Below are 57,671 nucleotides of genomic sequence, written 5' to 3'. Positions count from 1 at the left end.
CAGCAGGAATGCCGCCCAGCGGCAGAGGTCCTGGAGCGTCGACCACAGCTGCCCGGCCGGGCCCATCAAGCCGGTATCCGCGGCCGGTTCCGGCAGGAGCGCATCGGCCCACGGGTGCACCGCCCAGCCACTCGCGTACGGCCGCTCGGGCCGCAGCGTCGTACGGCTCATGCCCAGCGGTTCCAGCACCTCGCGCCGCAGCACCTCGCCCCACGGCAGACCGCCCCGCAGCCGTTCGACCAGCGCGCCGAGCAGTGCGTAGCCGACGTTGGAGTAATGGTGCCGCCGGCCGGCCGGATGCCGCTGCGGGTGCTCGTCGAAGAGGTCGGCCGGCTCGGGCCGCAGCTCGCCCGAGGTCCGCTCCCACCACGGCCCCCGCGGCTCGGCCGCCAACCCCGCACTGTGGGAGAGCAGTTGCACGATCGTCGCGTCCGGCACCGGAGTGTCCGCCAGATGCGCGCCGACCGGGTCCGACAGCCGCAGCAGCCCCTCGTCCCGCAGCCTCAGCACCAGCACGGCGACGAAGGTCTTGGTGAGCGAACCGATCCGGTACTGCACATCGCCGTGCGGTGCCTCCCCTTCCACCGAGCCCCGGGCCCCGCTCCACACCGCTCGCCCGCCACGGACGACCGCGCCCGTCATCGACGGTGCCCGCCCCTCGGCCTGCCCGACCGCCAGCCGGTGCAGCAACGCCCGCCTGGTCTGCGGCAGCAGCTCAGCCCACTCATCGGGTGCACCGGCCGTGCCCGGCTCCCGGCCGACGGCCTGGGAAGGGCGAAACTCCGTGGACTCTGCGATGGTCATGGCGCTCCTCAACAGCGGATCCGGCTCGGGCGGGCCCCATCCTCGCCGCATCACCGGAGCACTGCCGACCCGGCCACCGCACCCAGTTCCGTCTGCTCGTCCGCCACGGCGGCGCCTCAGGCGGTCAGCGCCGTGGCGCTCCGGAACGTCCGCCGGTAGGCCAGCGGTGCCACCCCCACCGCACTGTGCAGATGCTGGCGCAGAGAAGTCCCGGTGCCGAAGCCCGCGTGATGGGCAACGAGGTCGATCGACCAGTCCGTGGTCTCCAGCAGATGCCGGGCGCGCTCGATGCGCTGTCCGGCGAGCCACTGACCAGGGCTCATACCGACCTCGTCACGGAAACGCCGGGTGAGGGTGCGCACGCTGACCCGGGCGTGCCCGGCGAGGTCGGTCAGGGTGAGCGGCTCACCGAGACGCTCCAGGGCCCAGGCACGGGTGGCGGCGGTGCCACCCGCCGAGGGCTCCGGCACGGGCTGCCGGATGAACTGTGCCTGTCCGCCGTCACGCCACGGCGGCACCACACACAGCCGGGCCACCTCATTGGCGACGGCGCTGCCGTGGTCCCGGCGCACGATATGCACACACAGATCCACCCCCGCGGCGGCACCGGCCGAGGTGAGGACATCGCCGTCGTCGACGAACAGCACATTGGGGTCGACTCGTACGGTCGTGAAGAGCCGTTGCAGCTGGGTGGCCTCCCGCCAGTGCGTGGTGGCCGGGCGGTGATCGAGCAGCCCGGCCGCGGCGAGGACGAAGGCACCGGTGCAGATGGCCACCATCCGGGTGCCGGGCCGGACATGCTCCAGCGCCGCCCGCACGTCATCGGACAGCCGGCCGTCCTCCCGGAGCGTGTCCGGCGAGTGAGCCGGCGGGATGACGACGGTGTCGACGTGCGCGAGGACGGAGGCGTCCGCGGAGACCGCGATGTCGTAGTCGGCATCGGTGCGCACCGGACGCCCGTGCGGGCTACAGGTGACGACGGAGTAGAGCGGCTCGCCGGCGGCATCCCGTGCGGCGCCGAAGATCCGCGCGGGAATCCCCAACTCGAAGGGGACGACACCATCCAGGGCGAGCACTCCGACGCGATGCATGACCCGATTCTTTCAAACGTTGGCCATCAGGACATCGCCGGGCTCCCGGCCGCCGCGGAAAGCTGGCGGCACCTCGGGAAACGCGGCCGCCAGGCGGCGCGTGCACCCGCCCCCGCCCTTGGCACAGATGAAGGAGACACCATGTCCGAGACCGGGACCCCGCAGATGCGGGCCGTCAGCCAGGACACCGCCGGCGGCCCGGAGGTCCTCAAGGTGATCACGACCGCCCGGCCGGTGCCGGGCCCCACGGAGATCCTGGTCCGGGTGCACGCCGCGGGCGTCAACCCGGCCGACTGGAAGACGCGGAACGACGGCCGGTTCCTCAACGGCAGCGAGCCGCCGTTCATCCTGGGCTTCGATGTCTCCGGTGTGGTCGAGGCCGTCGGCCGCGGTGTGACCCTCTTCGAGCCGGGCGACAAGGTCTTCGGCATGCCGCACTTCCCGCACCCCGCCGGGGCCTACGCCGAGTACGTCACCGCTCCGGCGCGCCAGTTCGCCCACCTCCCCGAGGGCCTGGGCCACGTCCGGGGCGCCGCCCTCCCGCTGGCAGCACTGACCGCCTGGCAGGCCCTGGTCGACACCGCGAACGTGCAGCCCGGCGCGCGGGTGCTGATCCATGCCGCGGCGGGCGGCGTCGGCCATCTCGCGGTGCAGATCGCCAAGTCCCGCGGCGCGTATGTGATCGGCACCGCCCGGCGGGCCAAGCATGACTTCCTGCGTGGTCTGGGCGCCGATGAACTCATCGACTACACGGAAGAGGACTTCGCGACCGCGGTAGGCGAGGTCGACGTCGTGCTCGACACCATCGGCGGCGACTACGGCGCCCGCTCACTGCGCACCCTGCGTCCCGGCGGTTCGCTGGTCTCGATCCTGCCGCTGGACGACGCCTTCCCCGCCGACCGGGCGCGCGAGGCAGGGGTACGCGCGGTGTTCGTCCTCGTCGAGCCCGACCGGTCCGGCCTGCAAGCCGTAGCCGGCCTGGTGGCCTCCGGAGAACTGAAGGTCAACATCGACACGGTCCTCCCGCTCGAAGAGGCCGCGAAGGCCCACACCCTGGGCGAGACAGGCCGCACCACCGGCAAGATCGTCCTGACGGTCGCGCCCTGACGACGGGATCGAGGCCCCACTTCGCCCAGCGGCAACGGGCTCATGGCGAGAGCCGTCGTGGCGGCCCCCGCCCTCAGCGGACTCGCCCTAGGAGCGCGGTTCTTGTGCCGTCTGCCGTCGGGTGGCGTTGAGGGCGCCCAGCAGGGACAGCGCTTCGGCACCGGGGCTGCCGGGTTCGGCGTGGTAGATGACGAGTTGCTGGCCGGGTGCGTCGCGGACGTCGAAGGCCTGGTAGGTGAGGGTGAGCGGCCCGACATCGGGGTGGTTGAAGAGCTTGGCGTCCTGGGTCTTGCCGCGCACGGAATGGGCCTGCCACAGAGCCGCGAAGGCGGGACTCCGCTCGGTCAGGGTGGCGACGAGCGCGTTCAGCCGGGGGTCGTCGGGAGCGAACCCGGCCGCCTGACGAAGGTTGGCCACGGTGGCCTGCGCGGTCCGGTCCCAGCGGGTGTAGAAGTCCCGGGCGGCCGGGTCGAGGAAGGTCATACGGGCGAGGTTGTCCGCCGGGTCGAAGGGTGAGTACAACGCGTCGGCCAGGGCGTTGGCGGCCAGGATGTCCAAGGCGCCGTTGACGACGAAGGCCGGGGTGTGCGGGTAGCCGTCCAAGAGCCGGCGCAGCGCCGGGCTGACCACGTTCCGCTGCCGCGCCGGGCGGTCGTTCGGCGCGATTCCGGCCAGCCGGTGGAGGTGGGCGCGAGCGTCGGTGTCGAGGTGGAGGGCCCGGCTGAGGGCGTCCAGGACCTGCGGCGAAGGGTGGCGTTCACGGCCCTGTTCGAGCCGGGTGTAGTAGTCGACGTTCACTCCGGCCAGCACCGCGACCTCCTCACGGCGCAGCCCGGCGACTCTGCGGACGCCGTAGCTCGCCATACCGATGTCTTCGGGCCGCAGGCCGGAGCGCCGGGCGCGCAGGAAGTCTCCCAGGGTGTTGTCGGGCATTCCCCCAGGTTAGGGAGGAGAGCGGGGGGCTGCCTGGGTGTGTGACACCCAGGCAGGAAGCGTCCTGGTCACCGGCTTCCCGCGCGTCCAGGCGCGGGGGGGACATCGTCCGGGAGGACAACCCCTGTGACGGGGCTACGACTTGACGGCAAGGGCGCGGCGATCACCGAGGCGACCGGAGGGTGCCACTCCGCGGACTCACCGCCGCTGCGGACTCACCGCCCCCTGCGGAGCCTCCGACGCTCGACGGAAAACAGCGCCTGAGGTGCACCGAACTCGACGAAGCTGTCGATGCGCCGCATACCGATGGCTTCCAGGAGGCGGCATGAGCGGGTGTTGGCCTCTTGGGTGACCGCGATGATGGAGGGGTCGTCCGAGGGGACGTTCACGAAGGCCCACTCCACTACGGCGGCCACGGCTTCCCGCGCATACCCCTGGCCCCAGTGTTCGGGCAGGAGTCCATAGGAGACCTCCCGCCGGTCGTCGAACCGCGACGCCGAATCGATCAGCGCAGAGCCAACGACGGCCAAGTCCTTGCGCGTGGTCACGGCGAACACGTTGGGGCGGCTCGCGAAATGCTGCTGGTAGAGGCGGAGCTTCTCCTCGGCCACCGGCCCGCCGAGGAACCGCCGGACCTCGGGGTCCGTCCAGAGCCGGCTGAATTCCTGCACGTCGGTGGGCTCCGCAGGACGTAACAGGAGCCTGGGCGTGCTGAGGGTCGTGGGCCAGGGGGACGACTCGGGCTTCGAAGGCATGCCCTGAGCTTCACACTGCGGCCCCACGAACGCCCGCTGTTGTGGCGCTTTCCCGCCACGGCCGCGACGGCCGGCTTCAGCCCTTCGACCGGCCATCACCCCGGAAAACGGCTCGACCGCTTTGCAGGGTCCTGACACAGTGGCGCGCTATGGCGAACTCAGAGCGGGTGACCGCCGCGGACGTGCAGCTGATGCAGGGTCTGGCGCAGCGTGTCACCGCCACCCGCCCGGACCTGGTGAACGGCGACGCGACGTACGGCGAACTGGCCTGGAACTGGGGCAAGGGGCACGCGAGCGACGGCGCGAGCTGGCGGCGTCGGCTGTGGTTCTCCGGCGGGGATTTGGTGGCGTGGAGCTGGGCCCATCTTCCGCACCGGGTAAGGCGGAGCGACGGGTCGGTGCAGGACGTCACCGGCGCCTATCTGGCGTACCAGGTCCATCCCGACCACTCCGGGCTGGTTGACGAGGTGATCGACTGGTACGGCGGTACGGCAGCGGGCATCGCGCGTACGGTGATGCCGAGCGCCGCCGATGAGTTCGCCCTGCAGCGATGGGCAGCGCACGGCTATGAGACCGACCCCGCCTCGCTGGGCGACACCGGTTCCTGGATCCAGCTCAACGAGCGGGACCTCACCGACCTGGAACAGCCGGTACTGCCCGACGGATTCCGGTTCCGCACTGCCGACGAGGCCGGGCCGGCGGCCGCGGTCCAGGCCCATGTGGACGCCTGGGCTCCCTCGACGTACACGGCCGAGGGCTACCAGGGCGTCCGGCAGACGGCGGGGTACCGCGGCGACCTGCACCTCTTGGTGGAGGCGCCGGACGGAACGATGGCGTCCTCGACGATCATGTGGCTCGACGAAGTGAACAGGACCGCTGAGTTCGAGCCGGTCGGGACGCATCCGGACTACCGGCGTCTGGGGCTGGCCAGGGCGATGCTGCTGCACGGGATGCATCTGGCGCGGGCGACCGGGGCCACTCATATGACGGTGGCCTGCCTGGGTGCGCCGGGGCATCCCCAGGCGCGCGGGCTGTACTACAGCGTCGGCTTCCGGGAGTTCACACGGAACGCGCCGCTCATCAGAACCAGGACCGCGGTGCGGCGGCCCAGGCCGGAGCCAGGCTGCGCGGAACGGGCCGTCGGGCAGGGCACGTAGGAGCGTCCACGGCCTCGGCCGGCGGAGACATCTCCCCGATCACCCTCACGTCTGCGCCATATCCACAAACCGCGAGTAGTGGCCCTGGAACGCCACCGTGATCGTGGCCGTGGGGCCGTTACGGTGCTTGGCCACGATCAGGTCGGCCTCGCCGGCGCGCGGGGACTCCTTCTCGTAGGCGTCCTCGCGGTGCAGCAGGATGACCATGTCCGCGTCCTGCTCGATCGACCCGGACTCACGGAGGTCGGAGACCATCGGCTTCTTGTCCGTGCGCTGCTCGGGGCCACGGTTCAGCTGGGAGAGCGCGATGACGGGGAGCTCCAGCTCCTTCGCCAGCAGCTTGAGGTTTCGGGACATGTCCGAGACCTCCTGCTGACGGCTCTCGGCACGCTTCGAGCCGCCGGACTGCATCAGCTGGAGATAGTCGATGACGACCAGCTTGAGCTCATTGCGCTGCTTGAGCCGGCGGCACTTCGCGCGGATCTCCATCATCGACAGGTTCGGCGAATCGTCGATGTACAACGGCGCGGCCGAGACATCCGGCATCCGGCGCGCCAGCCGCGTCCAGTCCTCGTCCGTCATGCTGCCGGAACGCATGTGATGCAGCGCGACCCGCGCCTCGGCGGACAGCAGACGCATCGCGATCTCGTTGCGCCCCATTTCCAGCGAGAAGATCACGCTCGGCAGATTGCTCTTGATCGAGCAGGCCCGCGCGAAGTCGAGCGCGAGGGTCGACTTACCCATGGCGGGACGGGCCGCGATCACGATCATCTGGCCCGGGTGCAGGCCGTTGGTCAGGGAATCCAGGTCGGTGAAGCCCGTCGGCACACCCGTCATCTGGCCCTGGCGGGAGCCGATCGCCTCGATCTCGTCGAGGGCGCCTTCCATGATGTCGCCGAGCGGAAGGTAGTCCTCACTGGTCCGCTGCTCGGTGACGGCGTAGATCTCCGCCTGGGCGCTGTTGACGATCTCGTCGACATCGCCGTCCGCGGCGTATCCCATCTGCGTGATCCGGGTGCCGGCCTCGACCAGGCGGCGCAGCACGGCACGCTCATGGACGATCTCGGCGTAATACTCGGCGTTCGCGGCGGTCGGTACGGACTGGACGAGGGTGTGCAGATACGAGGCGCCGCCGACCCGTGCGATCTCGCCGCGCTTGGTGAGCTCCGCGGCGATGGTGATCGGGTCGGCCGGCTCGCCCTTGGCGTACAGGTCGAGGATCGCCTGGTAGACGAGCTCATGGGCGGGGCGGTAGAAGTCTTCGCCCTTGAGGACCTCGACGACGTCCGCGATGGCGTCCTTGGACAGCAGCATGCCGCCGAGCACGGACTGCTCGGCGTCCAGATCCTGCGGGGGGACCCGCTCGAAGCCACCGGTCCAGGAGCCGCCGCCGTCGTCGTCGCGGTCCTGCCGGTCGCCGCGGCCGCGGCCCTTGCCCTCGCCGCGCCGGGAGCGGGCGGCCGGCAGCAGGTCGCTGGGACCGGAGTCCGCCCAGGGGTCTTCCATGGGCTCGGGAATGCTCACCCCGGCACCTCCTCCCGTCCGCGACGCGGACCTTGCTGTGCTGTTCTTTCTTACGGCACAGCTCTGACAATCGAGACGCCCGACTCCGGTTACGGCGCGTCGAGTTCGGACGATTTCTCAAGCCGGAACAGGCGGCGGGTGCCGGACCACGGTAGGCCCGTGGGCACCGTCCGCCAATCTGGTTATCCACAGGCCATGTGGATGACTGCCCTTCAGCTGTGGAGAAGTCCCCGGATCCTGTGCACGGCCCGGGGGAAACTGCTGTGGACAAGCACACAATCACCCCACCCTCAACCCTCTGACCTGCACCTTTCTCATCCATAGCCTGTGGGGGAGAAAAACTTCTGCCAGCGGTTCAAGATCGCGACAAACGGCGCAGGGGAGCGGACTCCACACAGCGGAAAGTAAGGAGTGCACAAGGTTTGCATCTCTTACCTGTGGAAGATTAGATTGCGCGCATGACCCAGGCTCCCGCGACACCACGCCGCACCGGCCGCCGCCATGACCGCGAGATCATCGCCCTCGCGCTGCCCGCCTTCGGCTCCCTGGTCGCGGAACCCCTCTTCGTCATGGTCGACAGCGCCGTCATCGGCCACCTCGGCACCCCCCAGCTCGCCGGCCTCGGCGTCGCCGCCGCCCTGCTGACCACCGCCGTCTCCGTCTTCGTCTTCCTCGCCTACGCCACCACCGCCGCGGTCGCCCGCCGGGTCGGCGCCGGCGACCTGCCCGCCGCCATCCGCCAGGGCATGGACGGCATCTGGCTCGCCCTGCTGCTCGGCGCCGCCGTCATCGCGGCGGTGCTGCCCACCGCGCCCTGGCTCGTCGGGGCCTTCGGCGCGTCCGGCACCGCCGCCCCGTACGCCACGACCTACCTCCGCATCAGCGCGCTCGGCATCCCCGCGATGCTCGTCGTCCTCGCCGCCACCGGCGTGCTCCGCGGCCTCCAGGACACCCGGACCCCGCTCTATGTCGCCGTCGGCGGCTTCTCCGCCAACGCCGCGCTCAACATCGGCCTGGTCTACGGCGCCGGCCTGGGCATCGCCGGCTCCGCCTGGGGCACGGTCCTTGCCCAGTGCGGCATGGCCGCGGCCTACCTTGTCGTGGTCGTCCGCGGTGCGCGACGGCACGAGGCCACGCTGCGCCCCGACGCCGCAGGCATCCGTGCCTCGGCCCAGGCCGGCGTGCCGCTGCTGGTCCGTACGCTCTCGCTGCGCGCGGTACTGATGATCGCCACCGCGGTAGCCGCCCGGCTCGGCGACGCGGAGATCGCCGCCCACCAGATCGTGCTCACACTGTGGTCCCTGCTGGCCTTCGCGCTGGACGCGATAGCCATCGCCGGGCAGGCCATCATAGGCCGCTACCTCGGCGCGGGGGACCGCGACGGTGCCCGGGCCGCGTGCCGCCGCATGGTCGAGTGGGGCATCGCCGCGGGCCTGGTCCTCGGTGCGCTGGTCGCGCTCGCCCGCCCGCTGTTCATCCCGCTGTTCACCGCAGCCCCGGCGGTGCAGGGACCGCTGCTCAGCACGCTCCTGGTGGTGGCCGTGACCCAGCCGGTCTCCGGCATCGTCTTCATCCTCGACGGTGTGCTGATGGGCGCGGGGGACGGGCCCTATCTCGCCTGGGCCATGGTCGTGACGCTGGCCCTGTTCGCGCCGGTGGCGCTGGCCGTCCCGCTGCTCGGCGGCGGACTGGTCGCCCTGTGGTGGGCGATGGCCCTGATGATGACCGTCCGGATGCTGACCCTGTGGCTCCGCACCCGGTCCGGCCGGTGGATTGTGACCGGAGCCTCTCGTTGAAGCATCTCCCGTAACACGCAGCGCGTGCTGATAATGACCCTGTGCGCTCGCTTGCCAGGAATTCCGTGCTGCCCCTGACGTTCGTCGTCATGGTGGCTGCTGCTGTGGTGGGGTACGCCACGGAGGAAGCCGATACGAACAGCGGCAGCGGCAGCGGTGGCCGCAGCAGCTTCGGCAAATCCGGCGAGGCGGGCCAGGACCCCCAGGACCAGGATCCCGCCGCGACGGCCCCGGCCGGTGACGGCAACGCCTACACCCCGCGCCGGACCGAGCAGAACGCCCGGGTCGGTGCGGTCTTCGAGAAGGACGACACCGGCGACCACTTCTGCACCGCGAGCGTGGTGCAGAGTCCGGGCCGGAACATGCTCATCACCGCGGCGCACTGTGCCTTCGACAGCGATGGCAAGACCCCGGTGGACGACCTGGTCTTCGCCCCCGACTACCGCAACGGTGAGGAGCCCACCGGCCTGTGGAAGGTCAGGAAGGTGGTCCTTGACGACCGCTGGGCCAAGTCCAACGACGAAGATCTCGATGTCGCCTTCCTCATCCTCGACAAGAAGAAGGGCAAGCAGATCCAGGACGTCCTCGGCGGAAACACCCTCGGGATCGACCGTGGCTTCCACAACGAGGTCAAGATCACCGGCTACCCCACCAGCCGCGAGACCCCGATCTCCTGCCAGAACCGCACCACGAAATACAGCAACACCCAGCTGCGCATCCGGTGCACCAACTTCGAGGGCGGTACGAGCGGCAGCCCCTGGCTCGCCGATTACGACCCGAGGAGCCACACCGGCACGGTCATCGGCGTCCTGGGCGGCCACGAAGGCGGCGGCGACGAGGACGATGTCTCCTACGCCGCATACTTCGACGACGACATCGCCACGCTCTACAAACGCGCCCAGGACGAGGACTGACGCAGTCCGTCCGCGCTCCGCACACGGCGAAGGGCCGCACCCCGGTGACGGGATGCGGCCCTTCGGCTGGGTGCTGCGATTACGCGGCGACGACCTCGACGCCGAGCTTCGCGACGACCTCGGCGTGCAGACGCACGGAGATCTGGTGCGCGCCCAGGGTCTTGATCGGCGAACCGAGCTCGACACGGCGCTTGTCGACGTCCGGACCACCGGCAGCCTTGATCGCCGAGGCGACGTCGGCCGGGGTGACGGAGCCGAACAGGCGGCCCGCGTCGCCGGCACGGACGGCCAGCTTCACGTTGACGCCCTCGAGCTGGCCCTTGATCTCGTTGGCCTGCTCGATCGTGGCGATCTCGCGGATCTTGCGACCGCGACGGATCTGCTCGACGTCCTTCTCGCCACCCTTGGTCCAGCGGATCGCGAAACCACGCGGGACCAGGTAGTTACGGGCGTACCCGTCCTTGACGTCAACGACGTCGCCGGCGGTGCCGAGGCCGGAGACCTCGTGGGTGAGGATGATCTTCATGATTCGGTCACCCTTCCCTTATCGCGCGGTGGACGTGTAGGGCAGCAGCGCCATCTCACGGCTGTTCTTCACGGCCGTGGCGACGTCACGCTGGTGCTGAGTGCAGTTGCCGGTGACCCGGCGGGCACGGATCTTGCCGCGGTCGGAGATGAACTTCCGCAGCAGGTTCGTGTCCTTGTAGTCGACGTAGGAGATCTTCTCCTTGCAGAACACGCAAACCTTCTTCTTAGGCTTGCGAGCAGGCGGCTTCGCCATTATCTCTCTCCAATGAGTTCAAGAAGTTTGTGCTGACGCCCTCAAGGCCGTCGGCCGTCGCACGACGCGGTTTCACGTGAAACCGCGCCCGGCGGGCCGCTGCGGACCTAGAAGGGCGGCTCGTCCGAGTAGCCGCCGCCGGAGCCACCGCCCCAGCCACCGCCGCCGCCACCCTGCTGGCCACCGCCGGCCGGGCCGCCGGTCGCCCACGGGTCGTCGGCAGGAGCTCCGCCGCCCTGCTGACCGCCGCCGGGGCCGCCGCCCCAGCCGCCGCCACCCTGGCCGCCACCCTGCTGACCGCCGCCGAAGCCGCCGCCCTGGCCACCACGACCGCTGGTCTTGGTGATCTTGGCCGTGGCGTTCTTGAGGCTCGCGCCCACTTCCTCGACGTCGAGCTCGTAGACCGTGCGCTTCACGCCCTCGCGGTCCTCGTACGACCGCTGCTTGAGGCGGCCCTGGACGACCACGCGGGTACCCCGCGTAAGGGACTCGGCGACGTTTTCCGCCGCCTGACGCCACACCGAGCAGGTCAGGAACAGGCTCTCGCCGTCCTTCCACTCATTGGTCTGACGGTCGAAGGTGCGGGGAGTGGACGCGACGCGGAACTTCGCGACCGCCGCACCGGACGGGGTGAAGCGCAGCTCGGGGTCGTCGACAAGATTGCCGACAACCGTGATGACGGTCTCGCCTGCCATTAGGGGAACCTCTCGGCGGGTGTGCTGCTGGCTGCTGGTGTTGCTGCTACTCGAACCCGGTTACCGCTGGACGCTGACGCGTTCAGTGGGTCTCGGGACGGAGGACCTTGGTCCGGAGGACCGACTCGTTCAGGTTCATCTGACGGTCGAGCTCCTTGACGACCGCAGGCTCGGCCTGGAGGTCGATGACCGAGTAGATGCCCTCGGGCTTCTTCTTGATCTCGTAAGAGAGACGACGACGGCCCCAGGTGTCGACCTTCTCGACCTTTCCGTTGCCCTCACGGACGACGGAGAGGAAGTTCTCGATCAGCGGGGAGACAGCGCGCTCCTCGAGATCGGGGTCGAGGATGACCATCACCTCGTAGTGACGCATGTAGAACCCACCTCCTTTGGACTCAGCGGCCACGGTCGTTCCGTGGCAGGAGGGTCGTATGCGTTCCGCACCCGGCCCGTCCGGTGCTCCGGACAGACATAGGCGCAGACCGTACAGAGTACCTGGCTGATGCCTTCCGGTTGAAATCCGTCCGCTCCACCCCGCAATCTGGAACACAACGGGTGTGAGCGGCGTTACAGTGCGCCGCCTTGTCATCGGAGGTGCCGCATGGCACAGGCACGGACCCAGCGCAGTCTGCTGTCGCTTCTCAACAGCGACGGCAAGGAGCATCCCGTCGAGAACACCTTCGCCATCGTGACCGTGGTGCTCGGCGCGATCGCCATCTTCACCACGCTCTCTCCCAGCCTGCACCTGGTCAGCTCCTGGGTCGGTCTGATCGGGATCGGCACCGGCCTGTGGGGCCAGTTCATCTCGTCGACCACCGGCGAACGCTTCCTGTTGATCATCGGCCTCGGGGCAGCGGCCGTCGGCTTCTACCTCGGCCTGGCACACGGCGGCCTCTTCGGCGGTCTCATCGGCTAGCCGATGCGGCATACGGGGCCCCAGCCCGTATGGCCCAGACGGGGCGCTCCACGGTCACAGTAGGCTTCGGCGCGAGAGCCGGAGCCCCGACCATGGGGACACACCTGCCGAGGAGCGCCCCGCATGAGCCTGACCCTGAGGACCATCAGCCGAGAGCAGCATCTGGCATATATCCAGAGTCTGCCCGCGGCCAGCCACATGCAGGTCCCTGCCTGGGCGGACGTCAAGGCCGAATGGCGTTCGGAGAGCCTGGGCTGGTTCGACCCGAGCGGTGAGATGGTCGGCGCCGGGCTGGTCCTTTACCGCCAGGTCCCCCGGGTCAAGCGCTACCTCGCGTACCTCCCCGAGGGCCCGGTCATCAACTGGTACGCGCCGAATCTGGAGGACTGGCTGCAGCCGATGCTCGCGCATCTCAAGCACCAGGGTGCCTTCACCGTGAAGATGGGCCCGCCGGTCATCATCCGCCGCTGGGACTCCCCGGCGATCAAGGCCGGCATCCAGAACCCGGACGTCAAGCGGCTGCGGGACGTCGAGGCGACCCACATCGAGCCGCGCGCCTTCGAGGTGGCCGACAAGCTGCGCCGCATGGGCTGGCAGCAGGGCGAGGACGGCGGCGCCGGCTTCGCCGACGTACAGCCCCGCTATGTCTTCCAGGTGCCGCTGGCCGACCGTTCGCTGGAAGAGGTCCACAAGGGCTTCAACCAGCTGTGGCGCCGCAACATCAAGAAGGCCGAGAAGGCCGGCGTCGAGGTGGTCCAGGGCGGCTACGACGACCTGGCCGAGTGGCAGCGTCTCTACGAGATCACCGCGGTGCGTGACCAGTTCCGGCCGCGTCCGCTGGGGTACTTCCAGCGCATGTGGACGGCCCTCAACGCCGAGGACCCCGACCGCATGCGGCTGTACTTCGCCCGTCATGACGGCGTGAACCTGTCGGCCGCGACGATGCTCGTCGTCGGCGGACACGTCTGGTACTCCTACGGTGCCTCGGACAACATCGGCCGTGAGGTCCGGCCCTCCAACGCGATGCAGTGGAAGATGCTTCAGGACGCCTACGCGCTCGGCGCCACCGTCTACGACCTCCGCGGCATCAGCGACTCGCTCGACGAGAACGACCACCTCTTCGGCCTGATCCAGTTCAAGGTCGGCACGGGTGGGCAGGCAGCGGAGTACCTCGGTGAGTGGGACTTCCCGCTCAACAAGCTGCTGCACAAGGCATTCGACTACTACATGGCGCGCCGCTGACGCTCCACCGCACCGTTCGTCCCCCTGAGACACCAGCCACGAGAAAGGTTCCGGGCCCGGCCATGGCGCTCACCCTCTACGTCGACACCGCGCGCTGGCGGGCGCATCAGCAGAGCGTTCTCCAGCAGTTCCCCGGGTTGGTCCCGGTCTGCAAAGGCAACGGCTACGGCTTCGGCCATGAGCGCCTTGCCGACGAGGCGACCCGCCTCGGTGCCGACATCCTCGCGGTCGGAACGACCTACGAAGCGGCCCGTATCAAGGACTTCTTCAGCGGCGATCTGCTCGTCCTGACCCCGTTCCGCCACGGTGAGGAGCCGGTGCCGCTGCCCGACCGGGCGATCCGCTCGGTGTCGTCGGTCGAGGGTGTGGGCGGCCTGGTCGGAGCCCGGGTCGTCATTGAAGTCATGAGCAGCATGAAGCGCCATGGCGTCAAGCCGGAGGACCTGCCGAAGCTGGCCGCGGCCATCGAGGACATCCGGCTCGAAGGCTTCGCGATCCACCTGCCGCTGGACCGCACCGACGGGTCCGACGCGGTCGAGGAGGTCATCGGCTGGATGGACCAGCTCCGGTCCGCCCGCCTCCCGCTGCACACCATGTTCGTCAGCCACCTCAAGGCCGATGAGCTCGCCCGTCTCCAGCAGCAGTTCCCCCAGACGCGCTTTCGCGCGCGGATCGGAACCCGGCTGTGGCTGGGCGACCACGAGGCCACCGAGTACCGCGGTGCGGTGCTGGATGTCACCCGGGTCGCCAAGGGCGAGCGCTTCGGCTACCGCCAGCAGAAGGCGGCCTCCGACGGCTACCTGGTCGTGGTGGCGGGCGGCACCTCGCACGGTGTCGGGCTGGAGTCACCCAAGGCGCTGCACGGTGTGATGCCGCGCGCCAAGGGCGTGGCCCGGGCCGGCCTGGCGACCGTGAACCGTAATCTCGCGCCCTATGTGTGGGCCGGGAAGCAGCGCTGGTTCGCGGAGCCCCCGCACATGCAGGTGTCGATCCTGTTCGTGCCGGGGGATGCCCCGCAGCCGCAGGTCGGCGAGGAGCTGGTGGCCCATCTGCGGCACACCACCACGCAGTTCGACCGCCTCGTGGACCGCTGACCCGGCCGAGCCACGACGCAGACAAGCCAAGGGCCCGGTGCCGCAGACCTTCTCTGCGGCACCGGGCCCGGTGCGTTGCCGGCGGGGGGCCGCTCAGTCCCGTACGACGCCCCAGCGCACCTGTGGCGTCGCCTGGAACTGCACCGCATGCCGGGGCGGGTGGTAGGCCCGCCCGAGCACGAACACATCGGGGCTGCGGTCCAGCACGCCACCCGAGGGATCGTCGTCCCCGTCCCTGCGGACCACATCGCGCTCGGGCATCAGGATGTCCCGTACGACCAGGGCACACAGGTAGAGCGTGCCCAAGAGGTGCAGGGCGATGGCCAGTTGGTAGCCCTCCGTCGGCAGCCCCTGGTGCTTGTCGCCGCTTCCGGTGTAGGCAAGGTACGTCCAGATCCCGATGAAGTACATGACCTCGCAGGCCTGCCAGATCAGGAAGTCCCGCCAGCGCGGCCGGGCCAGCGCGGCGAGCGGGGTCAGCCACAGGACGTACTGCGGCGAGTAGACCTTGTTGGTGAGGATGAACAGCGCGACGACGAGGAACGCGAGCTGTGCGAAGCGCGGACGGCGCGGTGCGTAGAGCGTCAGCAGGCCGATGGCGCCACAGCCCACGATCATCAGCAGCGTGGCGTAGGTATTGGCGTTCTCCAAGGGGTTCCCGGTGCGCTGCGAGATCAGCAGCCAGATCGAACCGAAGTCGATGGGCCGTTCCTGGCTGAAGGTGTAGAACTTCGCCCAGCCCTCCCGAATGTGGAAGCCCCCGGCATCATGCGTGATCATTACCGGCAGGTTCACCACCAGCCAGGACGCGACGGCACCGGTCAACGCCTTCCGGAACGCACGCCAGGCGCCCGCGCGCCAGCACAGCACCAGCAGCGGGCCCAGCAGCAGCACCGGGTACAGCTTCGCCGCGGTGGCCAGCCCGATGAGGATGCCGGCCGCCAGCGGGCGGCTGCGTGACCACATCAGCATCCCGGCGGCCGTCAGGGCGATCGCCAGGAGATCCCAGTTGATGGTGGCGGTGAGGGCGGCGGCGGGCGCCAGGGCGACCAGGAGGCCGTCCCAGGGGCGGCGGCGGTGGGTGCGGGCCACACACACGGCGACGACAGCGGCACAGATCATCAGCATGCCGGCGTTGACCAGCCAGTAGATCTGTTCGCGGTGCTGGATTCCCCCGCCGTGCGGAGTCATCCAGGAGGCGACCTCCATGAAGACTCCGGTGAGCACGGGGTACTCGAGATACTCCATATCGCCCGGCAGCCGGTCGAAATACGGGATCAGACCGTCGGCGAAGCCCCGCCCCGCATAGAGATGCGGGATATCGGAGTAGCAGGCGTGCGTGTACTGGCTCGTGGCGCCGAAGAACCAGCCGCCGTTGTAGCAGGGCAGCTTCTGCACCATGCCGAGCGCGAACATGCCGATGGCGACAAGCGCGATGATCCGCACCGGCGTCAGCCAGTGCACCCCGAGCAGTGCGTGTCGGCCGATCGGCCCCCCGATCAGCTCGCTGCCGGCCGCCGCCACCTCATCCTGCTTCGTCGGCCGTACCGGATCATCCCGTCGCACGCTCGTCATGGCCCCATCCTGCCGTACGACCGTGGCCAGAAAACGGCGAAGCCCCCGCCCGGTCAATCCGGGCGAGGGCTTCGTTGCTCCCCGTTTCACGTGAAACTTTCAGCGCGTTTCACGTGAAACGGTCAGCCGGTCGGGCCGCCGAGCCAGCCTCCACTGTCCGTCGGCTCCGTCGGCTCAGGCGTCGGGCTCGTGCCACCAGGGCCACCGGCGCCACCTCCGCCATTTCCGTTACCGCCGCCATTGCCGCCCCCACCGCTGTTCCGGCAGTTCAGGTCCCAGGGGGAACAGCTGTCGGTCGGGGTCGGGCTCGGAGAGTTCGTCGGGGGAGCGGACTCGCTGGGAGACTCCGACGGCGAGCTCGACGGCGTGTCCGACGGCGTAGGAGTCGGCGTCGGCGTCGGCATGCCCTCCTGGTCCAGCCGCTGTCCGACGGGCGTGGCCGGCGGGAAGGACTCCGGGGTGACGCCCTTCATCGCCTGGAGCATGTACTCGGTCCAGACCTCGGTGGGCAGCGCACCACCATGGATCGAGTCAAAGCCGCCGACACCGTTCATGGACAGCTGGCGCGGATTCCCCGCGTCCTCACGGAACATCGTGATGGCCGTCGACAGCTGCTTGGTGTAGCCCACGAACCAGGCCGACTTGTTCTCGTCGGTGGTACCGGTCTTCCCAGCGGCCGGCATGCCCAGCCGCTTGGCTTCCGTCGCCGTGCCGTTGTCGATGACGTTTTCCAGCACCTTGGTCACGTTGTTGGCGACGTTGGCATCCATCGCCGTTTCGCTCTGGGGCTTGTCGAAGCCCTCGAGGTCCTGGCCCTTGTACGTCACCTTCGTCACCGAATAGGGCTCCACCTTCGTCCCGGACTGGGCGAAGGTGGCATACGCATCGGCCATACGGATCGCGCTCGGTGTGGAGGTGCCCAGCGCGAAGGACGGGTTCAGGTTCTTGTCGAAGCTGGCCTCCGAGATACCGGCGGCCTCCGCCATGTCCCGGACCTTCTTCATCCCGACATCCATACCGAGCTGCACGAACGGAGTGTTGACGGACTGCTCCATCGCCTTGGTCAACGAGATGTAGCCCCAGGGATGGTTGCTCTCGTTCTCCTGATAAAAGAGCGAGTTGTCCCGCCTCCGGACGTAATTCCCCAGGGCGTCCTTCACCTTGAGGTGGTCATCGCCGTTGTACCGGCTGTCCTGCCTGACCGGTACCCCATGGCTCTTGACCGTTCCGTACTTCATCGCCGCCGCGAGCACGAACGGCTTCCAGGTCGAGCCCACCGGCACACCGAAGGTGTCCGCGTTGTTGCTGAAGTGCCCCTTGTCGTAGCCCTCACCGCCGTACAGGGCGACGATCTTGCCGTCTCCCGGCACCACTGAGGCCCCGCCGAACTGGACGAATTTGTCCTTCGCACGCTTATCGGGGTTGATGTACCGCTTGTTGACCTTCTTGACCGCGTTTTCGAGGTCGGTGGTCTTCTTCGAGCTGAAGGTCGTGCGGATCGTGTAGCCGCCCTTGTCGAACTGGGCTTCGCTGAGACCCGAGTGCTTCAGCACGTACTTCTTCGCGGTGTCCATCATGTAGCCGATCTGACCGCTCTTGCCGGCGACCGGCTTCGGCAGCTTCGGCATGGGGAAGTGCCCCCGGTACTTATCCCGCTCCGCCTTGGTCATGAGGTGGTTCTCGACCTCCCGGTCGAGAATCCAGGACCACCGCGCCTTGGCGCGCTTGGTGTTCGCCGCCTTCGTGGCCCCCGGGCTGGTACCACCCGCCGGGTCGTACAGATCCGCGCCCTTGAGCACGGTGGCCAGGAAGGCGCTCTGGTTCGCGTTCAGCTTTCCGGCGTCCACTCCGTAGTACGCCTGAGCCGCTGCCTGGATCCCGTACGCCCCGCGGCCGTAGTAGCTGGTGTTCAGATACCCCTGAAGGATCTGGTCCTTGCTCTTCGACCAACCGACCTTGATCGCGATGAACAGCTCCTTGAACTTACGGTCAAGGGTCTGCTCCTGGCTCAGCATCGCGTTCTTCACGTACTGCTGAGTGATGGTCGATCCGCCCTGGGTCTCACCGCCCCTGGCCATGTTGACCACAGCACGCGCGATGCCCATCGGGTCCACACCCGAGTCCGTCCGGAACGACGCGTTCTCCGCGGCGATGGCCGCCTTCTGCATCTCGAGCGGAATCTCGTTGATCGTGACGTTCTGCCGGTTCGTCTCACCGTCCCGCGCCATGACCTTGCCGTCAGACCAGAGGTAGACGTTGTTCTGCGACTTGGCGGCGTCACTCTCGCTGGGCACGTTCACCAGGGCCAGTGCGACGCCGGAGGCACCGACGATCAACCCTATGAATCCGATGCACAGGGTCGTGACCTGCTTCCACGACGGGACAAAGCGCCGCCAGCCCACGCGGTTGGCACGCGGGTAATCGATGAAGCGCTTCTTGGCGGGCTTCCCGCCGCCGTGACCGCGTCCGCGGCCTCCCTCGGGACCACCGCCGCCACCGCCTCTACGGCCACCGCCACCACGGCCTCCGGCGCCATCACCGGAGGCCATCGCGGCATCGGACGACCGCCGGCGGCCGCCGCGCTGGGCGGCTCTCCGGGCGTCGGCGCGCCCGCCCTGCCGCGGCTCGTAGCCGGACGACTCGGAGTGAGAGGCGGGACCGGCAGCGGAGCCACGGGAAGGGGCGGCACGGCGCCCTGATGGCTGCTGTGCGGCGCGTCGGGCCGCGGCACGTCCGCCACTCTGCGGCTGTGGCGGTTTGCGACGGTGCTCGCTCATGGAACGAATACTCCTCGGGCAGGCGCGCTTTCTCGTCGCCTGAAGGCGGCAGTTGTCTTCAGGTCCCCCCGATGCACGGCCCGCTCCTGAGGCGCGAGCCGCACTACACCGAGGATGAGGACGCCAGATATAGGCCCACGGTTCCCGGCAGTCTGCATGCCGCACAGACTACGCACGGCCAAAACCTGCCCAGTGTTGAAATTCACTCCAAATCAGTCAGGTTGATGAGAACGATTCGGTGATGTGATGCCGTTCACCGTGCCCCCTCTTGTTCCGCCCAGGTGGCCGTTCTATCGTCTGGATGTATCGAGTCGATACATCAGCACGACATAAAGAACGCACCGGACCAAGGAGGCGGAGGATGAGCAGACGCTCCGGCATCCTCGAGTTCGCCGTCCTCGGCCTGCTCCGCGAGTCCCCGATGCACGGCTATGAGCTGCGAAAACGGCTCAACACCTCGCTCGGGGTCTTCCGTGCGTTCAGCTACGGCACCCTCTACCCCTGCCTCAAGGCACTGGTCGCGAGCGGCTGGCTGATCGAGGAGACGGACGGCGCCCCGGAGGGCGTACCCGCCGCGGCTCTGACAGGGCGCCGAGCCAAAATCGTCTACCGATTGACCGCAGCGGGCAAAGAACACTTCGAGGAGCTGCTCGCCCACTCCGGCCCGGATGCGTGGGAGGACGAGCACTTCGGTGTGCGCTTCGCGTTTTTCGGCCAGACCTCGCGGGACGTACGGATGCGCGTGCTGGAAGGCCGCCGCAGCCGGCTGGAGGAGCGTCTTGAGAGGATGCGTACCTCCTTGGCCAGGTCCCGCGAGCGCATGGACGACTACACCCTCGAACTTCAGCGGCACGGTATGGAATCCGTGGAGCGCGAAGTCCGTTGGCTGAACGAGCTCATCGAGAGTGAGCGTGCCGGGCGTGATCAGCGCCCCACGGGTTCCGCAGCGCAGGACAAGAAGAACCAGTCAGGAGATACGGGCGGCCTGCCCCGGCACCGGGGTGGATCCCGGCCGGATCCGTCCGATGACACCACCACATGAGGCTCTGCTGTGCGGAGCCTCATCGAGAACACAGGGAGCAACCGGAATGGGTTCGGTTCGCGTAGCCATCGTCGGCGTGGGCAACTGCGCCGCCTCGCTGGTACAGGGCGTCGAGTACTACAAGGACGCCGACCCGAAGAGCCGCGTGCCCGGCCTCATGCACGTGCAGTTCGGCGACTACCACGTGCGTGACATCGAGTTCGTGGCTGCCTTCGACGTCGACGCCAAGAAGGTCGGGCTCGACCTCGCGGATGCCATCGGCGCCAGCGAGAACAACACCATCAAGATCTGCGACGTGCCGAACACCGGTGTGCAGGTCCAGCGCGGTCACACCCTCGACGGCCTGGGCAAGTACTACCGCCAGACGATCGAGGAGTCTCCCGAGGCTCCGGTCGACATCGTCCAGGCCCTCAAGGACACGCAGGCCGATGTGCTGGTCTGCTACCTCCCGGTGGGCTCCGAGGACGCCGCGAAGTACTACGCCCAGTGCGCCATCGACGCCAAGGTCGCGTTCGTCAATGCCCTCCCGGTCTTCATCGCCGGCACCAAGGAGTGGGCGGACAAGTTCACCGAGGCCGGTGTCCCGATCGTCGGTGACGACATCAAGTCGCAGGTCGGCGCCACGATCACGCACCGTGTGATGGCCAAGCTCTTCGAGGACCGGGGCGTCATCCTGGACCGCACGATGCAGCTGAACGTCGGCGGCAACATGGACTTCAAGAACATGCTCGAGCGCGAGCGCCTGGAGTCCAAGAAGATCTCCAAGACCCAGGCCGTCACCTCCCAGATCCGGGACCGGGAGATGGGTGAGGACAACGTCCACATCGGCCCCTCGGACTTCGTGGCCTGGCTGGACGACCGCAAGTGGGCCTACGTCCGCCTCGAAGGCCGCGCCTTCGGTGACGTCCCGCTGAACCTGGAGTACAAGCTCGAGGTCTGGGACTCCCCGAACTCCGCGGGTGTCATCATCGACGCCCTGCGTGCCGCGAAGATCGCCAAGGACCGCGGTGTCGGCGGCCCGGTGCTCTCCGCGTCCTCGTACTTCATGAAGTCGCCGCCGGTGCAGTACTTCGACGACGAGGCACGGGAGAACGTCGAGAAGTTCATCAACGGCGACGTCGAGCGCTGAGCCGCCCGACGCACGCTCCCTCCGCAGGCCCCCGGGTATTCCGCCCGGGGGCCTGCGGGCTGTGTGAGGCTGTGCCTCATGCATGCTGTGCGCGTCCTTCGCGTATTACTCCGGCTACGCGACTTCCGTTCGCTCCTTGCCGCACGGCTCCTGTCCCAGGCGGCCGACGGGGTCTTCCAGGTCGCGCTCGCCACCTTCGTCGTCTTCTCGCCCGAGAAGCAGACATCACCCGCGGCCATCGCCTCCGCCATGGCGATCCTGCTGCTCCCGTACTCGCTCCTCGGGCCGTTCACCGGCGTGCTGCTCGACCGCTGGCGGCGCCGGCAGGTCCTGCTGTACGGCAATCTGCTGCGCGCCCTGCTGGCGATGGCCACCGCGACGCTGATCGCGTCGAAAGCCCCCGACTGGCTCTTCTATGCCTCGGCCCTCTCCGTGACCGCCGTGAACCGCTTCGTCCTTGCCGGGCTCTCGGCCGCGCTCCCACGCGTGGTCGACGGTGAACAGCAGCTGGTCATGGCCAACTCCCTCACCCCCACGGCCGGCACGCTCGCCGCGACGGCGGGCGGGGGGCTCGCCTTCGCCGTCCGGCTGGCGGGCTCGGATGTGGACGCCTTTGTCGTGCTGCTCGCCGCGGCCCTCTATTTCTGTTCGGCCCTGACCGCGCTGCGCATGGGCCCACAGCTGCTCGGCCCCGACCCCGATCGTCTCCAACCACACCTGCGGGAAGCCCTGTTGAGCACCGCGCGCGGGCTGTGGGAAGGGCTGCGCCATCTCGCCGAGCGGCGCACCCCGGCCCGTGCACTGATCGCGATGACCCTGATGCGTTTCTGCTACGGGGCGCTGACGGTGATGGTGCTGATGCTGTGCCGGTACTCCTGGGCCGAGACCGAGTCCGAGGGCCTGGCGCTGCTCGGGATCACCCTTGGCGTCTCGGGGGCTGGCTTCTTCTCGGCCGCGCTCGTCACGCCCTGGGCCGTCGAGCGGCTCACCCCGTTCGGCTGGATCGCAGGTTGCGCGGCACTGGGCGCGGTACTGCTGCCGTCTCTCGGGCTGTTCTTCGCGCCGGGTCCGATGCTGGCCGCCGCGTTCGTACTCGGTCTGAGCACCCAGGGAACCAAGATCTCCACGGACACGATCGTGCAGTCGACGGTCGATGACGCCTTCCGCGGCCGGTCCTTCGCCATTTACGACGTGCTCTTCAACGTCGCGTTCGTCGGTGCCGCCGCGGTCGCGGCCCTCATGCTGCCTCCGGACGGCCGGTCCGCCGCCCTGCTCGGCATGGTGACGGTGCTCTACGCACTGATCGCCGTGGCCACGGTCCGCTCGGGGCGCGGTTAGGCAGCCGTCTCTCGCCGTCCAGCCCCCTGGGCCCTGCAACAGAGCGCGCACGGACCCGGTACCTTACGGGCTTCCAGCACGAGCCTGTACACATCAATAACGGGGGAATCCCATGACCACGCCGCCTCAGGGCCCGAATCCGTACGGCCAGGCGCCGTACGGGCAGCAGCCATACGGCCAGAGCCCCTATCCGCAGGCGCCGCAAGCACCGCAGGCTCCCTATGGCCAGCCCCAGGGCTACGCCTACCCGCCGCAGCCGCAGGCTCCGTACGGACAGCAGCCGCCGCCGGGTTACCCCATGGCTCCCCAGCCGCAGCAGCCCTACATGCAGGGCGGAGCTCCGGTGCTGCCGCCGCAGCCCGCCAAACGCCGGTCCCCCAAGGCGATCCTGCGGGCCATCGGCTTCGGCATCGCGGTGATCTTCTTCGCATTCATCTGGATCAATAGCCTGGACGACGCGGAGAGCGCTGAGGCCGGCGACTGTGTGCAGAAGTCCAGCAGTTCACTCGACGACGGTCTCAAGGTGGTGGACTGCGGCGACTCGACAGCCCAGTACAAAGTGAGCACCGTGCACAACGACACCACGGACCCGTCGGTGTGCTCCGAGGGAGAGTCGGCCTACGTCAAGAACGTGCACCGTCGCAGGAGCGGCGACACCCGCATGGTGCTCTGCCTGACCTCGGTGAAGTAGCGCACGCCGGACGCGCCGGAAGACGAAGGAGCGGTGTTTCACGTGAAACACCGCTCCTCGTTTCACGTGAAACACCGCCCGTTTCACGCTCAGCTCTGAGCGGCCCACCACTCCTTCAGCGCGGCGACGGCCGCCTCCCGCTCCATGGGCCCGTGCTCCAGCCGCAGCTCAAGCATCTGCTTGTACGCCTTGCCGACCTCGGGCCCCGGGCCGATGCCCAGAATCTGCATGATCTCGTTGCCATCCAGGTCCGGGCGGATCGCTTCCAGCTCTTCCTGCTCCTGTAGCCGCGCGATGCGCTCCTCGAGCCCGTCATAGGCGCGCGACAGGGCACCAGCCTTGCGCTTGTTGCGGGTCGTGCAGTCCGAGCGGGTCAGCTTGTGCAGCCGCTCCAGCTGCGGACCGGCGTCCCGCACATAGCGACGGACCGCGGAGTCCGTCCACTCTCCCGTCCCATAGCCGTGGAAGCGGAGGTGCAGCTCCACCAGCCGTGAGACGTCCTTGATCAGGTCGTTGGAGTACTTCAGAGCGGTCATCCGCTTCTTGGTCATCTTCGCGCCCACCACTTCGTGGTGATGGAAGGAGACCCGGCCGTCCTTCTCGAAGCGCCGCGTCCGGGGCTTGCCGATGTCGTGGAGGAGCGCCGCCAGCCGCAGCACGAGATCGGGCCCGTTCTCCTCCAGGTCGATCGCCTGCTCCAGCACCGTCAGCGAGTGCTCGTAGACGTCCTTGTGGCGGTGATGCTCGTCACTTTCCAGCCGCAGCGCGGGCAGCTCGGGCAGGACATGGCCGGCCAGGCCCGAATCGACCAGCAGCCGCAGCCCCTCGCGCGGGTGCGGCGCCAGGAGCAGCTTGTTCAGCTCGTCCCGTACGCGCTCCGCGGAGACGATCTCGATGCGGTCCGACATCGCCTTCATCGCGGCGAAGACCGCAGGGTCCACCTCGAAGTCCAGCTGGGCAGCGAAGCGCGCTGCGCGCATCATCCGCAGCGGATCATCCGAGAACGACTCCTCCGGCGTCCCCGGCGTCCGCAGCACCCGCGCCGCCAGGTCCTCCAGACCGTCGTGCGGGTCGACGAACTCCTTCTGCGGGAGCAGTACCGCCATGGCGTTCACCGTGAAGTCCCGGCGCACCAGATCCTGCTCGATGGAGTCGCCGTACGACACCTCGGGCTTGCGGGAGGTGCGGTCGTACGCCTCGGACCGATACGTCGTGACCTCGATGTCGAAGGAGTCCTTCTTGCAGCCGACGGTGCCAAAGGCGATGCCGACCTCCCAGACCGCGTCCGCCCACGGCCGGACGATCTTCAGAACGTCCTCAGGGCGGGCATCGGTGGTGAAGTCCAGGTCATTGCCGAGGCGCCCCAGCAGCGCATCCCGGACCGAGCCGCCGACCAGGGCAAGTGTGAACCCGGCCTCCTGGAATCGACGGGCCAGGTCATCCGCGACGGGGGACACCCGCAGCAGCTCGCTCACGGCGCGGCGCTGGACATGGTTCAGCGCGTCCGTCGACTGCGGGGTCCGCTCGGCGATCGGGGCAGGGAGGTCATTGTTGGCGTTCGGCACAACAAAACAGGGTACGTGGCCGCGCAGCGCGAGGCGCCACGTAATAAAGGGGTCAGGCCGGGCGCCCGGGTCCCCGCGCCGCGATCATGTGGAGCAGTCCCTGGCACTCCGGCCCGGCGGGCCTCGTTACCATTCGTGGACGCACATTCCGACGACCACTGACGACGACGAGGGACGGACGAGCGCGTGGCCGAGGCGGCAGGGTTCCAGGGGACTGAACGGCCGCGTGGTCGATGGTTGCGAAGGACCGTGACACTGCTCACTGGGGTGCTCCTGCTCGTGGGGCTGCTCCAGGTTCCGCACGCCCCCACCGCCGCAGCGGCCCCGAACGGCTCCCGCACCGTCGACGTCACCATCGACTCGATGTCCCCGTCCGCTCCCTCCAAGAGCGACTCGGTCACCGTCTCCGGGACGCTGACCAACGACGGCCGCAGCACGATCACCGACGCGCATATCGGCATGCACCGCGGGGATGCGCTCGGCGGCCGTAGCTCCATCGACAATGTGGCCCGCCGCACCGGCTATCTGCCCAGCGCGGACGGCGCGGAGATCAAGGGCAGCGCGAAGAAGATCGGCAAGCTGGAGCCCGGGGTCAGCCGCACCTTCACGCTCAGCGTGCCGGTCAAGGATCTCCGTCTCGATGAGAACGGTGTGTACCAGCTCGGTGTCTCCGTGTCAGGGCGCTCGCAGGCCACGCCCTACAGCCAGGTCCTCGGTTTCGACCGGACGCTGCTGCCCTGGCAGGAAGCCGACGCCACGAAGAAGACGCAGCTCACATACATGTGGCCGCTGATCTCCTCCACCCATCTCACCGCCGAGACCGACGCCGACGCCCAGCAGACGCCGGTCTTCCGCAACGACGACCTCGCCGCCGAGCTCGCGCCGGGCGGCCGGCTGCAGCAGATGGTCGCGCTCAGCAAGAATCTGCCGGTGACCTTGGTCATCGATCCCGATCTGCTCGCGACCGTCGACGCGATGACCAAGTCCTACCGGGTCAACGGTCCGGACGGACCCATGGGCAAGAATCAGGCGGTCGCCAAGCAGTGGCTGCACGAGCTCGAAGTCGCGGCCAAGACACATGAGGTCGTCGCGCTCCCCTTCGCCGACCCCGACCTCGCCTCGCTCGCGCACCACGGCAAGCGCGTGCCCAGCGCGCTCAGCCACCTCGGCCCGGCCACCGACCTCGCCGAGTCGACCGTGGACACCATCCTCGGCGTGAAGCCGCGGACGGACTTCGCCTGGCCCGTCGACGGTGCGATCGACTCCTCGGTCGTGGATGTCGCGACCTCGGCCGGTGCGCACAATGTGATCACCCGCAGCGACAGCCTGCGGGAGACCGGGGGACTGTCCTACACCCCGACGGCGGCCCGCCCCATCGGCGGCGGCAACACCGCCGTCGTCGCGGACGCGCAGCTCTCCCGGGCCTTCGAAGGCGATATGACGAAGGCCGGAAACTCCGCCCACGCGGTCCAGGACTTCCTCGCCCAGACCCAGATGATCAACCTGGAGGACCCCGGCCGGCAGCGCAGCGTCGTCGTCGCGCCGCAGCGCATGCCGTCGGTCAGCCAGGCCCACGCCATGGCCACCGCCCTGCGGACGCTGGACGACTCCGGAAGCTGGAGCCAGCCGCTGAGCCTCGGCAAGGCGGCCAAGGCCAAGCCCGACCCGTCGGCCACCCGCCGGGTGCCGAGCGGCGCCGCCTACCCGTCCTCGCTGCGCCGGCAGGAGCTCCCCACCTCCGCCTTCCGGCAGATCCGGGGCACCCAGGCCGCACTGGACGACTACCGGGTGATCCTGGCCCAGCCCGAGCGTGTGGTGACCCCCTTCGGCAGCGCCATAATGCGGGAGATGTCGACGGAGTGGCGCGGCGATGCCGCCGGTGCCGCGGGTTTCCGGCGCTCCGTACGCAGCTACCTCGACGGTCTGACCAAGAAGGTGCACCTGATCCAGAAGTCGGGGGCGACGCTCTCCGGGCGCAGCGCCACGATTCCGGTGACGGTCCAGAACAACCTGGTCCAGGGCGTCAAGGACATGACGCTGAAGCTGACCTCGTCCCAGCCCAACCGGCTGGACGTGGGTAAGGCGCAGCAGATCACGGTGGACGGCGGCCACAGCCAGTCGTTCAAGTTCGCCACCACGGCGAACGCCAACGGCCGGGCCTGGGTGACCGCCCAGCTCTACACGGCGGACGGAAAGCCCTACGGTGACCGCATGACGTTCCAGGTGAACGTCACGGAGATCACCGCCACGGTGATGCTCGTCATCGCCGGCGGTGTGCTGCTGCTCGTCCTCGCCGGTGTGCGGATCTATCTCCAGCGCAAGCGGGCGGCCGCCCGGCGCGCTGAGGGCGGGTCCGACGACGAGGGTCCCGAGGGCGACACAGGTACGGATGGCGACAACGGCGGCACGGACGGCGACGAGCCCGAGCAGCCGAGTGACCCCAGCCCGGACACCGGATCGGAAAGCTCCGACCCGTCCGGCTCAGGTGAGAAAGTGGACCGTTGATAGTTGGCGGGGCCGGATGGCCGGCGACGGATGAGGTGGGGCAGCGATGAACGCGCCGTATGACGGTGACCGGGGCCGGGGCGCCAATGGCGACCCCACGGGCCCGGTCCCTCCGACGCCCCCGTTGCCCGCGGACCAGGACCCCTTCGTCCAGGACGCCTACCGCAACGATCCGTACCGCGCCCAGGACCCGACCGCTCAGGAGCCGGTGGCCGAGGCGCGCTACGACCGCGCGGCGCACCCACCGCCGCCCCCGGGTCAGCCCGCGCCTCCGCGCTACCAGCAGCCTCCCGCAGGGCGTCACACGCCCGACCCGCAACTGTGGGCCCCGTCCCCGTCGCCCGAGCAGCAGGGTCCGGCCACCGGCCTCCCGTACGGCGAGGCCGACAAGACCACACAGCCCCTGGGCCTCAACGTCCTCAGGACCCAGGCCGCCGGCGAGCCTCCGGAGCCCGACGCCTTCGCGCATCTCTACCGGGACCAGCAGCACTACGAGCCCCAGCAGCCCGCTCCGGTGCCTCCGGGCCCCGCGGCGGCCGGTGCGGCGCCCGGCCCGGAGGCCGTGCCCCAGCAGCCGGCGCCGGAGCCCGCCCCCGTGGCGGCGGCCGGCAAGCCCGCCGGTGGCCGGGGCGGCGGTCTGCTCAAGTCCAGCGCGGTCATGGCCGCCGGCACGATGGTGTCGCGTCTCACCGGCTTCGTCCGCTCGGCACTGATCGTCGCGGCGCTCGGCGGTGCGGTGCTCGGTGACTCCTGGCAGGTCGCCTACCAACTTCCGACGATGATCTTCATCCTGACCATCGGCGGCGGTCTGAACTCCGTCTTCGTCCCGCAGCTGGTGCGCGCGATGAAGGAGGACGACGACGGTGGCGAGGCCTATGCCAACCGGCTGCTGACGCTGGTCATGGTGATCCTCGGCCTGCTCACGGTGCTGGCGGTCTTCGCGGCGCCCTTGCTGGTGAAGCTGGTCTCGTTCGACATCTCCCGTGACCCGGCGGCCAACGAGGTCGCGGTCGCCTTCACCCGTTACTGCGTGCCCACGATCTTCTTCATGGGTCTGCACGTCGTGATGGGCCAGATCCTCAACGCCCGCGGCCGCTTCGGCGCGATGATGTGGACCCCGGTCCTCAACAACATCGTCATGATCGCCACCTTCGGCCTGTTCATCTGGGTCTACGGCTCGGCGGAGACCTCGCACATCGGCGTCACCACGATCCCCGACGAGGGCATCCGGCTCCTGGGCATCGGCACCCTCCTCGGGCTCGTCGTCCAGTCGCTGGCGATGATCCCGTATCTGCGCGACGCCGACTTCAAGCTCCGGCTCCGCTTCGACTGGCGCGGCCACGGCCTGGGCAAGGCCGCCAAGCTCGCCAAGTGGACGGTGCTGTTCGTACTCGCCAACCAGGCGGGCGTCCTCGTCGTCACCCAGCTCTCCACCTGGGCCGGCAACACCGCCAACGACCAGGGCCACCCGGGCACCGGCTTCATCTCGTACGCCAGCGCACAGCTGATCTGGAACATGCCGCAGGCGATCATCACCGTCTCCGTGATGGCGGCGCTGCTGCCGCGGCTGGCCCGGTCCGCGCACGACGGTGACACCGGAGCCGTCCGCGACGACATGTCGCAGGGCCTGCGCACCTCCGCCGTCGCCATCGTCCCGATCTCGTTCGGCTTCCTCTCCCTCGGCATCCCGCTGTGCACGCTGGTCTACGGCTCGTCCGGCGCCGGCATCCCGATGGGGTACATGCTGATGGCCTTCGGTGTGGGCCTGATCCCGTTCTCGGTGCAGTACGTCGTCCTGCGCGCCTTCTACGCGTACGAGGACACCCGCACCCCCTTCTACAACACGGTGATCGTCGCCGCCGTCAACGCGGCGGCCTCCGGCCTCTGCTTCCTGGTCCTGCCGGCCCGCTGGGCCGTGGTCGGCATGGCGGCCTCCTACGGCCTGGCGTACATCATCGGCGTCGGTGTGGCCTGGCGCAGGCTGAGCAAGCGCATGGACGGCGACCTCGACACCGCCCACGTCGTCCGGACCTATGCACGGCTGGCCGGCGCCAGCATCCCGGCCACGATCATCTCGGGAGCCGCGGTGTACGGGATCATGCAGACACTCGGCAGCGGATTCCTCGGGTCGATCACCGCTCTGGTCGCCGGTATCGGCGCACTTCTGGGCGTGTTCTACGTCGCCGCACGCAAAATGCGCATTGAGGAACTGAACGCCCTGGTCGGCATGGTCCGGTCGAAGCTTGGACGTTAGTTGAGCACAACCATCGACTGCCACCGTGTGTCGTGCATAGTGGCGGACTGTGGGCACAATTGTCTTGGCTCTTTGAGCCTGCAACGGATGGGGAGGCAGGAACGACGGTGGCGGAACGGAGCACGGCTGCCGTCGACGTGGCTGACACGAGCGGTGAGGAACCGCTGACCGCCAAGGCGGGTAAGGCCACGGACGACGGTGCTAAGGCCGAGAAGGTATCCGGCAGGGAACAGGACGCCGCAGGCACCGACGAGGAGCGTGCTGAGGCGATCGAAGCCCAGCCACCGGAACTGCACAGCGGCCACAAGCTTGCCAGACGCTACCGCCTCGAAGAGTGCGTCACCCGTCTGGACGGATTCAGCAGCTGGCGTGCGGTCGACGAAAAGCTGCGCCGCGCCGTCGGGGTGCATATCCTGCCCGCCGACCATCCCAGAGCCCGGCCGGTGCTGTCCGCGGCCCGCTCGTCGGCGCTGCTCGGCGACCCCCGGTTCGTCCAGGTCCTGGACGCCGTCGAGGAGAACGACCTCGTCTACGTCGTCCACGAGTGGCTGCCGGACGCCACCGAGCTCACCACGGTGCTCGCCAACGGCCCGCTGGAGCCGCACGACGCCTACCAGCTCGTCAGCCAGGTCTCCCAGGCCATGGCCGCCGCGCACCGCGAAGGCCTCTCCCATCTGCGGATCACCCCCGGCTCGGTGCTGCGTACGGAGTCCGGGCAGTACCGCATCCGCGGCCTGGCCGTCATGGCGGCACTGCGCGGCATCACCTGCGAGTCTCCGCAGCGCGCGGACACCGAGGCGATCGGTGCGCTGCTGTACGCCGCGCTGACCCAGCGCTGGCCGTACGAGAACGACGCCCATGGCCTCACCGGCCTGCCCAAGGGCGTCGGGCTGATCGCACCCGACCAAGTGCGGGCCGGGGTCCATCGCGGGCTGTCCGAGCTGGCCATGCGCGCACTGATCAACGATGGCGCGACGGCCTCCCGCCAGGAGCAGCCGTGCACCACCCCGGAGGAGCTGGCCAAGGCCGTCGCGGCCATGCCCCGCATCCGGCCCCCGGAGACCGCCTTCTCCACCCCTCCGCCGTACCAGCGCACGGGCTACCAGCAGGGCAGCTACCGGCAGTCGTCCGCCCACGGAGCGCCGGCACCGCATGCCACGCAGCCGGTCAGCTCGCCTCCGTCGCCGTTGCAGAGCCGCACCGGCCGGGCCCTGAAGTGGTCCGTCTCGGCGCTGCTCATCGCGGCATTGGGGCTTGGCAGCTGGCAGCTGGCGGACACGCTGCTGAAGCGGGAGAAGGATCAGGACGCCCCGGGGAACTCACAGCCGGCCGGCGGTCCGAAGAAGCACACAGGAAAGGCGGTCTCGATCAAGGGCGTCACGGAGTTCTCGCCCCTGGCCGAGCCTTTCTCGGAGGATGAAGCCCACAATGTCACGGACGGCGATCCAAGCACTGCTTGGGTGACCGGACGGTTCAGGGGCTGGCCCAACTTCGGAAACCTGCCGCCGCGCGCCGATGGCAGCGGAATCATCGTGGACCTCGGGAGCGCCAAGGACATCTCCGGGATACAGGTCTCCATGTATCGGCCGGGCCAGACCGTGGAAATCCGCGCAGCAGCACCCTCCGCAGCGGATCCGACGACGCTCGATGATTTCTCACAACGCGTTTCCAAGCTGGGGAAAGCCGGCGACAAGCTGGATGTGAAGCTCGACCAGCCGGTGAAGTCTCGCTATGTCCTGGTCCACATCACGAAACTTTCCTCTGATGGAACATCGGATTGGTTCCGCGGCGGCATTTCAGAGATCAAAATCTTCAGCTGACTCACCAGCATTAACTCAGCGCACCGGGAACCGGTAGAAATACGAGGACGAGTACGCCCCGTCAACCTTCGGGTCGGCGGGGCGACATCGTGCGGCAGACCAGCCCAGTCCCGGCGCAACTCGGCCCGGCCGCCCAGCGATCGCGCCCATCGGCGGCAGCGCGCTCTCAAGGTCAAAGCGACACCTGAGAAGCACGCCTCTAAGAAGCAAAAACAGCAACGCATCCTTTTGTGTTTTCGGGCAAGAAGGTCACTGGTCCACGAGTAGATGAGCTGCCTAGTGGTTCTCCACACACCTGCCTACGATGAACAGTGACGCATTGTTGCTGCACGTCAGGAGACACTTACATCAGGTAGCAGCAGGTTGGCGATCTTTACGCCGATGTCCTACAGGGGGCAAGATTCCCAGGAGTCGGCGCTAGGTGAGGGGGTATGGGTGGGTCTGCTAGAGGAATCTAGTGATCAAGACCTCATCGCTCGCCATGTCGCTGGTGACCCCGAGGCGTTCGGGGAGATCGTCCGGCGGCACCGCGACCGTCTCTGGGCGGTGGCGCTGCGCACCCTGGGGGATCGCGAAGAGGCCGCCGATGCCGTGCAGGACGCCTTGGTCTCCGCCTACCGAGCGGCACACACCTTCCGCGGTCAGTCCGCGGTGACGACGTGGCTGCACCGCATCACGGTCAATGCCTGTCTGGACCGGGCCCGCAAGGCCGCTTCGCGGCGCACTTCGCCCGTCGCCGAGACCGAGCGACTGGAGCAGCTGCTGGAACCCGAGGAGTCCGCAGCGGCACCCGCCGAGCGCCAGGATCTGCACCGGGAGCTGCTCAGCGCCCTCCGCACCCTTCCCGAGGAACAGCGGGCCGCGCTCGTCCTCGTCGATATGCAGGGCTACCCCGTCGCGGAGGCCGCGTCGATCCTCGACATCCCGACCGGAACGGTGAAAAGCCGCTGCGCACGGGGCCGGGCTCGGCTCCTGCCCTTGGTCACCCATCTGCGCGCTGACAACGGGGATAGCAAACCCGTGAGCGGGGGAAGGAACCGGGCGCAGGGGACATCCGTCCCACCGACGGCAGGGCCGAAGGACACAGGTGCCGTGAAGGGCGGAGGTGGGCGAGCGTGACGTCGACGACCGGCACGGGTGAGCACCCCACAGGTGAGCACCCGGAGGTCTCCGAGATCTCCGAGCTCTCGGACGGGCTGCTTTCTCCCTCGCGCACCGCGGAACTGCGCGACCATCTCGCCACTTGTCCCCTGTGCGACGACGTCTATGCGTCCCTGGAGGAAATCCGGTCGCTGCTCGGCACGCTCCCCGGCCCGCTGCGGATGCCGGCCGATGTCGCCGGTCGCATCGATGCCGCCCTCGCCGCCGAAGCGCTGCTGGACGCCACTACTCCTCTCGCCACGGCGCAAGTTTCACGTGAAACAGCCGCCGTCCCCGTCGTGGTTTCACGTGAAACCGACGAAGAGGCGCCCCGCCGTGGGACACCGGCCGCCCGGCCCGCCGGACGCCCCCGGGGCTCCTCGGGACCGGGACGGCAGACGCCCGGCGGCCGCGCATCCCGTGCGCGGCGCTGGCCACGGATGCTGCTCGGCACCGCGGCGGCCGCGGCGGTCTTCAGCTTCGGCGGCCTGCTCATTCAGAACGCCGCCCTCGACGGCACCCAGACGAGCAAGCAGGGCCGAACCACCGCCACCCCGGAGAAGAAGACCGGCGAGGAGAGCGCCGTCACCGCGGCAAGTCTCGAATCGCATGTGGATGAACTGCTGACGTCGAAGGGCTCACACAAGTCGCCCGGCATCGGGACCCGGAGCTCCCCTGACTCCCCGATGCGCGGCAGCGCCGACACCATTCCGTCCTGCGTCCGCCATGGCATCGCCCGTCCGGAGACTCCGCTGGCGACCAGCCATACGCGCTACCAGGGCAAGGACGCCTACCTCGTGGTGCTGCCGGATCCGGCCGATCCCCAGCGCGTCTCTGCGTATGTCATCGCTGCCTCCTGCGTCTCTGCCACGCCACCGGCTCCCGGAAAGGTTCTGCTGTCGCACTCGTTCCAGCGAGACTGAGCGACGAGAAGTGCGCTGTGACACTCCGGGAATGCTCGCCCCGTAGGATCCGTTGGGTGGGGTGAGAGAACCGAGAGCCCCAGCAAGCAGTCGGCAGAGACAAGGAAGACACCCGTGAGCGACGTCCGCAACGTGATCATCATCGGCTCCGGGCCCGCGGGCTACACCGCAGCGCTCTACACCGCCCGCGCGTCCCTGAAGCCGCTGGTCTTCGAAGGTGCCGTCACCGCCGGAGGCGCACTGATGAACACCACCGACGTGGAGAACTTCCCCGGTTTCCGCGACGGCATCATGGGGCCGGACCTCATGGACAACATGCGTGCCCAGGCGGAGCGCTTCGGCGCCGAGCTTGTCCCGGACGACATTGTCGCGGTCGATCTCTCCGACGAGATCAAGACCGTCACCGACACCGCCGGCAATGTGCACCGGGCGAAGACCGTGATCGTCAGCACCGGCTCGCAGCACCGCAAGCTCGGCCTGCCCCGTGAGGACGAGCTGTCCGGTCGCGGCGTCTCGTGGTGCGCCACCTGCGACGGGTTCTTCTTCAAGGACCAGGACATCGCCGTCATCGGCGGAGGCGACACCGCGATGGAGGAGGCCACCTTCCTCTCCCGCTTCGCCAAGTCGGTCACGGTCGTCCACCGCCGTGACACCCTGCGGGCCAGCAAGGCGATGCAGGAGCGTGCGTTCGCCGACCCGAAGATCAAGTTCGTGTGGGACAGCGAGGTCGCCGAGATCCACGGTGAGAGCAAGCTCTCGGGTCTGACCCTGCGCAACCTCAAGACCGGCGAGACCTCCGAGCTCCCCGTCACCGGCCTCTTCATCGCGATCGGCCACGACCCGCGGACCGAGCTGTTCAAGGGCCAGCTGAACCTCGACGACGACGGCTACCTCAAGGTCGACGCCCCCAGCACGCGTACCAACCTGACTGGCGTCTTCGCCGCCGGCGATGTTGTCGACCACACCTACCGTCAGGCGATCACCGCGGCCGGCACGGGCTGTTCCGCCGCCCTCGACGCCGAGCGGTTCCTCGCTGCCCTGACGGGCGGCGAGTCGACGCCCGAGCCGGAGAAGACCCCCGCCGCCTGACCCGCGCACCCAGCTTTCCCACCACCCACCCAGTAAGGAGATTCCCATGGCCGGCGCCACGGTGACCGTCACGGACGACAACTTCGAAGAGGTCGTCCTCAAGAGCGACAAGCCCGTTCTCGTGGACTTCTGGGCCACCTGGTGCGGCCCGTGCCGCCAGATCGCCCCGTCCCTGGAGGCGATCGCCGCGGAGCACGACGGGATCGTCATCGCCAAGCTGAACACCGACGAGAACCCGGCCACCACCGCCAAGTACGGCGTCATGTCGATCCCGACCATGAACGTCTACCAGGGCGGCGAGGTCGTGAAGACCATCGTCGGTGCCAAGCCGAAGGCCGCGATCGAGCGCGACCTGGCGGACTTCCTCGGCTGAGTCATGCCGCCACGTTTCACGGGAAACGGGCCCGTCCCCCACGAGGGGGCGGGCCCGTTCTCTGTTTCACGGGAAACTTCGGCTCGGCTCTACAGCGGTCGCAGTGCGGGTTCCTTCTGGACGGCTCCCAGCAAGCGGTCGAGTGCCAGCTCGACATCTTCCTTCCACGAGATGGTCGTACGCAGCTCAAGCCGCAGTCGAGGAAAACGGGGGTGGGGACGCACGGTCTTGAAGCCCACCGCGAGCAGATGATCGGCGGGCAGCACACAGGCCGGCTCACTCCAGCGGGCATCGCCGAAGGCCTCGATGGCTTTGAAGCCGCGCTGGATGAGGTCCTTGGCAACCGTCTGGACCATCACCCGCCCCAGCCCCTGGCCTTGGTAGCCGGGAATCAGCCAGGCCGTCAGCAGCTGCACCGCATCCGGTGAGACCGGGCTCGTGGGGAAGGCCGTGGAGCGCGGCACATAGGCCGGCGGGGCGTACATCACGAACCCGACCGGCACCTCATCGACATAGACCACCCGCCCACAGGACCCCCACTCCAGCAGTACTGCCGAGATCCAGGCTTCCTTTTCGAGCTCAGGGCGACCCGCTTTTACCGCGGCCTCGCCACTGACGGGGTCGAGCTCCCAGAAGACACAGGAGCGGCAGCGCTTGGGGAGGTCCGGAAGGTTGTCCAGCGTGAGCGGTACGAGCCGACGGCCCATGAACCCAGGTCCTCGCTTTCCTCGCCTGCCACACCTCGCAGCGCCGTCAGCGCCACCTGCTCTCTGAGCAGACCACCAACGAACCCTCCGACGGCTGCGAGACCGAAGCCCGCTGCCAGCAGTCCGGTGCGGCTCACCGATCGCATGGCCCTCTCCTCGGTGTGAGCTGTCTCCACATGGATGCGTGCCATACCCGAACGCATCGTATCCACCCTTTACGGGCAGGGGTACCGCAAGAGTGCAAAGGGCGGGCACGTGTTCCGGCGTGGGCTCCGGAACACGGCCCGCCCGGGAGCCGAGAGCGTCAGCTCACTCCTCTTCGTCGCTCTCCTCGGCCAGCGACTGGCCCAGGACGCGCCCCTCACCCGGGGCGAGGGTGCCGAGAATGCGCTCCAGATCGTCCATCGAGGCGAACTCAACGACGATCTTTCCCTTCTTCTGCCCCAGGTCGACCTTCACCCGGGTCTCGAAGCGGTCGGACAGCCGGGAAGCGAGACCCGTGAGCGCGGGGGACACCCGGGTGCCGGCACGCGGCCCCTTGGCCTTGCTCGCGCCCTTGGGGGCCGACCCCATGAGCGTCACGATCTCCTCAACGGAACGGACCGAGAGTCCCTCCGCGACGATGCGGCGCGCCAGGTGGTCCTGCTCCTCCGAGTCCTCCACGGAGAGCAGGGCACGGGCATGGCCCGCGGAGAGCACACCCGCGGCAAGCCGCTTCTGCACGGACGGCGAGAGCTTCAGCAGCCGCAGCGTGTTGGAGACCTGCGGGCGCGAACGCCCGATCCGGTCGGCCAGCTCGTCATGCGTGCACTGGAAGTCCTTCAGCAACTGGTCATAGGCGGCTGCCTCTTCCAGCGGGTTGAGCTGGGCCCGGTGGAGGTTCTCCAGAAGCGCATCGAGCAGCAGCTTCTCATCGTCCGTGGCCCGGACGATCGCGGGAATCTTTTCCAGCCCGGCCTCACGGCATGCCCGCCAGCGGCGCTCACCCATGATGAGCTCATACCGCCCCGGCCCCGTCTGACGGACCACCACCGGCTGGAGCAGGCCCACCTCCTTGATGGAGGTGACCAGCTCGGCCAGGGCATCCTCGTCGAAGACCTCGCGTGGCTGCCGCGGGTTCGGCTTGATCGTGTCCAGCGGCACCTCGGCGAAGTGCGCGCCGGCCACCTCCGAGATGCCCGCCGCCTCCGTCGCGGCCGGTGCTTCCGTTTCACGTGAAACACCGTGCGCCGGCAGCGACGTCACCTTGGCGGCCGCCACCCCACGCTCCGGGGCCAGGACGGGTACGGACGACGGTGACGTCGCTCCCTGTCCTGCGGGTCCGGCATGATCCGTGCTCTGCGGTGCCGCGGGGATCAGCGCACCGAGCCCACGGCCCAGGCCTCTACGTCGTTCACTCACTGAGTCCCCTCCGAGATGCTGTGCTGTGCTTCATAGTTGACGCTGAGGCCCTGGCCCCCGGTTTGCGGGGCCCCACGCAAGGCGATCTCCCGGGCCGCTTCGAGATAGGACAGCGAGCCGCTGGATCCCGGGTCATAGGTGAGCACCGTCTGCCCATAGCTGGGTGCCTCGGAGATGCGCACCGAGCGAGGGATGCTCGTACGGAGCACCTCATGGCCGAAGTGGCTGCGCACCTCATCGGCGACCTGGGAGGCCAGCCGGGTGCGCCCGTCGTACATGGTGAGCAGAATCGTCGAGACATGGAGCTTGGGGTTGAGATGGCCCCGCACCAGATCGACGTTCCGCAGCAGCTGTCCCAGGCCCTCCAGCGCGTAGTACTCGCACTGAATCGGGATCAGCACCTCGGCGCCTGCGACCAGAGCGTTGACCGTCAGCAGGCCGAGGGAGGGCGGGCAGTCGATGAAGATGTAGTCCAGAGGCTGTTCGTACGCCTTGATGGCGCGGTCCAGCCGGCTCTCCCGCGCCACCAGCGAGACCAGCTCGATCTCCGCACCGGCCAGATCGATCGTGGCGGGGGCACAGAAGAGGCCCTCCACATCCGCGACCGGCTGCACCACATCGGATAGCGGCTTGCTGTCCACCAGCACGTCATAGATGGAGGGCACTTCGGAGTGGTGGTCGATCCCCAGTGCCGTAGAGGCATTGCCCTGGGGGTCGAGGTCGATCACCAGGACCCGGGCACCGTGCAGGGCCAATGAGGCCGCCAGGTTCACCGTGGTCGTGGTCTTGCCGACCCCGCCCTTCTGGTTGGCAACCACCATGACCCGGGTCTGTTCAGGCCGGGGCAGCCCCTCACCCGCGCGGCCAAGTGCCTCCACCGCAAGCTGAGCTGCACGACCGATCGGGGTGTCGTCCATCGGGGGCGGCGTTTCACGTGAAACGTCGTCCCCGAACGACTCGCTACGGGGACCGGGGACCGGATCGGTCATCGGTCCCGCGATGTTGGCGTCGGACCGCAAGGATTCACTCTCCTCGACATCAGGCTCGCAATGTTCAGAGCCTGCCATGCTTTCGGTGTCGTGAACCAGTGAGGTCCGTTCTCCTGTGGACGAATCCACTTCTGTGGATACTTCGCTGACCCTTGTGGGTCTACGGTCGCGCGGCACGGCGGCCGCACGACCACGGTCGATGATCCCTTGCAGCAGAGAACGACGTTTCACGTGAAACACGATGCCAGCGTCACGCCTGAATGAGCCGCGACACTCCGTCTTGTGTCGTTTTGATGGCATTTACGGAATTCATCCGCCCTGCTTTCGCGGACGGAATACCCTCATGCCAATGCCGGCCTTTCGCGCGCCGGCAGCAGAGCATCAGCGCCGGCGCCCCCTCGACGCACGGCCCACGCGCGCCGCCTTCGCCCGCTTGGCCGCAAAGCGCACACCGCCGGGGCTCTCCCCCACCTCGACCCGCACCACGGTCGACGGCGGGTCCACCACGCCCTCGCCCACATGCACCACCGAGGTCTCCACCACGCCGAGCTTGCTCAGCGCCGCCCGAGCCGCCTTGAGCTCCTCCTCAGCGGTATCGCCCTTGAGCGCCAGCATCTCGCCGTAGGGACGGAGCAGCGGTACACCCCAGCCGGCCAGCCGGTCGAGCGGAGCAACGGCACGCGCCGTCACCACATGCACCTGAGGGAGCTTGCCCATCACCTCTTCGGCCCGCCCGCGCACGACCGTGACATGGTCCAGCCCGAGCAGCTCGACGACCTCCTGAAGGAAGTTCGTACGACGCAGCAGGGGCTCCAGCAGCGTGATCTTCAGATCCGGGCGGACCAGAGCCAGCGGGATACCGGGCAGCCCGGCACCCGAACCCACGTCGCAGACCGAGACGCCCTCGGGCACTACCTCGGAGAGCACCGCGCAGTTCAACAGATGCCGCTCCCAGAGCCGCGGCACCTCACGCGGGCCGATGAGCCCACGCTTCACCCCGGCGTCGGCGAGCAGTTCGCCGTACCGCACGGCTTCCGCAAAGCGCTCACCGAATACCTCCTCCGCCGCCTTCGGCGCAGGAGGGAGCTCCGCTGCTGCCTCCGTCACGGGAACCGCCCTTCCTCTGGACTGCTACTTCTGCCGGGAACCCGGGTTACGCCCCGGGATAACACAGAACGCTGACAACTTTTGGCCCCGCCTGCGAGCAGACGGGGCCAAAGAAAAACGGGAGCGCTGAGCGGTCAGGCCGGGAGGACGACCACTCGACGCTGCGGCTCCTCGCCCTCGGACTCGCTCCGGAGCCCGGCCGCCGCCACCGCGTCGTGGACGACCTTGCGCTCGAAAGGCGTCATCGGGTCGAGCTTCACCGGCTGCCCGGTGCCCTTCGCCTCCTCCGCCGCCTTCGCGCCGAGCTCCGAGAGCTCCTCACGCTTACGCGCCCGGAAGCCGGCGATGTCCAGCATCAGACGGCTGCGGTCACCGGTTTCACGGTGAACGGCCAGCCGGGTCAGCTCCTGAAGAGCCTCCAGCACCTCACCGTCGCGGCCCACCAGCTTCTGGAGGTCACGGCTGGTCGAGTCGCTGATGATCGACACCGCGGCGCGGTCGGCCTCGACATCCATGTCGATGTCACCGTCGAGGTCGGCGATGTCCAGCAGACCTTCGAGGTAGTCGGCCGCGATCTCGCCTTCCTGCTCCAGGCGGGTCAGGGTGTCGGTGCCCTTGGTGGCAGGGGTCGTGTCCGTCACGAAAGGACTCCTTCTTACTTCTTGGTCGGGTGCTTGGGGCGCTGCTGGCCCTTGCGCTGTCCGGACTTGGTCGTGCGGGACCCGGAGGCGCCGCCCTTCCCCTTGTCTTCCTGCGCGTCCTTCTTCTCCAGCGACGGCTTCTTCGCCGCACCCTGACCGGAGCCCGAGGCCCCCGACGCCGATCCGGCACGCGTACGGTTCTGTGCACCGCCGGCCGGAGCGCCGCCGGTCTGCCGCTTGCTCTTCGTCTGGCGCTTGGGCTGCTGGCGGTTCTGGCGCGCTTCCTCGGCTGCCTGCTTCGCGGCGACCTCGGCCGGGTCCTCGACGATCTTGCCCGCGGCCCGCAGCCGCTCCTGGCGCTCCTCGAAGGCCTTGCTGCCGGGGGTCGGGTTACGACGGATGACGAACATCTGCTGGCCCATGGTCCACACGTTGGTGGTCAGCCAGTAGACGAGAACACCGACGGGGAAGTTGATACCGAAGACGGCGAACATGATGGGGAAGACGTACATCAGCATCTTCTGCTGCTGCATGAACGGCGTCTTCACCGTGAGGTCGACGTTCTTGGTCATCAGCTGGCGCTGCGTGTAGAACTGCGACGCCGACATCAGGACGATCATGACGATCGTGACCACGCGGACGTCGACCACAGAAGCACCCAGGCTCTGGATCTTCTCCGCGCTGTCCATGAACTTCGCCGCCAGCGGCGCACCGAAGATGTGGGCCTTCTGCGCGCTCTCCAGAAGCGGCTGGTCGATGACACCGACCACCTTGTTCTGGGCGATGTGGTTCAGGACCTGGTACAGCGAGATGAAGAACGGCGACTGGGCCAGAATCGGGAGACAGCTCGAGAGCGGGTTGGTGCCCGTCTCCTTGTAGAGCTTCATCATCTCTTCGGACTGGCGCTGCTTGTCGCTCTTGTAGCGCTCCTGGATCGCCTTCATCTTCGGCTGAAGCGCCTGCATGTTCCGCGTCGACTTGATCTGCTTCACAAAGAGCGGGATCAGGCAGATACGGATCAGCACCACCAGCGAGACGATGGACAGACCCCACGCCGCGCCACTGTCCTTGTCAAAGATGAGGCTGTAGAACGAGTGGAACTGGACGATGATCCAGGAAACAGCGATATAGAGGGGACTGAGGATCGTGTCCACGAATCAGGCTCCTTGGACGTTGGGCTGAGTCTCGGGCTGGGCGACAGGCTCAGGGACGGTGGGCCCGCCCAGGCGGCTCCTCAGCCGCTGATGCCAAACCGGACGCTTCCGGGGAGGGACGTGGTCGACGCCCCCGAGCGACCACGGATTGCACCGCAGGATGCGCCAGGCTGTCAGCGCAGTCCCTTTCACCGCGCCGTGCCGGTCGATGGCCGTATAGCCATAGTGCGAGCACGACGGGTAGTACTTGCAGACCGGTCCCAGCAGGGGGCTGATGGTCCACTGATAGATCTTGATCAAAAGCAGCAGCGGGTACTTCACTGTGCGCTCCCTCCCGGGTCCCGTCCGGAGCTCCGGGGGCCCGCGGGGCAGCTGCTGTCGGTCGCAGCCCCCGAGGGATTGCAGCCTCTCGGCGCCCCTCCCAGCAGCCGCTCGAAGGCGGCGTCCAGGTCGCGGGCCAGCTGATCGTGATCCGCGTCACCCGCACCGGGCAGGGCCCGTACGACAACCAGGCTACCGGCGGGCAGCCGGTCCAGCCGATCGCGCACGAGATGGCGGAGTCTGCGCTTGACCTTGCTGCGCACGACAGCGATGCCCACTGCCTTGCTCACGACGAAACCCGCACGTGCCGGGGGAACACTTTCCCCCGACCCGTGCGGGTCCGTTGCACCGCTGCGAAGATGAACGACAAGGAGCGGGCGCCCGGCCCTGCGTCCCCGGCGTACCGCGGTCGCAAAGTCCTCGCGCCGCCTCAGCCGATACTCGGTAGGCAGCACGTCATGGACCTAGGTTGCTGCTCAGGCCGACAGGCGGGCGCGACCCTTGCCACGGCGGGACGCGAGGATCGCGCGGCCGGCACGGGTCCGCATGCGCAGACGGAAGCCGTGGGTCTTCGCGCGACGGCGGTTGTTCGGCTGGAAGGTGCGCTTGCTCACTCGGGGGCTCCAGGAATGCTTGTTGTCTCAGGAGAGACAGATGTGGGGCGTCGACTGGCTGTCACCGTGCGCCCACGAGTAGCTCGCAACGCCTAAGTGCACCGCTACACGATCACTTCGAGCGTGATCTTTGCCCATCGGAGGCAGGCGGCAGCAGCCATCGACAACTCGACCTGGTCACGGTACGCGCGGCTACGCCATCCGGTCAAACCGGCTCCTCGGCATCGCCTGCCGACCCCTTGTCAGGACACACTATGCACAGCCTGTGGACAACAACTTGAATCCCCAGGCCCGCCCTGACTACCGTGGCTGAACTTCGATTCCTTCCCGCCCGTCCTGAGAATCACACATTCGTGGGACTGTGAGAGAGCGTGCCCTGTGGCTGATGTACCTGCCGATCTTGCCGCAGTGTGGCCCCGCGTGCTCGACCATCTCCTCCGTGCGGAGGCCGACGGCCTCAAGCCCAAGGACCAGGACTGGCTCAAGCGCACCCAGCCGCTGGCGCTGGTCGCCGACACCGCGTTGCTCGCTGTCCCCAATGAATTCGCCAAGGGTGTGCTCGAAGGCCGGCTGGCGCCGCTGATCGGGGAGGCCCTCAGCCATGAGTGCGGCCGCCCGATCCGGATCGCGATCACCGTGGACGACTCTTCCGAGGAGCCCCCGGCGCAGTCCACACCGCCGGCACCTCAGCACCAGTCGCCCCAGCACCAGTCATCCCAGCAGCACCCGCCGCACCACCAGCAGCCGCATCAGTCTCAGCAGCAGCACGATGCGTACGACGGCTACGAAACCCGGCACGACAGCCGGCAGGGTTACAGCCACCAGGGCGACGACCTGCCCGGCGTGCGGCCCGCCTACCCGGACTACCAGCCTCCCCGGCACGAGCCCGGCGGCTGGCCGCAGATGGGCGGCGGCCCCGGTCCGCGCGACGACTACGGCTGGCAGCAGCAGCACCTCGGCGGCTTCCCCGAGCGTGACCCGTACGCCTCCCCGTCGTCCCATGTACCGCAGCATCAGCAGCGGCAGAACGACTACCGTCCGCAGGCGCCCGACCGCAACGGGCCGCCGCAGCACTCCGACGGTCCGCGCTCCCCTTATGACCAGCCGCGCCGCGACCTCTCCGAGCACCAGCCCGGCGGGCACACCGGCCGCTCGGGCACCCCCGGCGCCGGCCCCGGCGCCGTGCTTCCCGCCCCCAGCGGTGCGCCCAGTCCGCTCGCCGCGCAGCCCGCGCCGGCCACCGGCCCCGGTGAGCCGACCGCGCGGCTGAACCCGAAGTACCTCTTCGACACCTTCGTCATCGGTGCCTCGAACCGCTTTGCGCACGCCGCCGCGGTGGCCGTCGCCGAGGCGCCGGCCAAGGCGTACAACCCGCTGTTCATCTACGGGGAATCGGGGCTGGGCAAGACCCACCTGCTGCATGCGATCGGGCACTACGCGCGCAGCCTGTATCCGGGCACCCGGGTGCGGTATGTGAGCTCGGAGGAGTTCACCAACGAGTTCATCAACTCCATCCGCGACGGCAAGGCGGACGCGTTCCGCAAGCGCTACCGCGACATGGACATCCTGCTGGTCGACGACATCCAGTTCCTGGCGAGCAAGGAGTCGACGCAGGAGGAGTTCTTCCACACCTTCAATACGCTGCACAACGCGAACAAGCAGATCGTGCTCTCCAGTGACCGGCCGCCCAAGCAGCTGGTCACCCTGGAGGACCGGCTGCGCAACCGCTTCGAGTGGGGTCTGATCACCGACGTCCAGCCGCCCGAGCTGGAGACCCGGATCGCGATCCTGCGGAAGAAGGCGGTGCAGGAGCAGCTGAACGCGCCGCCGGAGGTGCTGGAGTTCATCGCGTCCCGGATCTCGCGGAACATCCGTGAGCTGGAGGGCGCGCTGATCCGGGTCACGGCGTTCGCCTCGCTCAACCGGCAGCCGGTGGACCTGGGGCTGACCGAGATCGTGCTGAAGGATCTGATCCCCGGCGGCGAGGACGCCGCGCCGGAGATCACCGCGACCGCGATCATGGCGTCCACCGCGGACTACTTCGGGCTGACCATCGACGATCTGTGCGGCTCCTCGCGCAGCCGGGTCCTGGTGACCGCCCGCCAGATCGCCATGTATCTGTGCCGCGAGCTGACCGATCTCTCGCTGCCGAAGATCGGCGCGCAGTTCGGCGGCCGGGACCATACGACCGTGATGCACGCCGACCGCAAGATCCGCGCGCTGATGGCCGAGCGGCGTTCGATCTACAACCAGGTCACCGAGCTGACCAACCGCATCAAGAACGGCTGAGGCCGGCCCACAGGACGCCCAGGGCGCTCCGGGATCCGCTCCCGGTGCGCCCTTCGTCATACGGGGACCGCCACCCGGCGAGCGGCCCGGTCGCACCGTTCTCCTGGATGCCCCCGACTCCCTTCCGCTTCTCTCTGCGGCGTCCCGCGCGCTCCGGCCGCGCGCGTCCGATCGCGAAACGCAGCTCTCCCGGACCCGCTTCGAGCCCCCGACCGCCCACTCGGATACACCCCACCGTCGTCCCAAACCTGTGGAGCGCGCCTGCTGTGTTCGATTCCGCGGCGGGACACGGCCTCTCTCCACAGATTGGGCAAGAATCTTCCGTCCACACCTTGGGGAGGGGAAAGTTATCCCTGTGGGATCCACAGGCAGGTGTACTGACGGGGCATCGGGGGAGGTCAGCCGCGTGTGGATTTGTGGCCAACCTTCTTCCACAGGGTGTGGACAGAGGATTCGTCCACAGGGCGGCCGAGCTCTTGTCCACCGCTCGCCCACAGGCAAGCCGTTGTTGTCCCCAGCAATCCCCAGCTTCTCCACACCGCTGTCCACTGTTCGGCAACACGACACCCGCCCTCACCGGGCCGAGTGAAAGCCGTCACACCAAGGTGGTCGGTTGGGCTGTGGGGAACGTGGGTAAAGCTGGGGATGGCACTGGGGAGAAGTACCTGTCTCCTGTGCATCGGGTGTGCAGAACTTCCGGCGGTCCACAGAACCGCCCGCTTATCCACGGCCGCCACCCACAGGGGCGGTGGACAAAAAATCCGCGTTGACCTGCGCAAAAGCGGTTGTCCACGGTTTCCACAGCCCCTACTACTACGACCACGGATATCTACCGGGGAACTCGTTCGGAAACGGGGCCTGTGCACAAGTTGGCCGCCGGGTGTCCGCCCTCGGCCGAGTCGACTTGACCCCGAGCCGCACCGACTGTCGGTGGCGTGCGTCAGACTGGTCTCCGGCAACCCAGCCGACGACGAAGGCCAGCAGGGCGAAGAGCCAGCAACAGCAGGAGGCGGTTTCCGGTGAAGATCCGGGTGGAGCGCGATGTACTCGCGGAGGCAGTGGCCTGGGCGGCCAAGAGCCTCCCGGCCCGTCCGCCGGTGCCCGTCCTCGCGGGCCTGCTGCTGAAGACGGAGGACGGCACGCTGAGCCTCTCCGGCTTCGACTACGAGGTCTCCGCACGGGTCTCGGTGGACGCGGAGGTGGAAGAGGAGGGCACGGTCCTCGTCTCCGGCCGGCTGCTCGCCGACATCTGCCGTGCGCTCCCCAACCGCCCGGTGGAGATTTCCACCGACGGTGTACGGGTCACCGTCGTCTGCGGCTCCTCGCGGTTCACCCTCCACACCCTTCCTGTGGAGGAGTACCCGTCCCTGCCGACCATGCCCACCGCCACCGGCACCGTCCCCGGTGAGGTCTTCGCCGCGGCCGCCGCCCAGGTCGCCATCGCCGCCGGCCGTGACGACACCCTTCCGGTGCTCACCGGCGTACGGATCGAGATCGAGGGCGACACGGTCACCCTGGCCTCCACCGACCGCTACCGCTTCGCCGTGCGCGAGTTCCTGTGGAAGCCGGAGAGCCCGGACGCCTCCGCGGTCGCGCTGGTCCCCGCCAAGACGCTGCTGGACACCGCCAAGTCCCTGAGCAGCGGTGACACCGTCACGCTGGCGCTGTCCGGCTCGGGCCAGGGCGAGGGCCTGATCGGTTTCGAGGGCGCCGGACGCCGGACGACGACCCGTCTGCTGGAAGGCGACCTGCCGAAGTACCGCACGCTCTTCCCGACCGAGTTCAATTCGGTCGCCGTGATCGAGACCGCCCCGTTCGTCGAGGCCGTCAAGCGTGTGGCCCTGGTGGCCGAGCGGAACACCCCGGTCCGGCTGAGCTTCGAGCAGGGCGTGCTGATCCTGGAGGCCGGCTCCAGCGACGATGCACAGGCTGTGGAGAGGGTCGACGCCGATCTGGACGGCGACGACATCTCGATCGCCTTCAACCCCGGCTTCCTGCTGGAGGGCCTGTCGGCCATCGACTCCCCGGTGGCGCAGCTGTCCTTCACGACCTCGACCAAGCCCGCGCTGCTGAGCGGCCGGCCGGCCAAGGACGCCGAGGCGGACGACGCGTACAAGTACCTGATCATGCCGGTGCGGCTGTCGGGCTGACGACCGGAGCGCGGGTCACGCGGGTGGCGGCATGCCGTCGCCCGCGTGACCCGCGGCCGCCGGACGGCGGACCGGGCCACGGGCCTTGCGGCGGCCGGCTGAGGGGCCCCTGATGAGCGGCTGAGCCCACAGGTGTGCGCGGACCTGCGGGCGTAGGCTCGGTCCCGGGTACACCAGCAACGTCTACGTGCAAAGAGGGTCTCTGATGGAGCTCGGTCTCGTCGGTCTCGGCAAGATGGGCGGCAACATGCGTGAGCGCATTCGCCGCGCCGGCCACACCGTCATCGGATACGACCGCAACCCGGACCTGGCGGATGTCAACAGCCTCCAGGGGCTTGTGGAGAAGCTCAAGGGTCCGCGGGTCGTCTGGGTCATGGTGCCGGCCGGTGCCGCCACCCAGTCCACGATCGACGAGCTGGCCGAGCTGCTCTCGCCGGGCGACATCGTCGTCGACGGCGGCAACTCCCGCTGGACCGACGACGAGAAGCACGCCGAGGAGCTGAAGGCCAAGGGCATCGGCTTCGTCGACTGCGGTGTCTCCGGCGGTGTCTGGGGCCTGGAGAACGGCTACGCCCTGATGTACGGCGGCGACAAGGACGATGTCGCCAAGGTGCAGCCGATCTTCGACGCGCTCAAGCCCGAGGGTGACTTCGGTGCGGTGCACGCCGGCAAGGTCGGCGCCGGCCACTTCGCGAAGATGGTCCACAACGGCATCGAGTACGCGATGATGCAGGCCTTCGCCGAGGGCTGGGAGCTGCTGGAGAAGGTCGACTCCGTCACGGACGTCCGCGAGATCTTCCGCTCCTGGCAGGAGGGCACGGTCATCCGTTCCTGGCTGCTCGACCTGGCCGTCAACGCGCTCGACGACGACGAGCACCTGGAGAAGCTGCGCGGCTTCGCCGCCGACTCCGGCGAGGGCCGCTGGACGGTCGAGGCCGCCATCGACAACGCCGTGCCGCTGCCCGCGATCACGGCCTCGCTCTTCGCGCGGTTCGCGTCCCGTCAGGACGACTCCCCGCAGATGAAGATGATCGCCGCGCTCCGCAACCAGTTCGGTGGGCACGCGGTCGAGAGCAAGAAGTAGCGGACACCGCGCACACCGCAGCAACCAGAAGCAGCAGTCAGCAACAGTAAGCAGCAGCCGGGGGAGGTCGGCGCCCAGCCATGCACGTATCGCATCTGTCCCTCGCCGACTTCCGCTCGTACGCCCGGGTCGAGGTGCCGCTCGATCCGGGCGTCACGGCGTTCGTGGGCCCCAACGGGCAGGGCAAGACCAACCTGGTCGAGGCGGTCGGCTATCTCGCCACGCTCGGCAGCCACCGCGTCTCCTCGGACGCCCCGCTGGTGCGGATGGGCGCCGAACGGGCCATCGTCCGGGCCGCGGTCGTCCAGGGCGAGCGGCAGCAGCTGATCGAGCTGGAGCTCAACCCGGGCAAGGCGAACCGCGCCAGGATCAACAGGTCTTCGCAGGTCAGGCCGCGGGATGTGCTGGGCATCGTCCGGACGGTGCTGTTCGCGCCGGAGGATCTGGCGCTGGTCAAGGGCGATCCGGGGGAGCGCCGGCGGTTCCTGGACGAGCTGATCACCGCGCGCTCGCCGCGGATGGCCGGGGTGCGCTCGGACTACGACCGGGTCCTCAAGCAGCGCAACACCCTGTTGAAAACCGCCGCGTTGGCGCGGCGGCACGGCGGCCGGCAGATGGATCTGTCCACCCTCGACGTATGGGACCAGCATCTGGCCCGCGCGGGCGCCGAACTGCTGGCGCAGCGGCTCGATCTGGTCGCCGCGCTGCGGCCGCTCGCGGACAAGGACTATGACCAGCTGGCGCCGGGCGGCGGGCCGCTGGCGCTGGAGTACCGCGGTTCGGCGGGCGAGGCGATGGCCGACGCCACCACCCGCGAGGACCTGTACGGCGTGCTGCTGGCGGCGCTCGGCGAGGCCCGTAAGGGAGAGATCGAGCGCGGGGTGACGCTGGTCGGCCCGCACCGCGACGATCTGGTGCTCAAGCTGGGGCAGCTCCCGGCGAAGGGCTACGCCAGCCATGGCGAGTCCTGGTCGTACGCGCTGGCGCTGCGGCTGGCCTCGTACGACCTGCTGCGGGCGGAGGGCAATGAACCGGTGCTCGTCCTGGACGACGTCTTCGCCGAGCTGGACGCGCGCCGTCGTGAGCGGCTGGCGGAGCTGGTGGCCCCGGGCGAGCAGGTACTGGTGACGGCCGCGGTGGACGACGATGTGCCGGGCATCCTGGCCGGGGCGCGCTACGCGGTGTCCGACGGCGCCGTGGAGAAGGTGACCCCGTGAGCGAGGAGCAGCCCGAGCGGCCCAAGGCCCCGGAGCTCTCCGGGGTGGATCTGGCCCGCCAGGCGCTGGTGGCCGCCAAGGAGCAGGCGCGGGCGCGGGGCGCGGCCGCGCAGCAGAAGAAGCAGGCCAGGCGCGGCGGACTGCGCTCGGGGGCGCGGGCGGACGGCCGCGATCCGCTGCCGCTCGGTGCGGCGATCAACCGGCTGATCACGGAGCGCGGCTGGGAGACGCCGGCGGCGGTCGGCGGTGTGATGGGGCGCTGGCCGCAGCTGGTCGGGCCCGAGGTGGCGCAGCACTGCGAGCCGCAGAAGTACGACGAGGACGCCCGGGTGCTGACGGTCCAGTGCGATTCGACGGCGTGGGCGACGCAGCTGCGGCTGCTGGCCCCGACGCTGGTGGCCCGTCTCAACGAGGACCTGGGCCACGGCACCGTAAAGGTGATCAAGGTGCTGGGCCCCGGTGGTCCGGCACGGCGCTACGGATCGTTGCGCGCCCCGGGCAGCAAGGGCCCCGGCGACACCTACGGCTGAGCCCCCGGCCCCATGGATGACCTGCGCTAGACGCCTGTATACGGGTGAGGCGGATGAGACTCCGCTCACCGTAGCCGCCGGTTGACAGTCCGAAGCGCTGAGTGCCCGTGTGAGCGTCCTGAGGCCCCGTCTCGGATATGGGGAGTCGGCGGACGCCAGTTCAGGGCGGCACATGACGACTCAGGTACCTGCAAACCCCCATGAGTGTCGGCGCCACCGGTACACTGGTAGCAATCCCGCCCACTCGCGGAACATGTCGAACGACGCAGCCGCTCCCGCCTGTCCTCCTGGGGTGACCCGCACAGGCGCGGAAGGGCTTGTGCTGTGCCAGAAAGGGCGCTTCGTGGCCGACTCCGGCGACCTCAACGAGAACAACACGGCTTCTACTGAAGAGGGGGTTCCTGTCGGCCCGACGGGCGACTCCGCGGTGGAGAAGTCGTACGACGCCAGCGCGATCACCGTCCTCGAGGGCCTGGACGCGGTCCGTAAGCGTCCCGGCATGTACATCGGCTCCACCGGTGAGCGCGGTCTGCACCACCTCGTGCAGGAGGTCGTCGACAACTCCGTCGACGAGGCGCTGGCCGGCCACGCCGACACCATCGACGTCACGATCCTGGCCGACGGTGGTGTGCGCGTCGTCGACAACGGCCGGGGTATCCCCGTCGGCATCGTGCCGTCCGAGAACAAGCCGGCCGTCGAGGTCGTGCTGACCGTGCTGCACGCCGGCGGCAAGTTCGGCGGCGGCGGGTACGCGGTCTCCGGTGGTCTGCACGGCGTGGGTGTGTCCGTCGTGAACGCCCTGTCGCAGCGGGTGGCGGTCGAGATCCGCACGGACGGCTACCGCTGGACCCAGGAGTACAAGCAGGGCGTGCCGACCGCCCCGCTGGCCCAGCACGAGGCCACCGAGGAGTCCGGCACCTCGGTCACCTTCTGGGCCGACGGCGAGATCTTCGAGACCACCACCTACAGCTTCGAGACGCTGTCGCGGCGCTTCCAGGAGATGGCGTTCCTCAACAAGGGGCTGACCATCTCGCTCAAGGACGAGCGCCCGGACCACGTGGACGAGGACGGCAAGCCGCTCGCGGTGCGGTACCACTACGAGGGCGGCATCGTCGACTTCGTGAAGTACCTCAACTCCCGCAAGGGCGAGCTGGTGCACCCGACGGTGGTCTCGGTGGAGGCCGAGGACAAGGAGCGCAGCCTCTCCGTCGATCTCGCGATGCAGTGGAACACCCAGTACAGCGAGGGTGTCTACAGCTTCGCGAACATCATCCACACCCATGAGGGCGGTACCCACGAGGAGGGCTTCCGCGCCGCGCTGACCGGCCTGATCAACCGCTATGCGCGCGACAAGAAGCTGCTGCGCGAGAAGGACGACAACCTCACGGGTGAGGACATCCGCGAGGGTCTGACGGCGATCATCTCGGTCAAGCTCGCCGAGCCGCAGTTCGAGGGCCAGACCAAGACCAAGCTGGGCAACACCGAGGTGAAGACCTTCGTCCAGAAGGTGGTCCACGAGCACCTCAACGACTGGCTGGACCGCAACCCCAACGAGGCCGCGGACATCATCCGCAAGGGCATCCAGGCGGCCACCGCGCGCGTGGCGGCCCGTAAGGCGCGCGATCTGACCCGCCGCAAGGGCCTGCTGGAGACCGCGTCGCTGCCCGGCAAGCTGAGCGACTGCCAGTCCAACGACCCCGAGAAGTGCGAGATCTTCATCGTCGAGGGTGACTCCGCCGGCGGCTCGGCCAAGTCCGGCCGTAACCCGGAGTACCAGGCGATCCTCCCGATCCGAGGCAAGATCCTCAACGTCGAGAAGGCCCGGGTCGACAAGATCCTCCAGAACAACGAGGTCCAGGCGCTGATCTCGGCGTTCGGCACGGGTGTGCACGAGGACTTCGACATCGAGAAGCTCCGCTATCACAAGATCATCCTGATGGCGGACGCCGACGTCGACGGTCAGCACATCAACACCCTGCTGCTCACCTTCCTCTTCCGCTTCATGCGGCCGCTGGTCGAGGCCGGGCACGTCTACCTCTCCCGCCCGCCGCTGTACAAGATCAAGTGGGGCCGGGACGACTTCGAGTACGCCTACTCCGACCCGGAGCGGGACGCGCTGATCGAGCTCGGCAAGCAGAACGGCAAGCGGATCAAGGACGACTCGGTCCAGCGGTTCAAGGGTCTCGGTGAGATGAACGCCGAGGAGCTGCGGGTGACGACCATGGACACCGATCACCGTGTCCTCGGCCAGGTCTCCCTGGACGACGCGGCCCGCGCGGACGACCTGTTCTCCGTGCTGATGGGCGAGGACGTCGAGGCGCGCCGCTCGTTCATCCAGCGCAACGCCAAGGACGTCCGCTTCCTCGACATCTGAGCCCTGTCGGCCCGTACAACAGCCGCAGCTCGAAAGGACTTTGAACCACCATGGCCGACGAGAACCCCCCTGTGACCCCGGACGGCGTGACCGCCGAGGGCGCGCCCGCCGCCATCGAAGGCGTCGGGATGCGCGTCGAGCCCGTCGGGCTCGAAACGGAGATGCAGCGCTCCTACCTCGACTACGCGATGTCCGTCATCGTCTCGCGTGCGCTGCCGGACGTCCGGGACGGCCTCAAGCCCGTCCACCGCCGCGTCCTGTACGCGATGTACGACGGCGGCTACCGCCCCGAGAAGGGCTTCTACAAGTGCGCCCGCGTCGTCGGCGACGTCATGGGTACGTACCACCCGCACGGCGACTCCTCGATCTACGACGCACTGGTGCGCCTGGCGCAGCCCTGGTCGATGCGGATGCCGCTGGTCGACTCCAACGGCAACTTCGGCTCCCCGGGCAACGACCCGGCGGCCGCCATGCGGTACACCGAGTGCAAGATGGCGCCGCTGTCGATGGAGATGCTCCGGGACATCGACGAGGAGACCGTCGACTTCCAGGACAACTACGACGGCCGTAACCAGGAGCCGACGGTCCTGCCGGCGCGCTTCCCGAACCTGCTGATCAACGGGTCGGCCGGTATCGCGGTCGGTATGGCCACCAACATCCCGCCGCACAACCTGCGCGAGGTCGCGGCCGGTGCCCAGTGGGCGCTGGAGCACCCGGAGGCCTCCTCCGAGGAGCTGCTGGACGCGCTGATCGAGCGGATCAAGGGCCCGGACTTCCCCACCGGTGCGCTGGTGGTGGGCCGCAAGGGCATCGAGGAGGCCTACCGCACCGGCCGCGGCTCGATCACGATGCGCGCGGTGGTCGAGGTCGAGGAGATCCAGAACCGCCAGTGCCTGGTGGTCACCGAGCTCCCGTACCAGGTCAACCCGGACAACCTCGCGCAGAAGATCGCCGACCTGGTCAAGGACGGCAAGGTCGGCGGCATCGCGGACGTCCGCGACGAGACCTCCTCCCGTACGGGCCAGCGTCTGGTCATCGTCCTCAAGCGGGACGCGGTCGCCAAGGTCGTCCTCAACAACCTCTACAAGCACACCGACCTGCAGACCAACTTCGGCGCGAACATGCTCGCGCTGGTCGACGGGGTGCCGCGCACGCTCTCGCTGGACGCCTTCATCCGCAACTGGGTGACGCACCAGGTCGAGGTCATCGTCCGCCGGACGAAGTTCCGCCTGCGCAAGGCCGAGGAGCGGGCGCACATCCTGCGTGGTCTGCTCAAGGCGCTGGACGCCATCGACGAGGTCATCGCGCTGATCCGGCGCAGTGAGACGGTCGAGGTCGCGCGCGAGGGCCTGATGGGCCTGCTGGAGATCGACGAGATCCAGGCGAACGCGATCCTGGAGATGCAGCTGCGCCGGCTGGCCGCCCTGGAGCGCCAGAAGATCACCGCCGAGCACGACGAGCTCCAGCGCAAGATCAACGAGTACAACGCGATCCTGGCCTCCCCGGAGCGGCAGCGCCAGATCATCAGCGAGGAACTCGCCGCGATCGTCGAGAAGTTCGGCGACGACCGGCGCAGCAAGCTGGTGCCGTTCGAGGGCGACATGTCCATCGAGGACCTGATCGCCGAGGAGGACATCGTCGTCACGATCACCCGTGGCGGCTATGTGAAGCGGACGAAGACCGACGACTACCGCTCGCAGAAGCGCGGCGGCAAGGGCGTCCGGGGCACCAAGCTCAAGGAAGACGACATCGTCGACCACTTCTTCGTCTCGACGACCCACCACTGGCTGCTGTTCTTCACGAACAAGGGCCGGGTCTACCGCGCCAAGGCGTACGAACTCCCCGACGCGGGACGGGACGCGCGGGGTCAGCATGTGGCCAATCTCCTCGCCTTCCAGCCCGACGAGCAGATCGCGCAGATCCTGGCGATCCGCGACTACGAGGCCATGCCGTATCTGGTGCTCGCCACCAAGGCCGGCCTGGTGAAGAAGACGCCGCTCAAGGACTACGACTCGCCGCGGTCCGGCGGTGTCATCGCGATCAACCTGCGCGAGCAGGAGGACGGCACGGACGACGAGCTGATCGGCGCCGAGCTGGTGTCGGAGAACGACGATCTGCTGCTGATCAGCAAGAAGGCCCAGTCGATCCGCTTCACGGCGACCGACGAGGCGCTCCGGCCGATGGGCCGGGCCACCTCCGGTGTGAAGGGCATGAGCTTCCGCGAGGGCGACGAGCTGCTCTCCATGAACGTGGTCCGCGCCAACACCTTCGTCTTCACCGCCACGGACGGCGGCTACGCCAAGCGCACCGCGGTCGACGAGTACCGCGTCCAGGGCCGCGGCGGTCTGGGCATCAAGGCCGCCAAGATCGTCGAGGACCGGGGTTCGCTGGTCGGCGCGCTGGTCGTCGAGGACACGGATGAGATCCTCGCGGTGACGCTCGGGGGTGGCGTGATCCGGACGCGGGTCAACGAGGTGCGGGAAACGGGCCGTGACACCATGGGCGTCCAACTGATCAACCTGGGCAAGCGTGATGCCGTCGTCGGCATCGCATGGAATGCCGAGGCCGGCCGGGAAGCCGAAGAGGTCGACGGGGGCGGCGAGCCCGACGAGACCGCGGCGGACGGGGCCGTTCCCGCGGAGACCGAGGGCGAGCAGCCCACGGCGGAGTAACACGAGGAGTAGATCGTGAGTGGAGCCACGGGCGCTGCGGCGGGTGGAACGGGAGCCGAGAAGGACTCCTCGTCCGGACCCGCGACCGTGACGGAGGACAGCGCCCGTGGCTCCGCCGTTTCCGACACCGGCCCCCGGGACGAGGGCTCACACCAAGGGGAACCCGTGACCGAAGCCCGCCAGCCGCAGCCGAAGCCCCAGGCGAAGGCCGGGAGCGGCGCACAGCAGCCGTACCAGCCGCCTCAGGCGTATCCCACCGACGGCGGACAGAGTGACGGGCAGGCGGTGCGCCGGCCCCGTACGGGCGCCACCACGGCGCCGCGGACCCGCAAGGCCCGGCTGCGGGTGGCCCGCGCCGATCCGTGGTCGGTGATGAAGGTCAGCTTCCTGCTCTCCATCGCGCTGGGCATCTGCACCGTCGTGGCCGTCGCGGTGCTGTGGATGGTCATGAACGCGATGGGCGTCTTCTCCACGGTCGGCGCGACGGTCAGTGAGGCCACCGGCTCCAGTGAGGGCGGCGGCTTCGATCTCCAGTCGTTCCTGTCGCTGCCGCGGGCGCTGCTGTTCACCTCGATCATCGCGGTGATCGACGTGGTGCTGGCGACGGCCCTGGCCACGCTCGGTGCCTTCATCTACAACCTGTCGGCCGGGTTCGTCGGGGGCGTGGAGCTCACCCTCGCCGAGGACGAGTGAGTCCCTCGTGGGAGGGCGTTCGCCAGGCTCCGTGAACCGATTTTGGGAACGCCTCTGAAGTGCGCTAATCTTCTGGTGCAGCGAGCGCGCGGCTATAGCTCAGACGGTTAGAGCGCTTCCCTGATAAGGAAGAGGCCCCAGGTTCAAGTCCTGGTAGCCGCACTGCACAATCGGCCCGGCCGGGGAACTCCCCGGCCGGGCCGATTCGTTGTACGGAGGCGGAAGTTGGCTCGCGGTGCGTGCCTCGGAAGAGGTGTTGCCGACCGCGGGCTAGGTAACCGATCGGTATCGGTCGGTGTGTATCATCGGCCGACATAGGTCCCCTACGTCAACGAAAGACGAGGTCGCGCGGTGAAGAAGCTTCTCCTGGTCGCACTGGCCGCCATCGGCGGGCTCCTCGTGTACCGCCAGATCCAGGCGGATCGCGCCGAGCAGGATCTGTGGACGGAGGCGACCGACTCCGTGCCCGCAGGTTCGGGTGTCTGAGACCCCTCCACGCACAGCAGGTTCGTACGGACCCCGATTGCCCCCGGGCGGTCGGGGTTTCGTGCGTCCGAGGGGCGGGCGGGCGCTCTGCTGCCCGGGGTGGCGGCGGTGCCGGAGTGGCTGATTGTCGTGGGCCTACCGTGCCGGCGTTCTTCTTGTGTTTGCTATAGCACATCATTAGCTTGCAGTAGCAAATCTTCTGTCTGTGGTGTGACCAGCAGGGCGGAAGGGGGGCGGGGTATGGCGCGACGGCCGCACTGGGGGTGGTGGCGTTGCTCGGGGGGCTTCTGTCGACCTTGGCTTCCCCCATCACTTCAGGCCATCGCTGCCACACCGGGCAGGGCGCCGGTTTCCAGGTGGCGGGCACGGCCCGTGCGCAACTGGAGTGCATCGCCCAGGCCGGCAAGCGCTCGGACGTCGAACGGTGGCCGATGGAGCTGACGTTTCACGTGGAACATCCGCTGAAGAGGGGCGTCACGGCCGCGCGATCGGTCGGCTGGGGCCAGCAGCTGCGCTACGACGTGGAGTTCGCCAACGAGCCGATGGTCCGGGGCTTCGGCGCCCATACGTCCTTCGGCGGCATCAAGGTACGAATTGCGGTGCTGGGCAAGGAGATGGGCGGACCGCAGGCCAGGGCCACCGCGCTTCCGGCCGGTGCCTCCCGGAGCGATTCCGGTTCCTCTGCGGACGAAACGCGGGGTGGCGGTGGAGGATGGCCCACAACACGTGTGGCGGCGGCCGCGTGCCGACGGCGGGAATTCGGATCCGATGAGGGGTGGCTCGTGGTGACGGGGCGCACGACGTACAGGGGCATAGCCGTGCTGGCGGCGCTCGCCGCGGTGCCGATCCTGCCGGGGACGGTGGGTGTGGCCTCCGCCGACGAGGTTCCGCACTACCGCATGGCGGAGGGCGCCACGAAGATCGCGGGCAGCCCCAAGTCCACGGACGCACCGACGCTCAAGCCCGGTCTGCACACCGACGCCATCAAGCGCGGCGAGCAGAAGTGGTACGCCGTCAATCTGGACGCCAGGACCAATGCGTACTTCTCGGCCGTCGCGGCGCCCACGCCCGGCACCAAGGTCGCGGACTACGGCGACAAGCTGACCCTGAGCGTCCAGGACAGCAACGGCACGAGCTGTGGCTCGGAGGCGCGGCCGTCCTTCAACGGCGGCGGCATGGCGTACCCGATCGCCGACTACGTCACCCGCCGCATCGGCGCCGACCGTACGGAGTGCCAGAAGGCCGGCCCGTACTACCTCGTGATCACCCGCGAGGGATCAAAGCCCTCCGGCCCCGACAGCTGGCCGCTGGAGATCAACTACCTCAACGAGCCCCGGCTGGAGGGCAGTACCCCCGCCAAGCCCGGCCAGGGCACCTGGAGCACCGAAACACCGGCACCGCGTACGGACGCCACCAAGCGCAGCGCCAGAGGCGGCACCGGCTTCAATGACGCGGGCTCGGTCGCCCCGGGGGTCTGGAAGGACCGGATCAGGCCGGGCGAGACGCGCTTCTACCGCGTACCGGTGGACTGGGGACAGCGGCTCAACCTGAGCGCCGAGCTGCCGAACGCGACGTCGACCCGGTCCTCCGCCTTCCTCGCCAGGGTGCTCGGGCTGGCCGTCTACAACCCGGCGCGCGGTGCGGTCGGCGACCCCAGCTTCGTCTCGTACACCGGGAAGCCGGCCGCCGCCAAGGAGTTCACCGCGCCGGTCGACTACGGCAACCGCTTCGACTCCACCGGCTCGGTCAACGCGATGCGGTTCGCGGGCTGGTACTACCTCGCGGTGAGCCTGCACCCCGATGCCGCGCAGTACTTCCCCAAGGGCGCGGAGCTCACCCTCCGGGTGGATGTCCGGGGCACCGCCAAGACCGGGCCCGGCTACGCGGGGCCGGCCGGCGTCTTCTCCGTCACGCCCGAGGACCAGGAGACGGCGCAGAAGGGCCAGACCGCACAGCAGGCGGCGAAGAGCGGCGACTTGATGACGGTGGCCTACGCGGGGATCGGCACCGGTGTGGTGCTGCTGCTGGGACTGGGCGCGTGGACGCTGGTGGCCCGGCGGTCCGTGGCCGGTGCGGCGGGCCCGCCGACCGGACCGGCTACCGGGGGGGGGGGGGGGGGGGGGGGAGGGGGGGGGGGGGGGGGGGGGGGGGGGGGGGGAGAGAAAGAACAAAAAAAAAAAGGGGGGGCGGGGGAAGGGGGGGGGGGGGGGGT

General features: G+C 68.6%; 48 protein-coding genes, 1 tRNA gene and 1 pseudogene (1 of these 50 running past the window's edge). 29 read left to right on the top strand and 21 right to left on the bottom strand.

Going from position 1 to position 57,671, the window contains the following annotated elements; genetic code table 11:
• Both ACZ4XD_RS11780 and ACZ4XD_RS11775 read right to left on the bottom strand, forming a co-directional pair.
• On the bottom strand, positions 1 to 804 hold the 5' portion of the coding sequence (locus ACZ4XD_RS11780; protein WP_468040831.1) for a serine hydrolase domain-containing protein. It extends 645 nt beyond the left edge of the window; the window shows 804 of its 1,449 coding nt (coding positions 1–804); the start codon lies at positions 802 to 804; its stop codon lies beyond the left edge, outside the window.
• A gap of 116 nt (positions 805 to 920) precedes the next feature.
• Positions 921 to 1,895 (bottom strand): GlxA family transcriptional regulator, encoded by a 975-nt coding sequence (locus ACZ4XD_RS11775; protein ID WP_468040828.1) that lies wholly within the window; start codon positions 1,893 to 1,895, stop codon positions 921 to 923.
• 141 nt (positions 1,896 to 2,036) lie between these two features.
• On the opposite strand from ACZ4XD_RS11775, the gene ACZ4XD_RS11770 reads away from it, so the two are divergent.
• Positions 2,037 to 3,002, top strand: coding sequence for an NADP-dependent oxidoreductase (locus tag ACZ4XD_RS11770; RefSeq protein WP_468040825.1), 966 nt, complete (start codon positions 2,037 to 2,039; stop codon positions 3,000 to 3,002).
• Positions 3,003 to 3,089: 87 nt separating this feature from the next.
• Here the strand turns inward: ACZ4XD_RS11770 and ACZ4XD_RS11765 are convergent, their stop codons facing one another.
• Both ACZ4XD_RS11765 and ACZ4XD_RS11760 read right to left on the bottom strand, forming a co-directional pair.
• The gene (locus ACZ4XD_RS11765; protein WP_468040822.1) at positions 3,090 to 3,935 is read right to left on the bottom strand and encodes a helix-turn-helix transcriptional regulator; all 846 of its coding nucleotides are present in this window, start codon (positions 3,933 to 3,935) and stop codon (positions 3,090 to 3,092) included.
• A gap of 215 nt (positions 3,936 to 4,150) precedes the next feature.
• Positions 4,151 to 4,690 carry a GNAT family N-acetyltransferase gene (locus ACZ4XD_RS11760; RefSeq protein ID WP_468040818.1) on the bottom strand — a complete coding sequence of 180 codons (540 nt, stop codon included), beginning with the start codon at positions 4,688 to 4,690 and terminating at the stop codon, positions 4,151 to 4,153.
• Positions 4,691 to 4,839: 149 nt separating this feature from the next.
• Between ACZ4XD_RS11760 and ACZ4XD_RS11755 the strand changes: the two genes are divergently transcribed.
• Entirely contained in the window at positions 4,840 to 5,847 is a 1,008-nt protein-coding gene (locus ACZ4XD_RS11755; RefSeq protein ID WP_468040815.1) for a GNAT family N-acetyltransferase, read from the top strand.
• Positions 5,848 to 5,892: 45 nt separating this feature from the next.
• On the opposite strand, the gene dnaB is transcribed toward ACZ4XD_RS11755, so the two are convergent.
• On the bottom strand, positions 5,893 to 7,353 hold the full coding sequence (gene dnaB / locus ACZ4XD_RS11750; RefSeq protein WP_042150942.1) for a replicative DNA helicase: 1,461 nt from the start codon (positions 7,351 to 7,353) through the stop codon (positions 5,893 to 5,895).
• A 476-nt stretch (positions 7,354 to 7,829) separates the two neighbouring features.
• Between dnaB and ACZ4XD_RS11745 the strand changes: the two genes are divergently transcribed.
• Both ACZ4XD_RS11745 and ACZ4XD_RS11740 read left to right on the top strand, forming a co-directional pair.
• Positions 7,830 to 9,167 (top strand): MATE family efflux transporter, encoded by a 1,338-nt coding sequence (locus ACZ4XD_RS11745; protein ID WP_468040812.1) that lies wholly within the window; start codon positions 7,830 to 7,832, stop codon positions 9,165 to 9,167.
• A gap of 65 nt (positions 9,168 to 9,232) precedes the next feature.
• Positions 9,233 to 10,081, top strand: a complete 849-nt coding sequence (locus tag ACZ4XD_RS11740) for a trypsin-like serine peptidase (protein WP_468040808.1) — start codon at positions 9,233 to 9,235, stop codon at positions 10,079 to 10,081.
• Between the two features lie 79 nt (positions 10,082 to 10,160).
• On the opposite strand, the gene rplI is transcribed toward ACZ4XD_RS11740, so the two are convergent.
• The 4 genes from rplI to rpsF all read right to left on the bottom strand — a co-directional run bounded on the left by rplI (position 10,161) and on the right by rpsF (position 11,930).
• Positions 10,161 to 10,607 carry a 50S ribosomal protein L9 gene (gene rplI, locus ACZ4XD_RS11735; RefSeq protein WP_397976417.1) on the bottom strand — a complete coding sequence of 149 codons (447 nt, stop codon included), beginning with the start codon at positions 10,605 to 10,607 and terminating at the stop codon, positions 10,161 to 10,163.
• 18 nt (positions 10,608 to 10,625) lie between these two features.
• Positions 10,626 to 10,862: a 30S ribosomal protein S18 gene (gene rpsR / locus ACZ4XD_RS11730; protein ID WP_003978893.1), complete on the bottom strand. Its 237-nt coding sequence runs from the start codon at positions 10,860 to 10,862 to the stop codon at positions 10,626 to 10,628.
• A gap of 107 nt (positions 10,863 to 10,969) precedes the next feature.
• The gene (locus ACZ4XD_RS11725) at positions 10,970 to 11,557 is read right to left on the bottom strand and encodes a single-stranded DNA-binding protein (RefSeq protein WP_468040804.1); all 588 of its coding nucleotides are present in this window, start codon (positions 11,555 to 11,557) and stop codon (positions 10,970 to 10,972) included.
• Between the two features lie 82 nt (positions 11,558 to 11,639).
• Positions 11,640 to 11,930: a 30S ribosomal protein S6 gene (rpsF, locus tag ACZ4XD_RS11720; RefSeq protein ID WP_006604399.1), complete on the bottom strand. Its 291-nt coding sequence runs from the start codon at positions 11,928 to 11,930 to the stop codon at positions 11,640 to 11,642.
• A 228-nt stretch (positions 11,931 to 12,158) separates the two neighbouring features.
• On the opposite strand from rpsF, the gene ACZ4XD_RS11715 reads away from it, so the two are divergent.
• From ACZ4XD_RS11715 to ACZ4XD_RS11705, 3 genes are all read left to right on the top strand, one after another.
• A complete protein-coding gene (locus ACZ4XD_RS11715; RefSeq protein ID WP_042150954.1) occupies positions 12,159 to 12,473 on the top strand; it encodes a hypothetical protein in 315 nt (104 codons plus the stop codon).
• Between the two features lie 123 nt (positions 12,474 to 12,596).
• Positions 12,597 to 13,715, top strand: coding sequence for a lipid II:glycine glycyltransferase FemX (locus ACZ4XD_RS11710; RefSeq protein ID WP_042150956.1), 1,119 nt, complete (start codon positions 12,597 to 12,599; stop codon positions 13,713 to 13,715).
• Between the two features lie 62 nt (positions 13,716 to 13,777).
• Positions 13,778 to 14,809, top strand: coding sequence for an alanine racemase (locus ACZ4XD_RS11705; protein WP_468040799.1), 1,032 nt, complete (start codon positions 13,778 to 13,780; stop codon positions 14,807 to 14,809).
• A gap of 93 nt (positions 14,810 to 14,902) precedes the next feature.
• On the opposite strand, the gene ACZ4XD_RS11700 is transcribed toward ACZ4XD_RS11705, so the two are convergent.
• Positions 14,903 to 16,384, bottom strand: coding sequence for a glycosyltransferase family 87 protein (locus ACZ4XD_RS11700; protein WP_468040796.1), 1,482 nt, complete (start codon positions 16,382 to 16,384; stop codon positions 14,903 to 14,905).
• A gap of 122 nt (positions 16,385 to 16,506) precedes the next feature.
• Entirely contained in the window at positions 16,507 to 19,161 is a 2,655-nt protein-coding gene (locus ACZ4XD_RS11695) for a transglycosylase domain-containing protein (protein ID WP_468040794.1), read from the bottom strand.
• Positions 19,162 to 19,522: 361 nt separating this feature from the next.
• Between ACZ4XD_RS11695 and ACZ4XD_RS11690 the strand changes: the two genes are divergently transcribed.
• The 4 genes from ACZ4XD_RS11690 (at position 19,523) to ACZ4XD_RS11675 (ending at position 23,361) form a co-directional block, all read left to right on the top strand.
• Complete coding sequence (locus tag ACZ4XD_RS11690; RefSeq protein WP_467154567.1) at positions 19,523 to 20,203, top strand: PadR family transcriptional regulator; 681 nt, start codon at positions 19,523 to 19,525, stop codon at positions 20,201 to 20,203.
• A gap of 46 nt (positions 20,204 to 20,249) precedes the next feature.
• Positions 20,250 to 21,332 (top strand): inositol-3-phosphate synthase, encoded by a 1,083-nt coding sequence (locus tag ACZ4XD_RS11685; protein WP_468040791.1) that lies wholly within the window; start codon positions 20,250 to 20,252, stop codon positions 21,330 to 21,332.
• 78 nt (positions 21,333 to 21,410) lie between these two features.
• Positions 21,411 to 22,670 (top strand): MFS transporter, encoded by a 1,260-nt coding sequence (locus ACZ4XD_RS11680; protein ID WP_468040787.1) that lies wholly within the window; start codon positions 21,411 to 21,413, stop codon positions 22,668 to 22,670.
• Between the two features lie 112 nt (positions 22,671 to 22,782).
• Entirely contained in the window at positions 22,783 to 23,361 is a 579-nt protein-coding gene (locus ACZ4XD_RS11675) for an LppU/SCO3897 family protein (RefSeq protein WP_468040783.1), read from the top strand.
• Between the two features lie 89 nt (positions 23,362 to 23,450).
• On the opposite strand, the gene ACZ4XD_RS11670 is transcribed toward ACZ4XD_RS11675, so the two are convergent.
• Positions 23,451 to 24,926 carry a CCA tRNA nucleotidyltransferase gene (locus tag ACZ4XD_RS11670; protein WP_468040780.1) on the bottom strand — a complete coding sequence of 492 codons (1,476 nt, stop codon included), beginning with the start codon at positions 24,924 to 24,926 and terminating at the stop codon, positions 23,451 to 23,453.
• Between the two features lie 249 nt (positions 24,927 to 25,175).
• On the opposite strand from ACZ4XD_RS11670, the gene ACZ4XD_RS11665 reads away from it, so the two are divergent.
• From ACZ4XD_RS11665 to trxA, 7 genes are all read left to right on the top strand, one after another.
• A complete protein-coding gene (locus ACZ4XD_RS11665) occupies positions 25,176 to 27,431 on the top strand; it encodes a DUF6049 family protein (protein ID WP_468040777.1) in 2,256 nt (751 codons plus the stop codon).
• A gap of 46 nt (positions 27,432 to 27,477) precedes the next feature.
• Positions 27,478 to 29,685 carry a murein biosynthesis integral membrane protein MurJ gene (gene murJ, locus ACZ4XD_RS11660; protein WP_468040774.1) on the top strand — a complete coding sequence of 736 codons (2,208 nt, stop codon included), beginning with the start codon at positions 27,478 to 27,480 and terminating at the stop codon, positions 29,683 to 29,685.
• Positions 29,686 to 29,792: 107 nt separating this feature from the next.
• A complete protein-coding gene (locus ACZ4XD_RS11655) occupies positions 29,793 to 31,505 on the top strand; it encodes a protein kinase family protein (protein WP_468040770.1) in 1,713 nt (570 codons plus the stop codon).
• Positions 31,506 to 31,940: 435 nt separating this feature from the next.
• The gene (gene sigM, locus ACZ4XD_RS11650; RefSeq protein WP_468040768.1) at positions 31,941 to 32,624 is read left to right on the top strand and encodes an RNA polymerase sigma factor SigM; all 684 of its coding nucleotides are present in this window, start codon (positions 31,941 to 31,943) and stop codon (positions 32,622 to 32,624) included.
• Positions 32,621 to 33,568 (top strand): hypothetical protein, encoded by a 948-nt coding sequence (locus ACZ4XD_RS11645; RefSeq protein WP_468040766.1) that lies wholly within the window; start codon positions 32,621 to 32,623, stop codon positions 33,566 to 33,568. The genes sigM and ACZ4XD_RS11645 overlap by 4 nt, the downstream gene beginning before the upstream one ends.
• A gap of 114 nt (positions 33,569 to 33,682) precedes the next feature.
• Entirely contained in the window at positions 33,683 to 34,657 is a 975-nt protein-coding gene (gene trxB / locus ACZ4XD_RS11640) for a thioredoxin-disulfide reductase (RefSeq protein ID WP_468040764.1), read from the top strand.
• A 46-nt stretch (positions 34,658 to 34,703) separates the two neighbouring features.
• On the top strand, positions 34,704 to 35,030 hold the full coding sequence (gene trxA, locus ACZ4XD_RS11635; protein WP_042150984.1) for a thioredoxin: 327 nt from the start codon (positions 34,704 to 34,706) through the stop codon (positions 35,028 to 35,030).
• An 89-nt stretch (positions 35,031 to 35,119) separates the two neighbouring features.
• Here the strand turns inward: trxA and ACZ4XD_RS11630 are convergent, their stop codons facing one another.
• The 9 genes and pseudogenes from ACZ4XD_RS11630 to rpmH form a co-directional block, all read right to left on the bottom strand.
• The gene (locus ACZ4XD_RS11630; protein WP_030075726.1) at positions 35,120 to 35,737 is read right to left on the bottom strand and encodes a GNAT family N-acetyltransferase; all 618 of its coding nucleotides are present in this window, start codon (positions 35,735 to 35,737) and stop codon (positions 35,120 to 35,122) included.
• A gap of 309 nt (positions 35,738 to 36,046) precedes the next feature.
• Positions 36,047 to 37,138 carry a ParB/RepB/Spo0J family partition protein gene (locus ACZ4XD_RS11625; RefSeq protein WP_468040761.1) on the bottom strand — a complete coding sequence of 364 codons (1,092 nt, stop codon included), beginning with the start codon at positions 37,136 to 37,138 and terminating at the stop codon, positions 36,047 to 36,049.
• Positions 37,135 to 38,205 carry a ParA family protein gene (locus ACZ4XD_RS11620; RefSeq protein WP_468040759.1) on the bottom strand — a complete coding sequence of 357 codons (1,071 nt, stop codon included), beginning with the start codon at positions 38,203 to 38,205 and terminating at the stop codon, positions 37,135 to 37,137. The genes ACZ4XD_RS11625 and ACZ4XD_RS11620 overlap by 4 nt, the downstream gene beginning before the upstream one ends.
• A gap of 303 nt (positions 38,206 to 38,508) precedes the next feature.
• On the bottom strand, positions 38,509 to 39,234 hold the full coding sequence (gene rsmG, locus ACZ4XD_RS11615) for a 16S rRNA (guanine(527)-N(7))-methyltransferase RsmG (protein WP_468040756.1): 726 nt from the start codon (positions 39,232 to 39,234) through the stop codon (positions 38,509 to 38,511).
• A gap of 134 nt (positions 39,235 to 39,368) precedes the next feature.
• On the bottom strand, positions 39,369 to 39,875 hold the full coding sequence (locus tag ACZ4XD_RS11610; RefSeq protein WP_042150991.1) for a Jag family protein: 507 nt from the start codon (positions 39,873 to 39,875) through the stop codon (positions 39,369 to 39,371).
• Positions 39,876 to 39,889: 14 nt separating this feature from the next.
• The gene (yidC, locus tag ACZ4XD_RS11605; protein ID WP_468040753.1) at positions 39,890 to 41,029 is read right to left on the bottom strand and encodes a membrane protein insertase YidC; all 1,140 of its coding nucleotides are present in this window, start codon (positions 41,027 to 41,029) and stop codon (positions 39,890 to 39,892) included.
• A gap of 3 nt (positions 41,030 to 41,032) precedes the next feature.
• A complete protein-coding gene (gene yidD, locus ACZ4XD_RS11600; RefSeq protein WP_042150996.1) occupies positions 41,033 to 41,350 on the bottom strand; it encodes a membrane protein insertion efficiency factor YidD in 318 nt (105 codons plus the stop codon).
• A gap of 86 nt (positions 41,351 to 41,436) precedes the next feature.
• Positions 41,437 to 41,805 (bottom strand): annotated as a pseudogene (gene rnpA / locus ACZ4XD_RS11595) (ribonuclease P protein component); the annotation flags it as partial.
• A gap of 21 nt (positions 41,806 to 41,826) precedes the next feature.
• On the bottom strand, positions 41,827 to 41,964 hold the full coding sequence (gene rpmH, locus ACZ4XD_RS11590) for a 50S ribosomal protein L34 (protein ID WP_003949374.1): 138 nt from the start codon (positions 41,962 to 41,964) through the stop codon (positions 41,827 to 41,829).
• Between the two features lie 378 nt (positions 41,965 to 42,342).
• Between rpmH and dnaA the strand changes: the two genes are divergently transcribed.
• From dnaA to ACZ4XD_RS11535, 11 genes are all read left to right on the top strand, one after another.
• A complete protein-coding gene (dnaA, locus tag ACZ4XD_RS11585) occupies positions 42,343 to 44,253 on the top strand; it encodes a chromosomal replication initiator protein DnaA (protein WP_468040749.1) in 1,911 nt (636 codons plus the stop codon).
• A 1,019-nt stretch (positions 44,254 to 45,272) separates the two neighbouring features.
• Positions 45,273 to 46,403: a DNA polymerase III subunit beta gene (gene dnaN / locus ACZ4XD_RS11580; RefSeq protein ID WP_018092092.1), complete on the top strand. Its 1,131-nt coding sequence runs from the start codon at positions 45,273 to 45,275 to the stop codon at positions 46,401 to 46,403.
• 205 nt (positions 46,404 to 46,608) lie between these two features.
• The gene (gene gnd / locus ACZ4XD_RS11575) at positions 46,609 to 47,487 is read left to right on the top strand and encodes a phosphogluconate dehydrogenase (NAD(+)-dependent, decarboxylating) (protein WP_468040746.1); all 879 of its coding nucleotides are present in this window, start codon (positions 46,609 to 46,611) and stop codon (positions 47,485 to 47,487) included.
• A gap of 80 nt (positions 47,488 to 47,567) precedes the next feature.
• On the top strand, positions 47,568 to 48,704 hold the full coding sequence (gene recF, locus ACZ4XD_RS11570; RefSeq protein ID WP_468040744.1) for a DNA replication/repair protein RecF: 1,137 nt from the start codon (positions 47,568 to 47,570) through the stop codon (positions 48,702 to 48,704).
• The gene (locus ACZ4XD_RS11565; RefSeq protein WP_042151016.1) at positions 48,701 to 49,234 is read left to right on the top strand and encodes a DciA family protein; all 534 of its coding nucleotides are present in this window, start codon (positions 48,701 to 48,703) and stop codon (positions 49,232 to 49,234) included. The genes recF and ACZ4XD_RS11565 overlap by 4 nt, the downstream gene beginning before the upstream one ends.
• Before the next feature lie 319 nt (positions 49,235 to 49,553).
• Complete coding sequence (gene gyrB, locus ACZ4XD_RS11560; RefSeq protein ID WP_468040741.1) at positions 49,554 to 51,608, top strand: DNA topoisomerase (ATP-hydrolyzing) subunit B; 2,055 nt, start codon at positions 49,554 to 49,556, stop codon at positions 51,606 to 51,608.
• 50 nt (positions 51,609 to 51,658) lie between these two features.
• The gene (gyrA, locus tag ACZ4XD_RS11555; protein WP_468040739.1) at positions 51,659 to 54,280 is read left to right on the top strand and encodes a DNA gyrase subunit A; all 2,622 of its coding nucleotides are present in this window, start codon (positions 51,659 to 51,661) and stop codon (positions 54,278 to 54,280) included.
• A gap of 15 nt (positions 54,281 to 54,295) precedes the next feature.
• On the top strand, positions 54,296 to 54,973 hold the full coding sequence (locus ACZ4XD_RS11550) for a DUF3566 domain-containing protein (protein WP_468040737.1): 678 nt from the start codon (positions 54,296 to 54,298) through the stop codon (positions 54,971 to 54,973).
• Positions 54,974 to 55,061: 88 nt separating this feature from the next.
• A tRNA-Ile gene (locus tag ACZ4XD_RS11545) sits at positions 55,062 to 55,135 on the top strand.
• Between the two features lie 189 nt (positions 55,136 to 55,324).
• Positions 55,325 to 55,459, top strand: a complete 135-nt coding sequence (locus ACZ4XD_RS11540; protein ID WP_003958712.1) for a DLW-39 family protein — start codon at positions 55,325 to 55,327, stop codon at positions 55,457 to 55,459.
• 296 nt (positions 55,460 to 55,755) lie between these two features.
• Positions 55,756 to 57,671: hypothetical protein (locus ACZ4XD_RS11535; protein WP_468040734.1), on the top strand; the 1,916-nt coding region annotated here is incomplete at its 3' end.

The organism is Streptomyces sp. NPDC029466, from assembly GCF_055574515.1.
Note: the sequence above shows the minus strand (reverse complement) of the source record. Positions and strands in the feature narration are given on the sequence as shown.

Coding starts and splice junctions, on each gene's coding strand:
- ACZ4XD_RS11775 (WP_468040828.1), bottom strand. CDS start 1,895: ATGCATCGCGTCGGAGTGCTCGCCCTGGATGGTGTCGTCCCCTTCGAG.
- ACZ4XD_RS11770 (WP_468040825.1), top strand. CDS start 2,037: ATGTCCGAGACCGGGACCCCGCAGATGCGGGCCGTCAGCCAGGACACC.
- ACZ4XD_RS11765 (WP_468040822.1), bottom strand. CDS start 3,935: ATGCCCGACAACACCCTGGGAGACTTCCTGCGCGCCCGGCGCTCCGGC.
- ACZ4XD_RS11760 (WP_468040818.1), bottom strand. CDS start 4,690: ATGCCTTCGAAGCCCGAGTCGTCCCCCTGGCCCACGACCCTCAGCACG.
- ACZ4XD_RS11755 (WP_468040815.1), top strand. CDS start 4,840: ATGGCGAACTCAGAGCGGGTGACCGCCGCGGACGTGCAGCTGATGCAG.
- dnaB (WP_042150942.1), bottom strand. CDS start 7,353: ATGGAAGACCCCTGGGCGGACTCCGGTCCCAGCGACCTGCTGCCGGCC.
- ACZ4XD_RS11745 (WP_468040812.1), top strand. CDS start 7,830: ATGACCCAGGCTCCCGCGACACCACGCCGCACCGGCCGCCGCCATGAC.
- rplI (WP_397976417.1), bottom strand. CDS start 10,607: ATGAAGATCATCCTCACCCACGAGGTCTCCGGCCTCGGCACCGCCGGC.
- rpsR (WP_003978893.1), bottom strand. CDS start 10,862: ATGGCGAAGCCGCCTGCTCGCAAGCCTAAGAAGAAGGTTTGCGTGTTC.
- ACZ4XD_RS11725 (WP_468040804.1), bottom strand. CDS start 11,557: ATGGCAGGCGAGACCGTCATCACGGTTGTCGGCAATCTTGTCGACGAC.
- rpsF (WP_006604399.1), bottom strand. CDS start 11,930: ATGCGTCACTACGAGGTGATGGTCATCCTCGACCCCGATCTCGAGGAG.
- ACZ4XD_RS11715 (WP_042150954.1), top strand. CDS start 12,159: ATGGCACAGGCACGGACCCAGCGCAGTCTGCTGTCGCTTCTCAACAGC.
- ACZ4XD_RS11710 (WP_042150956.1), top strand. CDS start 12,597: ATGAGCCTGACCCTGAGGACCATCAGCCGAGAGCAGCATCTGGCATAT.
- ACZ4XD_RS11705 (WP_468040799.1), top strand. CDS start 13,778: ATGGCGCTCACCCTCTACGTCGACACCGCGCGCTGGCGGGCGCATCAG.
- ACZ4XD_RS11700 (WP_468040796.1), bottom strand. CDS start 16,384: ATGACGAGCGTGCGACGGGATGATCCGGTACGGCCGACGAAGCAGGAT.
- ACZ4XD_RS11695 (WP_468040794.1), bottom strand. CDS start 19,161: ATGAGCGAGCACCGTCGCAAACCGCCACAGCCGCAGAGTGGCGGACGT.
- ACZ4XD_RS11690 (WP_467154567.1), top strand. CDS start 19,523: ATGAGCAGACGCTCCGGCATCCTCGAGTTCGCCGTCCTCGGCCTGCTC.
- ACZ4XD_RS11685 (WP_468040791.1), top strand. CDS start 20,250: ATGGGTTCGGTTCGCGTAGCCATCGTCGGCGTGGGCAACTGCGCCGCC.
- ACZ4XD_RS11680 (WP_468040787.1), top strand. CDS start 21,411: ATGCATGCTGTGCGCGTCCTTCGCGTATTACTCCGGCTACGCGACTTC.
- ACZ4XD_RS11675 (WP_468040783.1), top strand. CDS start 22,783: ATGACCACGCCGCCTCAGGGCCCGAATCCGTACGGCCAGGCGCCGTAC.
- murJ (WP_468040774.1), top strand. CDS start 27,478: ATGAACGCGCCGTATGACGGTGACCGGGGCCGGGGCGCCAATGGCGAC.
- trxA (WP_042150984.1), top strand. CDS start 34,704: ATGGCCGGCGCCACGGTGACCGTCACGGACGACAACTTCGAAGAGGTC.
- ACZ4XD_RS11630 (WP_030075726.1), bottom strand. CDS start 35,737: ATGGGCCGTCGGCTCGTACCGCTCACGCTGGACAACCTTCCGGACCTC.
- ACZ4XD_RS11620 (WP_468040759.1), bottom strand. CDS start 38,205: ATGGCAGGCTCTGAACATTGCGAGCCTGATGTCGAGGAGAGTGAATCC.
- gnd (WP_468040746.1), top strand. CDS start 46,609: ATGGAGCTCGGTCTCGTCGGTCTCGGCAAGATGGGCGGCAACATGCGT.
- recF (WP_468040744.1), top strand. CDS start 47,568: ATGCACGTATCGCATCTGTCCCTCGCCGACTTCCGCTCGTACGCCCGG.
- gyrA (WP_468040739.1), top strand. CDS start 51,659: ATGGCCGACGAGAACCCCCCTGTGACCCCGGACGGCGTGACCGCCGAG.